Annotated in this window: 55 protein-coding genes (1 of these 55 running past the window's edge); 35 read left to right on the top strand and 20 right to left on the bottom strand. The window is 38.4% G+C overall.

Translation table 11 applies throughout. The annotated features are described in order from the left end of the window. From GJU43_RS23115 to GJU43_RS20885, 3 genes are all read right to left on the bottom strand, one after another. Positions 1-194: hypothetical protein (locus tag GJU43_RS23115; protein WP_154343611.1), on the bottom strand; the 194-nt coding region annotated here is incomplete at its 3' end. A gap of 13 nt (positions 195-207) precedes the next feature. Beyond that, complete coding sequence (locus GJU43_RS20880; protein WP_154343613.1) at positions 208-1,632, bottom strand: hypothetical protein; 1,425 nt, start codon at positions 1,630-1,632, stop codon at positions 208-210. A gap of 229 nt (positions 1,633-1,861) precedes the next feature. Continuing rightward, positions 1,862-2,386, bottom strand: coding sequence for a hypothetical protein (locus GJU43_RS20885; protein ID WP_154343615.1), 525 nt, complete (start codon positions 2,384-2,386; stop codon positions 1,862-1,864). A gap of 414 nt (positions 2,387-2,800) precedes the next feature. Between GJU43_RS20885 and GJU43_RS20890 the strand changes: the two genes are divergently transcribed. Both GJU43_RS20890 and GJU43_RS20895 read left to right on the top strand, forming a co-directional pair. Then, positions 2,801-3,055, top strand: a complete 255-nt coding sequence (locus GJU43_RS20890) for a hypothetical protein (RefSeq protein ID WP_154343617.1) — start codon at positions 2,801-2,803, stop codon at positions 3,053-3,055. A 232-nt stretch (positions 3,056-3,287) separates the two neighbouring features. Then, positions 3,288-6,563 (top strand): CheR family methyltransferase, encoded by a 3,276-nt coding sequence (locus GJU43_RS20895; RefSeq protein ID WP_154343619.1) that lies wholly within the window; start codon positions 3,288-3,290, stop codon positions 6,561-6,563. 122 nt (positions 6,564-6,685) lie between these two features. Here the strand turns inward: GJU43_RS20895 and GJU43_RS20900 are convergent, their stop codons facing one another. Both GJU43_RS20900 and GJU43_RS20905 read right to left on the bottom strand, forming a co-directional pair. Further along, the gene (locus tag GJU43_RS20900; RefSeq protein ID WP_154343621.1) at positions 6,686-7,132 is read right to left on the bottom strand and encodes a response regulator; all 447 of its coding nucleotides are present in this window, start codon (positions 7,130-7,132) and stop codon (positions 6,686-6,688) included. A gap of 537 nt (positions 7,133-7,669) precedes the next feature. Beyond that, positions 7,670-8,329, bottom strand: coding sequence for a DUF6766 family protein (locus tag GJU43_RS20905; protein WP_229655101.1), 660 nt, complete (start codon positions 8,327-8,329; stop codon positions 7,670-7,672). Positions 8,330-8,632: 303 nt separating this feature from the next. On the opposite strand from GJU43_RS20905, the gene GJU43_RS20910 reads away from it, so the two are divergent. The 13 genes from GJU43_RS20910 (at position 8,633) to GJU43_RS20965 (ending at position 21,577) form a co-directional block, all read left to right on the top strand. Then, a complete protein-coding gene (locus GJU43_RS20910; protein ID WP_154343623.1) occupies positions 8,633-9,700 on the top strand; it encodes a glycoside hydrolase family 130 protein in 1,068 nt (355 codons plus the stop codon). 249 nt (positions 9,701-9,949) lie between these two features. Further along, positions 9,950-12,091: a catalase gene (locus GJU43_RS20915; RefSeq protein ID WP_154343625.1), complete on the top strand. Its 2,142-nt coding sequence runs from the start codon at positions 9,950-9,952 to the stop codon at positions 12,089-12,091. Between the two features lie 12 nt (positions 12,092-12,103). Continuing rightward, the gene (locus GJU43_RS20920; RefSeq protein WP_154343627.1) at positions 12,104-12,703 is read left to right on the top strand and encodes a ferritin-like domain-containing protein; all 600 of its coding nucleotides are present in this window, start codon (positions 12,104-12,106) and stop codon (positions 12,701-12,703) included. 456 nt (positions 12,704-13,159) lie between these two features. Continuing rightward, positions 13,160-13,282, top strand: coding sequence for a hypothetical protein (locus GJU43_RS23180; RefSeq protein WP_255473806.1), 123 nt, complete (start codon positions 13,160-13,162; stop codon positions 13,280-13,282). Further along, positions 13,279-13,737 (top strand): hypothetical protein, encoded by a 459-nt coding sequence (locus tag GJU43_RS20925; RefSeq protein WP_154343629.1) that lies wholly within the window; start codon positions 13,279-13,281, stop codon positions 13,735-13,737. The genes GJU43_RS23180 and GJU43_RS20925 overlap by 4 nt, the downstream gene beginning before the upstream one ends. 449 nt (positions 13,738-14,186) lie before the next feature. After that, on the top strand, positions 14,187-14,363 hold the full coding sequence (locus GJU43_RS20930) for a hypothetical protein (protein ID WP_154343631.1): 177 nt from the start codon (positions 14,187-14,189) through the stop codon (positions 14,361-14,363). Between the two features lie 64 nt (positions 14,364-14,427). After that, the gene (locus GJU43_RS20935; RefSeq protein ID WP_154343633.1) at positions 14,428-16,230 is read left to right on the top strand and encodes a T9SS type A sorting domain-containing protein; all 1,803 of its coding nucleotides are present in this window, start codon (positions 14,428-14,430) and stop codon (positions 16,228-16,230) included. 73 nt (positions 16,231-16,303) lie between these two features. Beyond that, positions 16,304-17,824: a hypothetical protein gene (locus GJU43_RS20940; RefSeq protein ID WP_229655102.1), complete on the top strand. Its 1,521-nt coding sequence runs from the start codon at positions 16,304-16,306 to the stop codon at positions 17,822-17,824. 188 nt (positions 17,825-18,012) lie between these two features. Beyond that, positions 18,013-18,345, top strand: coding sequence for a helix-turn-helix transcriptional regulator (locus GJU43_RS20945; protein WP_154343635.1), 333 nt, complete (start codon positions 18,013-18,015; stop codon positions 18,343-18,345). A gap of 17 nt (positions 18,346-18,362) precedes the next feature. After that, complete coding sequence (locus tag GJU43_RS20950) at positions 18,363-18,836, top strand: DUF6428 family protein (RefSeq protein ID WP_154343638.1); 474 nt, start codon at positions 18,363-18,365, stop codon at positions 18,834-18,836. Positions 18,837-18,873: 37 nt separating this feature from the next. Further along, positions 18,874-19,488, top strand: a complete 615-nt coding sequence (locus tag GJU43_RS20955) for a low molecular weight phosphatase family protein (protein WP_154343640.1) — start codon at positions 18,874-18,876, stop codon at positions 19,486-19,488. Positions 19,489-19,490: 2 nt separating this feature from the next. Then, entirely contained in the window at positions 19,491-20,579 is a 1,089-nt protein-coding gene (arsB, locus tag GJU43_RS20960; RefSeq protein ID WP_154343642.1) for an ACR3 family arsenite efflux transporter, read from the top strand. 236 nt (positions 20,580-20,815) lie between these two features. Beyond that, a complete protein-coding gene (locus tag GJU43_RS20965) occupies positions 20,816-21,577 on the top strand; it encodes a phosphatase PAP2 family protein (RefSeq protein WP_154343644.1) in 762 nt (253 codons plus the stop codon). A 76-nt stretch (positions 21,578-21,653) separates the two neighbouring features. On the opposite strand, the gene GJU43_RS20970 is transcribed toward GJU43_RS20965, so the two are convergent. The 6 genes from GJU43_RS20970 to GJU43_RS20995 all read right to left on the bottom strand — a co-directional run bounded on the left by GJU43_RS20970 (position 21,654) and on the right by GJU43_RS20995 (position 29,073). After that, a complete protein-coding gene (locus GJU43_RS20970; RefSeq protein WP_154343646.1) occupies positions 21,654-22,079 on the bottom strand; it encodes a hypothetical protein in 426 nt (141 codons plus the stop codon). 40 nt (positions 22,080-22,119) lie between these two features. Beyond that, the gene (locus GJU43_RS20975) at positions 22,120-22,539 is read right to left on the bottom strand and encodes a hypothetical protein (RefSeq protein WP_154343648.1); all 420 of its coding nucleotides are present in this window, start codon (positions 22,537-22,539) and stop codon (positions 22,120-22,122) included. Positions 22,540-22,556: 17 nt separating this feature from the next. Further along, entirely contained in the window at positions 22,557-23,903 is a 1,347-nt protein-coding gene (locus GJU43_RS20980) for a hypothetical protein (RefSeq protein ID WP_154343650.1), read from the bottom strand. Between the two features lie 310 nt (positions 23,904-24,213). Beyond that, positions 24,214-27,159: an Ig-like domain-containing protein gene (locus tag GJU43_RS20985; RefSeq protein ID WP_154343652.1), complete on the bottom strand. Its 2,946-nt coding sequence runs from the start codon at positions 27,157-27,159 to the stop codon at positions 24,214-24,216. A gap of 317 nt (positions 27,160-27,476) precedes the next feature. Next, positions 27,477-27,968, bottom strand: coding sequence for a hypothetical protein (locus tag GJU43_RS20990; RefSeq protein ID WP_154343654.1), 492 nt, complete (start codon positions 27,966-27,968; stop codon positions 27,477-27,479). Between the two features lie 247 nt (positions 27,969-28,215). Next, on the bottom strand, positions 28,216-29,073 hold the full coding sequence (locus GJU43_RS20995; protein ID WP_154343656.1) for an AraC family transcriptional regulator: 858 nt from the start codon (positions 29,071-29,073) through the stop codon (positions 28,216-28,218). 259 nt (positions 29,074-29,332) lie between these two features. On the opposite strand from GJU43_RS20995, the gene GJU43_RS21000 reads away from it, so the two are divergent. Beyond that, positions 29,333-29,743: a VOC family protein gene (locus GJU43_RS21000; RefSeq protein WP_154343658.1), complete on the top strand. Its 411-nt coding sequence runs from the start codon at positions 29,333-29,335 to the stop codon at positions 29,741-29,743. Positions 29,744-29,952: 209 nt separating this feature from the next. On the opposite strand, the gene GJU43_RS21005 is transcribed toward GJU43_RS21000, so the two are convergent. From GJU43_RS21005 to GJU43_RS21025, 5 genes are all read right to left on the bottom strand, one after another. Beyond that, positions 29,953-31,347 carry an aldehyde dehydrogenase family protein gene (locus GJU43_RS21005; RefSeq protein WP_154343660.1) on the bottom strand — a complete coding sequence of 465 codons (1,395 nt, stop codon included), beginning with the start codon at positions 31,345-31,347 and terminating at the stop codon, positions 29,953-29,955. Positions 31,348-31,477: 130 nt separating this feature from the next. Beyond that, positions 31,478-31,786, bottom strand: coding sequence for a putative quinol monooxygenase (locus tag GJU43_RS21010; RefSeq protein ID WP_154343662.1), 309 nt, complete (start codon positions 31,784-31,786; stop codon positions 31,478-31,480). 174 nt (positions 31,787-31,960) lie between these two features. After that, entirely contained in the window at positions 31,961-32,755 is a 795-nt protein-coding gene (locus GJU43_RS21015) for a type 1 glutamine amidotransferase domain-containing protein (protein ID WP_229655103.1), read from the bottom strand. 130 nt (positions 32,756-32,885) lie between these two features. Continuing rightward, positions 32,886-33,455, bottom strand: a complete 570-nt coding sequence (locus tag GJU43_RS21020; protein ID WP_154343664.1) for a Crp/Fnr family transcriptional regulator — start codon at positions 33,453-33,455, stop codon at positions 32,886-32,888. Between the two features lie 270 nt (positions 33,456-33,725). After that, positions 33,726-33,917: a cold-shock protein gene (locus GJU43_RS21025; protein ID WP_127339275.1), complete on the bottom strand. Its 192-nt coding sequence runs from the start codon at positions 33,915-33,917 to the stop codon at positions 33,726-33,728. 605 nt (positions 33,918-34,522) lie between these two features. On the opposite strand from GJU43_RS21025, the gene GJU43_RS21030 reads away from it, so the two are divergent. From GJU43_RS21030 to GJU43_RS21100, 15 genes are all read left to right on the top strand, one after another. Next, positions 34,523-35,341 carry an alpha/beta fold hydrolase gene (locus GJU43_RS21030; protein WP_154343666.1) on the top strand — a complete coding sequence of 273 codons (819 nt, stop codon included), beginning with the start codon at positions 34,523-34,525 and terminating at the stop codon, positions 35,339-35,341. Between the two features lie 77 nt (positions 35,342-35,418). Next, complete coding sequence (locus GJU43_RS21035; RefSeq protein ID WP_154343668.1) at positions 35,419-35,736, top strand: phosphoribosylpyrophosphate synthetase; 318 nt, start codon at positions 35,419-35,421, stop codon at positions 35,734-35,736. Positions 35,737-35,884: 148 nt separating this feature from the next. After that, positions 35,885-36,517, top strand: coding sequence for a hydrolase (locus GJU43_RS21040; RefSeq protein WP_154343670.1), 633 nt, complete (start codon positions 35,885-35,887; stop codon positions 36,515-36,517). Between the two features lie 137 nt (positions 36,518-36,654). Continuing rightward, a complete protein-coding gene (locus GJU43_RS21045) occupies positions 36,655-38,043 on the top strand; it encodes an alginate export family protein (protein ID WP_229655104.1) in 1,389 nt (462 codons plus the stop codon). A 17-nt stretch (positions 38,044-38,060) separates the two neighbouring features. Further along, complete coding sequence (locus tag GJU43_RS21050; RefSeq protein ID WP_154343672.1) at positions 38,061-38,810, top strand: M17 family peptidase N-terminal domain-containing protein; 750 nt, start codon at positions 38,061-38,063, stop codon at positions 38,808-38,810. Between the two features lie 7 nt (positions 38,811-38,817). Next, positions 38,818-40,704, top strand: a complete 1,887-nt coding sequence (locus GJU43_RS21055) for an amidohydrolase (RefSeq protein ID WP_154343674.1) — start codon at positions 38,818-38,820, stop codon at positions 40,702-40,704. A gap of 11 nt (positions 40,705-40,715) precedes the next feature. Continuing rightward, the gene (locus tag GJU43_RS21060; protein WP_154343676.1) at positions 40,716-41,144 is read left to right on the top strand and encodes a DoxX family protein; all 429 of its coding nucleotides are present in this window, start codon (positions 40,716-40,718) and stop codon (positions 41,142-41,144) included. Between the two features lies 1 nt (position 41,145). Next, positions 41,146-41,619 (top strand): Dps family protein, encoded by a 474-nt coding sequence (locus GJU43_RS21065; RefSeq protein ID WP_154343678.1) that lies wholly within the window; start codon positions 41,146-41,148, stop codon positions 41,617-41,619. A 7-nt stretch (positions 41,620-41,626) separates the two neighbouring features. After that, positions 41,627-42,292: a YoaK family protein gene (locus tag GJU43_RS21070; protein WP_154343680.1), complete on the top strand. Its 666-nt coding sequence runs from the start codon at positions 41,627-41,629 to the stop codon at positions 42,290-42,292. A gap of 52 nt (positions 42,293-42,344) precedes the next feature. Then, positions 42,345-44,624, top strand: a complete 2,280-nt coding sequence (locus GJU43_RS21075; RefSeq protein ID WP_154343682.1) for a histidine kinase dimerization/phosphoacceptor domain -containing protein — start codon at positions 42,345-42,347, stop codon at positions 44,622-44,624. A gap of 9 nt (positions 44,625-44,633) precedes the next feature. Then, positions 44,634-45,992: a sigma-54 dependent transcriptional regulator gene (locus GJU43_RS21080; RefSeq protein ID WP_154343684.1), complete on the top strand. Its 1,359-nt coding sequence runs from the start codon at positions 44,634-44,636 to the stop codon at positions 45,990-45,992. 5 nt (positions 45,993-45,997) lie between these two features. Continuing rightward, on the top strand, positions 45,998-46,291 hold the full coding sequence (locus tag GJU43_RS21085) for a GNAT family N-acetyltransferase (RefSeq protein ID WP_154343686.1): 294 nt from the start codon (positions 45,998-46,000) through the stop codon (positions 46,289-46,291). A 148-nt stretch (positions 46,292-46,439) separates the two neighbouring features. Further along, entirely contained in the window at positions 46,440-47,060 is a 621-nt protein-coding gene (locus GJU43_RS21090; protein WP_154343688.1) for an alpha/beta hydrolase, read from the top strand. Then, a complete protein-coding gene (locus GJU43_RS21095; RefSeq protein ID WP_154343690.1) occupies positions 47,060-47,410 on the top strand; it encodes a hypothetical protein in 351 nt (116 codons plus the stop codon). Before GJU43_RS21090 ends, GJU43_RS21095 begins: the two co-directional genes overlap by 1 nt. Before the next feature lie 321 nt (positions 47,411-47,731). Then, positions 47,732-48,349 carry a TMEM175 family protein gene (locus GJU43_RS21100; RefSeq protein WP_154343692.1) on the top strand — a complete coding sequence of 206 codons (618 nt, stop codon included), beginning with the start codon at positions 47,732-47,734 and terminating at the stop codon, positions 48,347-48,349. Between the two features lie 3 nt (positions 48,350-48,352). Here GJU43_RS21100 and GJU43_RS21105 read toward each other — a convergent pair whose 3' ends face one another. Then, on the bottom strand, positions 48,353-49,948 hold the full coding sequence (locus GJU43_RS21105; RefSeq protein WP_154343694.1) for a sigma-54-dependent Fis family transcriptional regulator: 1,596 nt from the start codon (positions 49,946-49,948) through the stop codon (positions 48,353-48,355). A gap of 315 nt (positions 49,949-50,263) precedes the next feature. Here GJU43_RS21105 and GJU43_RS21110 point away from each other — a divergent pair, with 315 nt between their 5' ends. Continuing rightward, positions 50,264-51,202: a ring-cleaving dioxygenase gene (locus tag GJU43_RS21110; RefSeq protein WP_154343696.1), complete on the top strand. Its 939-nt coding sequence runs from the start codon at positions 50,264-50,266 to the stop codon at positions 51,200-51,202. 172 nt (positions 51,203-51,374) lie between these two features. Here GJU43_RS21110 and GJU43_RS21115 read toward each other — a convergent pair whose 3' ends face one another. Then, positions 51,375-52,403, bottom strand: a complete 1,029-nt coding sequence (locus tag GJU43_RS21115) for a rod shape-determining protein (protein WP_154343698.1) — start codon at positions 52,401-52,403, stop codon at positions 51,375-51,377. 336 nt (positions 52,404-52,739) lie between these two features. On the opposite strand from GJU43_RS21115, the gene GJU43_RS21120 reads away from it, so the two are divergent. The 3 genes from GJU43_RS21120 (at position 52,740) to GJU43_RS21130 (ending at position 56,057) form a co-directional block, all read left to right on the top strand. Beyond that, positions 52,740-53,123 (top strand): hypothetical protein, encoded by a 384-nt coding sequence (locus tag GJU43_RS21120; protein ID WP_154343700.1) that lies wholly within the window; start codon positions 52,740-52,742, stop codon positions 53,121-53,123. 228 nt (positions 53,124-53,351) lie between these two features. Next, positions 53,352-54,089, top strand: coding sequence for a hypothetical protein (locus tag GJU43_RS21125; protein WP_154343702.1), 738 nt, complete (start codon positions 53,352-53,354; stop codon positions 54,087-54,089). 426 nt (positions 54,090-54,515) lie between these two features. Further along, entirely contained in the window at positions 54,516-56,057 is a 1,542-nt protein-coding gene (locus tag GJU43_RS21130) for a hypothetical protein (protein WP_154343703.1), read from the top strand. 416 nt (positions 56,058-56,473) lie between these two features. Here the strand turns inward: GJU43_RS21130 and GJU43_RS21135 are convergent, their stop codons facing one another. Both GJU43_RS21135 and GJU43_RS21140 read right to left on the bottom strand, forming a co-directional pair. Continuing rightward, the gene (locus tag GJU43_RS21135) at positions 56,474-57,574 is read right to left on the bottom strand and encodes an SDR family oxidoreductase (protein ID WP_154343706.1); all 1,101 of its coding nucleotides are present in this window, start codon (positions 57,572-57,574) and stop codon (positions 56,474-56,476) included. An 86-nt stretch (positions 57,575-57,660) separates the two neighbouring features. After that, positions 57,661-57,671, bottom strand: the 3' portion of a protein-coding gene (locus GJU43_RS21140) for a Crp/Fnr family transcriptional regulator (protein ID WP_154343708.1). The gene runs 574 nt beyond the window's last position; the window shows 11 of its 585 coding nt (coding positions 575-585); its start codon lies off the right edge, out of view; it ends in the stop codon at positions 57,661-57,663.

Below are 57,671 nucleotides of genomic sequence, written 5' to 3' on the forward strand. Positions count from 1 at the left end.
TTTTTAACTTCAGTAAAATAAAAATTACCAACGGCAACTCCGCTCCCATCTTTAATATAAAAATGATTTGGAATTTCGACATGTGTCGTTATGTACTTTTTATCATAAGTAAAAAAAAGCGTGTCTTTTGATTTTTCCTGAGCATTTATTAATGTTGAAAATAGACACAGCAAAATAAGAGCAATTGTTTTCATAATATTTTTTTCTTTAATTGGTACAAGGAGCTGCTTTACTTAACATTGGTACTCTATTAGCTAAAGCTTTTATTGCTGCTTTTTTATCTTCTGGTAAATCTGTCCAGGCTTTTACGTTAGCATCTTGTAATCCTCCCCAGGCAAGAGCCTCATAAAATGCATCACTTGGGGCTTCACCGTAATATTGAGTGTATTTATTATAATCGTCAGTTAAAACACTTTGATGAAATTTTTTCAAAGCTTCTTTCATACTATTAAGGTATAATGCAGCAATAGTACTATGTTGCTCTCCGTATGCTTCATATGTTGTTTTAAAATCTAACCTTTCTTTATCTGTACCAAGTTTTGTACTGAGTTTTCTAAAAATATCCGCATGTATATATTCGTGTAAAATGGTTCTGGCAACATCAAGTGAAGAATTTGTATTTGATTTAGAAATACTAATTTCTATATTGATTACTTTATTTACCGGAGGTAATGTTCTTCCATTAATTTCAGTTATAACTCCATCTTTACTACTTGTTACTTTATCTTTAGAAACAATTAAAATATCAAATTCCGATTTTCCCTGAAAATTGGCTAATAACTTCTGAACAAAAGAATCTCCACTTTTGTTTAATAAATCATTAAGACATTTTGCTTTTCCTATAAGTGCATCTGTAATTTTTACAGGCGTTGGTGCTGTTATACCTCCACCACCGCTATTACCACCGCCGCCGCCAGGCGAGGTATAACCGCCCGGGGTTGTGCCTCCAATCACAGGACCACGTGGGGTATAAATCACAGGTGTTCCCTTACTTGACCCCTTTACAATAACTTCTCTTAATGGAATTGCGGCACCGTCTCCGCCATCATTATGGCATCCGTCATCTAAATCAGAAAAAATACATTCACCAGTTTCCGGAGCTCTGTTTGTTTTGTTTCTATCAATCGCAAATTCAGCGACACCCTCTTCCACTACCTGATTATTTAAAAACTTAGCACCTCTTACAAAACCTTTTTTTAAATCCCAAACCGTAATATATCCCGTAAAATCTCCTCCGTCAACAGACTGACTCTCCGGTTTAATATTCTTATTGGAATAGGCTTCGAACAATAGGGATGAATATCTACCTTCATCTGATTTATAGATGTACAATTTCTGTTCCCATAAATCGCCCTGGTCTTTTTTCAATTCATTAATAGGAACAATAATGGTTTCTGTTCCGTCTTCTGATTTTGTAAGCTGAGCGTCATTCCAGTTATAATCTAAATTTTGCATCAATACAATATTTTCACCTTTATCTTCATAGGCATCAAACCACTTTTTAGCAGATTCAATACTTGTATCCTGAGGTATTTGTGTACCCGACGATGAACTGTCGTTTTCACAGCTCCATAAAATTAAGGCAAAGGAGATTAAAACTATTCTTGCCGTCTTTTTTAATGTTGGTTTCATGTTTATACTATTAATTATAATTACTTAAGGACAAAAGCCTGTTTAACTCCCCTCCGGAAGTGTTACTATAAGCAAAATCTTGTCAAAGCTAAGCAAAAACTTTTTACTGTAAAAAAAACGCTACAAGTAGAAACAACTATTAAAAAATGTCAATATTTCATTAAGAATGTAAAAAACCATAAACTACAAACCATAAACTATAAACCATAAACTATCAACCATAAACGGTTTACTTACGCAACAACCGCTCTCTCAAAACCATTTCTTCCTGCTGCAGTACCAATAGTTTTATGTTATATTGCTCTTGTACCAGCAGGCTGTTTTTCTTGAGGACGTCTTGGGCATTGCTTTTTATAAGCGGCAAAAGTTCTTCCTGCCAGGTATAGGTTTGCTGTCCTTTTTCGATCAGGGCATCAGCAATCCTGACTGCATTTTGAGCTGACTGGTATCTTTTTTTGCATCTCTCAAGTTGGTCCGCTGTAACGTGTTGCTTGTGTTGGTTAATGATAATCTCCTCTTCTAAGTATTTTTTTATTCGTGCCTCATTTTCCTTTAGGGCAGCAGCATCCGGTGCTTCGGCCTCGGCTTCTTTTACAATAGTAAGCATTTCGGTCAGTTTGAGTACAGCCGCTGTAGGCAGACTGCGCTTTCCTGACAAAAACATCGACCATTGCGCGCGCGTCACCTGCAGCAGTATCGCCATCTCTTCTTGCGGTATTCCTAATAACGCTCCAACATTTTCCTCTTTTTTCATCACAGCTTCTTTTTTGTTTCTATTTTAATTCTGTTTCAAATTTATAAAAAATTTTATTTGAAACAAAAACTGTTTCGAATTTTTATTCTACTTTTTTTGAAACGCTTTTTGTTTCGAATTTTTTTTTATTCTATTTTGAAACTGTTTTTTTAAAAGAGGAAAAAAAGTCCGGATAAATCTGAAAGGTAAAGCCTTTCATTCAACTCAAACTATGCTGCAAAACTATTTTTTTAAATGATAGCCTCTTTTTTCGTCTCATTACCATTCTTACAATTTTAAACCTGTCTTTATATAAAAAAATCAAAATTTATATACCTAAACTACTCATAATTATATAATTCAATATTTTAATTCTATAATAGCAGAAGGCAACAATACTTATAATTTTGAATTGAACAGAATGTAATCATAATTATGGAAAATTTAATTAATAGGGAAAACTTAGCCGATCTAAAAGAACTTATTGAAGATAAAATAGCAGCCGTTCCGGCTCCTTATTTATTGTATGGAGCGATGGGCACGTTACTTTTATCTTCTTTTCTTAAAAAGAAGGGTCACCGCCAGGCAGGTTCTTTCATCGGAAAATTATCTATTCCCATTATCGCAATCGGACTTAAAAAATATTCAGACCAAATACAGGCTGAATCAGATTTTTATACAGAAAGCTAACTGTAGCACTTCTGACACCATTATGTACTTTCTCGTTTATTGCATTACTTTCTCATAATCCGTAACAAAAACTGATAGACCCGGAAGTACATTTTTTTATAGTAGTTCTTAATTTTTGATCATTTCCAATCCGTATTACGCTTCTCTTTTTTTTAGAAGAAAACCGGATATTAATGGGGGTACAGGTATATTTTTATAACTGCCCCTGCATTTGAATAAACTTATTTACAACATGGAAACGATCCTTAAAAATCAGATAGAAACACTAACACCCGATTTTCCGGTAGTTGGTATTGGTGCCGCTGCAGGAGGACTGGATGCGTTTAAAAAACTGCTCGAATCCCTATCGGAAGATTCAGGAATGGCTTATATTATTATACAGCACCAGACCGCAGATCACCCCGGCAGGCTTACTGAAATGTTAGCCCGGCACAGTAAGATCCCTGTTCACGAAATCATTCATACCATAACACTTGTTCCCAACCATATTTACGTTATTCCTGAAAATACTACCATCGTTGCGATTGACGGTAGGCTGCAGCTCAGGCAAAGAATTCGCAGCGATAAAACAAACAGCCCTGTCGATCTGTTTTTTGAATCACTGGCAAAGGTGTACAAAAGTTTTACAATTGGCGTTCTGCTTTCAGGCACCACCTTTGATGGCACCATGGGTTTTAAAAGAATCAAAGAATCCGGAGGTGCAACAATGGTACAGGATCCGGAAACGGCTGCTTTTATGCGAATGCCGCAAAGTGCCATTGATGCCGATGCAGCCGATTTTGTGCTTTCTCCCGAAAACATACCCGCTCAGTTACTAAAAATAAGCAATAGCTACAATACTAATCACGGGTATACGGAAGAAGATCATATTCCTAAAAGTGAAGAAGAAATAGTATTTCAGATTATTAACCTTATTTTTTTGAAGACCGGTCATGATTTTCGCCACTACAAACAACCCACTCTTCGAAGACGAATTGCCAGAAGGATGGTAATCGTGGGCAAAGATACACTGGAAGATTACTATAATCTGGTTCGAAATGATAAGGCAGAACAAGATTTTTTGTTTAATGATTTTCTAATTCCGGTTACTTATTTTTTTAGGGACCAGAGTTTCTTTGACAGCCTGCCTGCATTTGTTCTGCCTTTACTTTTTCAGAATAGCAGCAATACTACTTTAAGAGTCTGGGTAGCGGGATGTTCAACAGGAGAAGAAGCCTATTCGATCGCCATTTGTATTCATGAATATATACTAAAAACCAATTCTGACCTGAAAGTTCAAATTTTCGCATCGGATGTTTCTGAAATCAGCATTACAAAAGCCAGGGCAGCTGCCTATTTTACACAGGATGTGCAGCACATTTCTGAAGAAAGACTGAACAAGTACTTTGTAAAACATGATGGCCGGTACCAAATCAGTAAAATAATACGTGACATGTGTATTTTTGCTACCCATAATTTCACCAAAGATCCACCGTTTGCCAGAATTGATCTGGTCTCCTGTCGAAATGTATTGCTCTATTTTGATCCTTTTTTACAAAACAAAGTATTAGGTTCTTTTCATTCTTCCTTAAAAGACAGAGGATTACTTTTTCTCGGAAAATCAGAAACGGCAGCCAGTGCTCCGGACTTGTTTGAAGCCATAGGAAAAACAGATCGGGTTTACATTCGTAAATTTGCCCCCAAAAGCTATGTACGGGAAAGTACCGATGCTTTGCGAAAAGAAACGACAGCTAAAATTATACCCTCTGAAACCACTACAACCGAAATTGATTTTAAAAAAATTGCCTGTGATATTTTATGCGCTCAATTTACACCTGCAAGTGTTGTTATAGACAAAGATCTCGAGATTATTCACTTTCAGGGAGACAACAGTCCGTTTTTGTCGCATTCGTCCGGAAAACCTAATTTTAATATTTTAAAAATGGTACACGATGATCTTAGTTTTGAACTTCGTAATGCCATTATCCGTGTGAAAGAGGGAAAAAAAACAGTTTCCAAAGAAAACATACCTATTAAAAACCAACCGTATCTTATTTCGTTTAAAATAATCCCGTTAGAGAATGATGGTAACTATTTACTGGTCATTTTCTTTCAGCAGGAGGCACCGAAAACGACCGGCGAAAATCAATTCAAAACCAAAAGTACGTCGCAGCAGCGCATTGGTGAACTCGAAACAGAACTTGCCCGGGTAAGAGACGAAAATAAAAGAGTAACGGATGAACAGCAAAAAACCCTGGAAGAATTGCAGGCTACGAGCGAAGCATTACGCAGCAGCAGTGAAGAACTCCAAATACTGAACGAAGATCTTGAAACTGCGACAGAAGAACTTCTGTCTGCTAATGAAGAGTTACTGTGTGTAAATGCTGAACTGCCGGACCGTCAGGACCAGCTTATTGCGATGCGCAATTACACTGAATCAATTGTTAAAACCATTCGGGGGCCTTTGCTTATCATTGATAAAAATTTTATTATCAAAAGTGCGAATCCGGCGTTTTACAAATATTTTAATACTTCAGAAAACGAAACAGAGGGTCAGGGCTTTTTTGAAATTGGAAGCGGTCAGTGGGATCTTCCGGACTTTAAGGCTCAGCTCCTTAAAATGCATGATACGGAAGTACCGTTAAAAGACTTTATCCTGGCTATTACTTGCCGTGGAACTGGCAAAAAGACCATGATTGTGAATGCCCGCCCTATTGTAAATGCCAAACCGGAAGGCATGATGGTACTGGCAATAGAGGACATTACCGATTTGGCAGTGAGTAATGAATTAGTACGGGCTAAAAATGCGGAATTGCAAAGGCACAACGAGCAATTGAAATTATTTACTTCGGGTGCCAGTGATGATTTGCAGGAACCTCTTCGTAAAATTCATATGTTTAGCAAACGTTTTTATGAGAATGAAAAGAATCTCAGCGAAACCGGAAAACACAATCTCGAGCGCATATTGTTCTTATCGGCCAATATGAGTCAGTTAATTACTGATCTTATTAATTACTCTAAAATTACTTTTATCGAAAAAGAGTTTAAAAGTACCGACATGAATTTACTATTACGAAAAACCGTTACCGATCTGAAAGAAAGTATTAGCGAAAAACATGCGGTTATCTCGTTAGATGTTTTACCCTTACTAAGTGTAATTCCGCATCAGATACAGCAATTGTTTACCAACCTGATCACTAATTCTATTAAATATGCCCAAGAAGGTGTGGTTCCGGAACTCAAAATAGAAAGCAGACAACCGTCAGAGGAAGAATTAATTGAAATTGGCGCAAATGACGAAACAAAATATGTGAAAATTTGTCTCAGCGATAACGGAATTGGTTTTGAAAAGGAGTACGAAAATCGCATTTTTGCCCCGTTTTACAGATTACACAACAAAGATGCCTCTACCGGAAGCGGTCTTGGACTAACTTTGGTAAAAAAAATAATGGAGAACCATCACGGATTCATACAGGCCAAAAGTACCCTGAACGAAGGAACCCAAATGCATCTTTATCTGCCTGTTTAATTTTTAGAAAAAACGGATAAAAATAGCTGTATACTAAAAAAGCTGAAGAAAATTTTCTTCAGCTTCTGCTTTATTTCAGGATATCGCCCGGTTTCACTAGTGCAATTTTGTATTAAAAATTATTACAGCCTGGCTTTTTTCTTATTCTGCTGGATTGAAATCCAATCCATTTGCAGTGCGTTTTTAATTAGTGTTTTCAGGCCTTCAAATGAGCTGGGTTTTACAGCATATACGGAAGCTCCCAATTCAAGTGCTTTATCAATAGTTACCGGATCACTGCTCGTAGAAAGCATGACGATTGGTAATTTTTTCAAATTTGTATCCTGTTTAATTTGTTCTAAACATTCAAAACCATCTACTTTAGGCATATTAATATCCAGAAAAATGACTTCGGGCAACGGATCGGGATCACTATGCAAGATTTCAAGTAACTGCTTACCATCTTCTGCCTGCGTCAGAATAACCGAACTGTCTACTTCCTGAAGTGCTTCGACAAACATGGATCGATCATCATCGTCGTCGTCTGCCAAATAAATGTTCCTCTGGGATTTGGAATTTTGTAGATCCATTACTGTATAAATTATATTTCAAAAAAATAAGACAAGAATTTAGAAATCCGCAAATGTTTATATAAATATAAGCTTCTGAAAATCGTTAAACGATCGAATTACATCCCTGTAAGTGGTTAATAATAGTTAAAGATACTCTTTAAATTAAGAAAAAAAACATAGCAGCTTATAAATGCATCAGAATAGTGCAATAATTTCCCCCTATTCGAATCAATATGATGTGATTATCCTGAATTTTAGAGGTGAGAGCTGTACTCCCCTTTTTATTTGTTAAAATAAAATATATTCCTGACGAACCAGAGCCTCCAGTTTATAACTCCTATTTCATAAACCCTAATTCCCTTAACCCATAACCCACAACCCACAACCAATACCCAATACCCAATACCCAATACCCAATACCCAATACCCAATACCCAATACCCAATAACCAATAACCAATAACTAATAACTAATAACCAATAACTAACAACCAATAACTAATAACCAATAACTAACAACCAATAACTAATAACCCACAACTCACATTAAAAATTTCTATTCTCCGGTTTCCCTATGTGGCGCATCAACCGGTTTAGACTGGGAGGAACCTATTTGTCGTAAATAAATCGAAAGCACAATTATGGCAAATATGGAGAGAAATTCACTTTGCCAGTTCTGAAAAGATTCAAACCAAAATCTCGAATCTGTAATGTATTTTGAAGCGGTTTCTAAAGGTTTTCCTTTTAATGAAAGCTGCTCATTTTCATCCTTTAAGCTTCCATAAAAATGGGCCAGAAATGACAGTGCAAATAATAAAAATAAGACTATACTTAAAGAATGTTTGTAAATTTTTAAAATCAGGCCTCCTTTTTTCACGGGTCCGGGAGCGCCTTTTCGTGTAGCTGAAGGGACTCTGTCCACCTCCTCGTCCTTATCAAAATCTTTAGATTCCGACGATCCCTTTTGCTGTAAAAAAATAGTCATGACTACCAGCAGCCCCATCTGTAAAAATTCGCTTTCCCAGTTTTCAAAAGTAGACTCTATAAAATGTCCGGTGCTGAAATAGGAAGATACTGAAACCGAAGGAGCACCCAGTTCCATAAGCTCTTTATTATACTCTTCAAATCCGAATAGTATCTGTCCCGCCATTGCAGCTATAAACAGGACGAAAAAACAAATCGAGAGTCCGTTGTTGCGTAAAAAAGTTTTCATCATTTCATTTTTATTCTCCCGGACCTGTTAATAACCAATAAAAAGAATGGTCCGTTTGCTTTATTATCTTACCTAAAAGTAATGCACTGCAAATAATCTGTTTTACATTATTGTGTTGCCGTTTTTATATTATTATCGCATGATTCGACACTTTACTCCTACCTTTAATTTTTGGAATGAAAATTTTATAAGACTGATACGCTATTATATAACTGTTTTTGAAATGAAATTACTTCCTTTAATGCCTTTGTAGCTAATTCAGCCCAAGCCTTTTTTTAGAATTTTTAGAACGACAAAAATTAATGTATGAGTGATATAGCCCTCAGGTTTCCCGAGAATCCATTGTTAATGCCCAAAGATTTAACATCCAGCACTGACGAATTGCAGATTATCAGTCTTCTGAATCCCGGTGTTTTTGTCCTTGAGCAAAAGACATGGCTTTTGGTGCGTGTTGCCGAATGCATTCCACAAAAGGAAGGCGTTATATGCTTTCCGGTAATTAATGCAGCAGGAAAAGTAGAAATCATTGAAGTTCCGCTCAATGATCCGGATCTTGTTGCGACAGATGCCCGAGTGGTGCAATACAAAGGAGCAGATTATCTGACCACCATTTCGCATTTAAGGCTGGTTTGCAGCGATGACGGTGTACACTTTTATGAACCTGAAAATTCAGCCCCTCTGACGGGCTCCGGAATACCGGAACAATTTGGAATTGAAGATTGCCGGGTTTCTAAAATAGCCGATACGTATTACCTTACCTACACTGCCGTTTCAGAAAATGGCGTTGGCGTAGGATTACGCACCACCAAAGACTGGAAAAATTTTGATCTGAAAGGAATGATTTTTCCGCCACACAATAAAGATTGCGCCCTTTTTGAAGAAACAATCAACGGTAAATATTATGCCCTGCATCGTCCCTCCAGTCCGCAGCTGGGCGGAAATTATATCTGGCTTGCCGAATCGCCTGACGGTATACACTGGGGAAATCATAAATGCATTATCAAATCGCGACACGGTTTATGGGACAGTGCAAGAGTTGGTGCAGGGGCCGCTCCGATCAAAACAGATCAGGGATGGCTTGAAATCTATCATGGTGCAAATGCCGAACATCAATATTGTCTGGGTGCTTTTTTAATGGATCTAAATGATCCTTCTATTATCATTTCCAGAACCTTAGATCCGATAATGAGGCCTCAGGAAAAGTATGAACTTAATGGCTTTTTCGGTTATGTGGTATTTACCAACGGGCACATCGTAGAAGGAGACAAACTTACCTTGTATTACGGAGCGGCAGATGAATTTATTTGTGGGGCACATTTTTCAATTCAGGAAATTTTATCGGCATTACATCCTTTAAAAGACGATGAAGAATAGCCGGCTTCTCCGAAACAAAATCAATAGCAATTTTCTTTTCAAACATTCAAAAGTACCTTTTTAATTAGAATACTACAGTTTTATTACAAAACTAAACTACTGCTATTAAACCATTTAAATACTGCAAATTCTGTAATATTACATTTACAATCCTGTAAATGCTCCTGCATTAGTATTGGTAAATTTGAAATACCTGATAATCAAAACTTCTATATCAGGCTTTTAATTTTAACCACTAATACAAACAACATGAAAAATTCTCAGGATGAAAAACAGAGAGATCTGTCGATCAACAAATCTGACGGCACCAATAAATTTCTGACTACCGATCAGGGAGTCAGGATTAATGACGATAATAATTCCCTTAAAGCAGGTGAAAGAGGCCCGTCTTTATTAGAAGACTTTATACTAAGGGAAAAAATTACGCATTTTGACCACGAAAGAATCCCCGAACGTATTGTACATGCAAGAGGTTCCGGAGCGCATGGTTTTTTTGAAGTAACCCACCCTATTCCGGAATTAACCAAAGCTGGTTTTCTGCAGGAAGCAGGACTTAAAACACCCGTTTTTACCAGGTTCTCTACCGTTGCCGGATCACGCGGATCTACCGATTTAGCCCGCGATGTGCGCGGATTTTCAGTTAAATTTTACACCCAGGAAGGAATTTATGACTTAGTAGGAAACAACGTTCCTGTATTTTTTATTCAGGATGCTTCCAAGTTTCCGGACTTAATTCACGCCGTAAAACCGGAACCGCACAATGAAATTCCGCAAGCTGCATCAGCGCATGATACTTTTTGGGATTTTATTTCCCTGATGCCGGAATCCATGCACATGATTATGTGGGTAATGTCTGATCGTGCGCTTCCAAGAAGCTATCGTATGATGGAAGGGTTCGGCGTGCATACTTTTAGATTAATCAATGAGGCAGGTGAATCCAGTTTTGTAAAATTTCACTGGAAACCTAAATTAGGGACTCACGCTGTTGCCTGGGATGAAGCCCAAAAAATTTCGGGTAAAAATCCGGATTTTCACAGACAGGATTTGTGGGAAGCCATAGAAATGGGAAACTTTCCGGAATGGGAATTGGGCGTACAAATTATCCCGACAGAAGACGAAAACAAATACGAGTTTGATTTACTTGATCCTACAAAACTTGTTCCGGAAGAACTGGTACCCGTAACGATTGTGGGGAGAATGGTACTGAATAAAAATCCGGACAATTTCTTTGCAGAAACAGAGCAAATTGCTTTTCACCCCGGACATGTTGTTCCCGGAATTGATTTCTCTAATGATCCTTTGCTGCAGGGACGTTTATTCTCGTATACCGATACACAGTTATCCCGATTGGGAAGTCCTAATTTTCATGAAATTCCAATTAACCGAAGCATAGCTCCTGTTCACAATAACCAACGTGACGGACATATGCGTCAGGAAATTAATAAAGGCCGTGTGAGTTATCATCCTAATTCGCTTGGAGGCGGCTGTCCCTATCAGGCAAAAATAAGCGAAGGTGGATTTTCAAGCTTTGAGGAACGTATTGATGCTCATAAAGTAAGAGAAAGAAGCGAAAGTTTCTCGGATCACTTCGGGCAGGCCAAATTATTCTTTAACAGTCAGACGCCTGAAGAAAAAAGCCATATCGTAAAAGCGCTTCGTTTTGAACTTGGAAAAGTAGAAACAACAGCAATTCGCATGAGAATGCTGGGGTTATTGGCTCAGGTTGACACGGAACTGGCGGAAAAAGTCGCCGTAGGACTTGGAGCAACTGTGCCGTCAAATCTTGAATTTCCGGTTAACAAAGGGGTTTCGCCCGAAAATGAAGGCGGAAACCAGGAACCTAAAACGGTGGAACAATCTGTTTCCTCCTCGGAAGCATTGAGTATGATTAACAATCCAACCAACTCACCAACCATCGAGTCGCGAAAAGTAGCCATTCTTTGTTCGGACGGCGTTTCTGAGGCAGCAGTTAAAAACATTAAAAACGCACTTAAAAAACAAGGGGCAAAAGGATTTGTCATCACCCCTCATTTAGGATCTGTAGTTACGGATAATGACGGAGCCCTTAAAGCTGACTTTAGTTTCCTTACGGCATCGTCTGTTTTATTCGATGCGGTTTATGTTCCGCACGGATTAGAAGTTGCTGCATTAGCCGAAAATGACGACGCACTCGAGTACCTAAATGACGCTTACAAACATTGTAAAGTGATTGGTGCAGACGGTGAAGCATCACAAGTGCTTACTGCAACGGCTTTTGCTTCAAAAATTACTAAAGAAGATGGCGGAGTTATTGTAACCAGCGAAATTGCTTCAGAAGCCTTTGCGCAGGAATTTAGTACTGCAATGACCAAACACCGTTTCTGGGAACGTGAAAAAAACTTATACATTTAAAACAAAACAAACATGAAAAATTCAGAAAAACAAGGTCAGGTCAATGCCACACAAGGCAAGGCAGCTGATACAGAAGCTATAAAAAACAATGCAAAAATTACTATTGTGGAACCGGCACCAGATGCTGCAACCGATTTAAACGGTCTGTTTGTTGACAGTCTTAAAGATATTTACTGGGCAGAAAACGCCCTGACAGGGGCACTGCCTAAAATGGCAGCAAATGCTACATCTCCCGGTCTTGCAAGTGCAATTTTAGAACATCTTGACGTAACTAAACTTCAGATCAGCAGACTGGAAGAGGTTTTTGATCTTTTGGGCGAAAAAGCAGAAGGAAAAAAATGCGAAGCCATGGCCGGACTTTTAAAAGAAGGAGATTCTATTCTTTTGGAAACTACTCCGGGACCTGTTCGGGATGCCGGTATTATTGCGGCCTCTCAAAAAATTGAACATTATGAAATTGCCACCTACGGAACCCTGGTTGCTTTTGCAAAAACCCTGGGAGAAAATGATGTTGCTAAATTATTGACGCAAACTCTTGCAGAGGAAAAAGAAGCAGACTGTGTACTTAATGACGTTGCTTTAAATACTGTAAATGCCGTAGCGGCTGAATAAGGCCTTTTTTACTTCATAAAAAAATCTGCACCAGTTGCAGATTTTTTTTTTTGATGTCTTACCAAAGCTACTGTATTTTTTATGAGCATGAAAGAATCGTTTAGACGAATCTTATTTTTTAAAATTGCAACATACAGATCCTAAAGACTTGCCGTTTTTAAATCCTCTCTGGCTTCTGCTATCACATCATCAACGGTATCGCATAACAGAGATACGGAGGGGTATAAAACTGCCCGCTTCATCATTCTTTTTTAAAGTACCACAAAAAACACAACTAACTACATGCTAATCACTTACACTTTAAAATTATAAAATAATTCGCATCTGAAAAATACAAATGGTAATGATATAAACTTATAATTTTAGGTTATAAGTTTCTTACAAGGCTGTCTTTTACATTTGAAAATCAAAATGAATATTTCGATTTATTTGAAATTCAATTAAAAAAACATGATCATGGCTAATATAGGATATCAACGGAATACGGGTCGTATTTCATGGAGAGAAAACAGGTCTTTTTGGATTCCTTCTGCTTCTATTATTGCTTTTAATACACCCACTAAAAATCTTTTCCGATGAGTTTTCATATCATACTTCAAATCCTGATTTCTTCTGTCGCAGCCACTTCTGTAATGACATTATTTAGTTATGCCGTTTCTATGAGTGCAAGGGAAATTTACAAAGAGCCCGTACTGCTGACTTATGTTTTTACTGTGCTTCATTTAAAAGTATCGCCAAACCTTAAAACCATCCTGGGCTGGATTTTGCATTATTTAATTGGTCTTGTCTTTGTTATTGCCTATCACTTTTTATGGTTTAACGAATTTCTGGAGATTTCATGGTCAACCAGTATTTTACTGGGAATAATTAGCGGCATAATAGGAATTATAAGCTGGACTATTTTGTTTGAAATCATACCTCAAAAACCGGACATTTATTTTAGGGGCTATTATATTCAACTTTTTATAGCACATATAATTTTCTCTGTAATGGCATTTGTGGTCTACCCATTGGTTGCACAAATTTATATGTAAAATGTCCTTTCCATAAAAATGCTATGCTGTTTTTTACCGGAAATCATACAACAAATAAAGTTATCTGTTTGACCGGAAAGCCCGTTTACAATCTCCTGATATTATTTTGATTTCCTGTAAAATGAACCATTTTTAGATAATCTGAAATTTTTTCAATTACTGCTAAAAAATAGAAGGCCTTCAGAATTGGTGCTGAAATGCTACAAAGGGATGGAACACCCCCGGTTCATTTTCTAATTCCCTTCCCGAAATCTATTTTTTACCCACATGGTAATTATGTAAATAAACTTACAAAATTATGTAACTTTTAGTTAATTATCCTGCCTACATTCAGATTTTAAAAGTAGTACTATAATTACAAATAAATAACGACTAAAAATTAACACATTGATTTACAGAAAATAAAAAACATCAAAAAATTTCAGCAAATCTTAAAATCACCCCCACCATTGAAAAAAAAAATTTGTCTCACGTTCCTTTTAACTTCAGTATTTTCCTACGCTCAGGGCCCGCCACCACCGGGTCTTCCGGATCAACCAGTTGTAGTTCCCGTAAATCAAATGCTGCCTGTTTTGCTGGTAGCGGGTATTGTTTTTGGAATCTACGTGGTTAATAAGAAAAAATGATTGTTTACTTAAAACAGCACCTTCAATCCGAATTCAAAACTCAAATCTAACACCGCATTAACCTATGAAAAAAAAAATATGCTTCTTTTTTACGATGATTTCAATGCAAGGTTTTGCTCAAATTTATATTGGCGCCAATACTCCGGTTTATGTTAAGAATCAGGTTTTATATGTCAGCCAGAATATAAACCTTGCTGCCAATTCAAATCTTTACCTGCGAAATAACTCCCAGTTAGTACAGGGTACTACAGGTTCTTCTACTAATTCAGGAACAGGAATTGTATCTGTTTATCAGGAAGGTACCTCAGACAACTTTGAATATAATTATTGGTGTTCCCCTGTCGGAAGCCCCACGATTGGGACAGGTAATACCAATTTTGGAATCACCTTACTCAACCGGCCCACCTCTTCTACTGCTGTAGTACCTGCTACCATACTTCCGTTGTCCAATTATAACGGAACAGCAAACCCTCTTGCTATCGCTTCCTACTGGATTTATAAATTAACAAATGCCAATAACTACTCGCAATGGGTTCAGGTTGCTGATGCTACTACAATTGCAGCGGGAGAAGGTTTTACTATGAAAGGAACAAGCGGTACTGATACCACTGATCCTGAAGCCACGGGAGTTGTAAATAATCCTGGTGCCGCCGCAACAGCCCAGCGCTATGATTTCAGGGGGAAACCTAATGATGGTACTATTAATGTGACCGTTGGATCCGGCAATGCCGCAACGCTGACCGGAAATCCCTATCCGTCGGCACTCGATCTGAATGCTTTTTTAATGGACCCCGCCAATTCTGCCTGTACACGTATCGCGTATTTCTGGGAGCAGGACAAATCAGCCAATTCTCATTACCTTTCGGCTTACAAGGGAGGTTACGGAACCTATTCACCCGGAACTTTAGGTTCAAACGGAATATACGTTGCCGCTACTTTTAACAGTTACAAAAGTGACGGTACCCTAAATACAACCGGCACAAGTTCGGGATTAGTAATAGAGCGTAAATACTCCCCCATTGGACAAGGTTTTTTGATTAACGGAGCTTCCAATGGTACCGTAAGTTTTAAAAATGCGCATCGGGTATTTTACAAAGAAGGTTCTCCTTTGTCGCAATTTGCAAAATCGTCCCCTAATAAAACCAGTGCTGAAAAGGAAAAAGAAGAGGTTACGATAATTTCGCATTTTAAACTAAACACCATCATCAATAATGAGTTTACCAGACAGCTTGCTTTGGCCTTTATGCCGGAAGCAACAGATGGTGTAGATCCCGGTATTGATGCCATAAATATGGATCAAAGCCTGCCTAATGATGTTTCGTTTTGGTTAGATAATGGTAATTACGTGATACAGGGCGTTAATTTTGAACTGACGAAAAGAATACCTTTAGCAGTAAAGGCGACAACCAACACTACCTTAAAATTTTATATTCCGGAAGTTATAAATTTCGACCCTTCGCAAAAGATTTATATCTACGACGAACTTGATTTATCGTATCATGATCTTAAAACAGGACCTTATGAAATTACCCTTGCACCAGGTACATACAAAGACCGGTTTAAAATTGCCTTTACCAGTGTAACGCTTGGCCTTTCCGAAGAAGTGAAAAATAACTTTTTTATAAATCAGGATAATACCAATAGCGTATTAAATGCCTTAAATCCGGATAATATCGTATTTAAGTCGTTTGTTCTTTATGATCTTCTTGGAAGAGCTGTCCTGACTAAAAATAATCTAAAAGGCGAGCAGAATTATAATTTTTCAACTTCAGGCTTAAGCTCAGGGGTTTACATTGCCACTTTTGTAACAGCCGATCATGAAAAAATAGCTCAAAAAGTGGTAATCTCAAATGCAGGAAAACAATAATGCGAACCTGTAATAAAAAAGAGAGCTGCCATTTTCAATTCAATATTTTCAACCTTTACTAAATACTAAAATTATGATTCGTAAATATACCCTGCTAAATTATAAAATCTTTTACTTGTTGCTTTTTTTCATCTCCTGCTTTTCAGCGAATGCGCAAATCGGAATTGGCACCACCAATCCTAATGCCAGTTCTGTTTTAGACATAACGTCTACTACCCAGGGTTTGCTTCCGCCGCGTATGACGACTGTTCAAAGAAATGCCATTGTTACACCGGCTGACGGATTGATTGTTTACGATACCGATTTAAAATTGCTTTATAGTTATGTCCTAAGCACTTTATCATGGGTCCCTGTAAGTGGTGCACTTCCGCGTTTAAATTTCAAACGTATACGATCTACTGACAATTTAGCGACCGTATTGGCCACTGAATTAGCGGCTGGCGGAGGTGCCAAATATGTTTTAACCTCTAACACCCTATATGAAATTAACGGACAGGTGGTATTTAATTTCCCCATAGACCTGAATAGTGCTTATCTGACGGGCCTGGATGCTAATGAAGATATCATTGTTAAAACATCCGGAAACCTTTTTGACGGAACTACAGGAGGCAGTATCAGGAATCTTACGATTACGACGCCCGGTGCTACCGTTTTTAATCTAAATGCCTCCGCTTCAACATTAACCTTTTTGATGAGGGATTGTATTATAGGGAATTCCAATAGTGTTGGTCTGATATCAGGTTATGGATTAGTTTTTATGAGTATTGTCAATTTTTCAGGAAATACAAATGGTATCACTTATAATAACATTGGTCAATTGCTGTTAAGCAATCAGGCCTGGTTCAGTAATAATAATGGTACCTATGAAAAATTTACGGGAACCTTCAATCTGATAGAAAAACAAGGCGGTTTCTCTAATGTTAATACCGGAGCATTTGGTCTGGATGTTTCTACAGCCGGCCTTACGATTACCGGCGATGCGGTGTTGGAGTCCGTGGTTTTTACGGGTCCTACTCCGGCGAACTATGTCAAACCCTATGTAACTCCCTCAGCAACTACATTTACCGGTTATAATTTTAATACCAGCTGGACCGTCAGAGCTGCAGGAATACCAACTGAAGCAGATGCCAGTGCAGTCGCAGATTTTTCAATGGATTATCCGGTTAATACGGGTCTCGGCGTCACGTTAAACAATTCAACTCCGAGTGATATCGTAAAAGTTGGGGTAAGTACGGGTACCGCTCCCGTAACCGTGTACTCTAATTTGTTCCGGTTCGCAACAGATGCCGGTACTTCCGGTTACAACCGATTAAAATACGTTGGAAAAAAGAAAAGAATTTTTCAGGTAACGGGTTCTATTTCTTTTCAGGTACCGGGCACAGGAGTGTTCATAGCCTATATTAATAAAAATGGTACCCCACTGACACAATACAAAATTTACGGACGAGGAGCTGCTGTTAATGATATTATCGTTCTTCCATTAAATGCAACTACCGAACTAACTACTAACGATTATATTGAAGTAGCTTTACAGCGTAATTCCGGAACTACCGGCCAACTTATTGTACCTAATATTACGGTAACTATAAAATAATATCATAGTTCACCATTACTAAAGAATTAACTTTATTTTTAAACTAGAAACAACTCCAAAATCAGCTGATCTTTGGAGTTGTTTTTCTTTTGGAATAACTTTCAGAAGCACACCAATCAAAGATTTTCAATTTAAAATAGTTCCTTTTTCAAAACAATATCGTAATATTGCAATATAAACATAAAACAATGGGAGCATCAAAAACAGATCATTTTACAGACAGTCAAAACGAGCTTGCCGTTTTGGCTAAAGCTTTAGGGCATCCGGCCCGAATCGCTATTATGGAATATTTATTGAAAGTAGATGCCTGCATCTGCGGAGATATAGTCAATGAACTGCCCCTTTCCCAGCCCACCGTATCACAACATCTCAAAGAACTAAAAAATGCGGGGTTAATCAAAGGGAGCATTGATGGCAATGCGATTTGCTACTGTATTAATGAACCGGGATTAGAAAAAATAAAAGCTTTTTTTGAACATATTACCGCTCATCTTGAAAAAAAGAGAAACGAGTGCTGCTAACTTTTAAAACTTAGATTATGAAACTATCCGAAATTAAACACGTACTGACTACAGTTGAAGCTGTAAATTTTGAATTACCTAACGGAACTTTTGTTCCCGAGTATTTCCACGTAACCGAAGTCGGTCTGATTACTAAAAACTTTATTGACTGCGGAGGAACGGTAAGAAAAGAAACGGTGGTAAACTTCCAGCTTTGGGACGCCAATGATTATGATCACAGGCTTAAACCTCAAAAACTAATTCATATCATCGAACTTTCTGAAAAAGTTTTAGGTATTGAAGATCACGAAATTGAAGTGGAATATCAGGATACTACAATTGGCAAATATGATTTAGATTTTAATGGCAAAAATTTCATCCTACTGAACAAAAAGACCGCTTGTTTAGCACAGGACCAATGCGGAATCCCATCAGACAAACCTAAAATAAAGCTATCCCAATTAAATGCTGATCCTTCTAATACATGCACACCCGGCGGTGGCTGTTGTTAATTTTTAAATCATAAAGTCATCTACAACCTGAAAAACTATGTTATATACTGAAATAGAAAATACCATTAGCTCGTTTGATTTTAACCGGATTTCTGAAGAACGCAGGATGGTCCTTCAGCCGTTAATCGACTTTATTCAGCGTAAAGCAGACCATAAACGGGACATCAGACTCAACTTAATCTGTACCCACAATTCCAGAAGAAGTCATTTGTCACAGGTTTGGGCTCAGGCTGCAGCGGCTCATTATAGTATTAAAAACGTTTCCTGCTATTCAGGAGGTACTGAAGCTACCGCATTATTTCCAATGGTAGCCGAAACATTAGCACTTTCAGGATTTAAAGTTAAAACGCTTTCAGAGGGCAAAAATCCTGTCTATGCCATAAAGTTCGCCTCAAATGAACTTCCTGTCATTGGTTTTTCTAAAACTTACGACGATGATTTCAATCCTGAAAGTGAGTTTGCAGCCATAATGACCTGCTCACAGGCAGATGGCGGCTGCCCGTTTATTGCCGGTGCTGAAATACGAATTCCGATTACTTTTGAAGATCCTAAAATCTCAGACGGCACAGCACAACAGAAACAGATCTATCAGGAACGAAGTATTCAAATTGGAACTGAAATGTTTTATGTCTTCTCACAAATCAAACTATAAAAATGGCAGCAAATCACTGTACACCTGCAGCAGGACGTAAGAAATTAAGTTTCCTGGACCGATTTTTAACGCTGTGGATTTTCCTGGCTATGAGTCTTGGTGTTTCCATTGGGTATTTTATCCCTTCAAGCGGCAATTTCATCAACTCCTTTTCAAGCGGAACCACCAATATTCCCCTCGCTGTTGGACTAATTCTCATGATGTATCCTCCGCTGGCGAAAGTAAAATACGAGCAGATGGGACAGGTTTTCAGAAACACCAAGGTATTGGGTGCCTCGCTATTCTTAAACTGGATTTTGGGGCCTGTCTTAATGTTTTCTCTGGCACTTCTGTTTTTAAATGGTTATCCGGAATATATGATTGGCGTTATTCTTATTGGATTGGCACGCTGTATTGCCATGGTAGTCGTATGGAATGACTTAGCAGATGGAAACAGGGAATATGCTGCAGGTCTTATTGCTCTCAACAGTATCTTCCAGGTTTTGCTTTACAGTGTATATGCCTATATTTTTATAACCGTTCTTCCACCCTATTTCGGCTACAATGGTTTTGAAGTTACTATTAGTATTGCTCAGATCGCTGAGAGTGTGGGCATCTATTTAGGAATTCCTTTCGCACTTGGAATTATAAGCCGTTATACTCTTATTGCACTAAAAGGTTCAGCGTGGTTTGAAACTAAGTACGTACCGTTTATTTCTCCCATTACGCTGCTGTCCTTACTTTTTACGATTATAGTAATGTTCAGTCTTAAAGGCGAACTGATCGTTCAAATTCCTATGGATGTGGTACGAATAGCTGTTCCGTTAGTCATTTACTTCAGTATTATGTTTATCATCAGTTTTTTTACCGGCAAATATTTCGGTGCTGATTATTCAAAAGCAACGGCTATCGCTTTTACGGCTACCGGAAATAATTTTGAGATGGCGATTGCAGTGGCTATTGGTGTATTTGGCATAAACAGCGGTCAGGCCTTTGCCGGCGTTATCGGACCATTGGTCGAAGTACCCGCCCTTATTGCTTTAGTGAATCTTGCGCTCTGGTTTAAAAAGAAATACTACGGCCAGACGATATCCCAAGAAAGTATTCGCTGAAAATGTTCAATTTCCGCGTAAAACTGACTTTACGGATTTCATAATAATCATTTCATAGTAGAAAAAAACAAAGAGTATTCAGAACTTAAAAAGAAAATAAAGCAAATTGATTCCTTAATTTGTGACAGACTTCCATAAAATTAATATCTTTAAACTTAGGACTTCAATTAAAAGAATATATCAAAATACAATTTGAAAGGTAAATTATAGTATTGTATACTAATTCATAAATTTAAATGAGAAAAATTAGTCTGTTTCTGTTGCTCCTTTTAGTATCGTGTACAGCAATTGCGCAAGATTATAAAAAGAAGGACACTATTGCTGCTGACACGGTCAAAAATATACGTTTCAATTACAAACAGCTCATCATTCCCGGAATCTTAATTGGTTACGGTTTGTGGGGAGCTGAAAGCGGGCAGATCAAAAGTTTTAATTTTCAGATTCGTGAAGAAATTACTGAAAACATAGACCGAAAAGTAACAATTGATGATTTTTCGAGATATGTTCCGGCCGTTTCCGTCTATGCACTAAATGCTTTTGGTATTAAAGGCAAAAATAATATGAGGGACCGCTCTGTTATTCTGGCGACTTCTACGATTATCTGCGTGGGAACTGTTTTTGGGTTAAAATCAATCACAAATGTAGAGAGGCCTGACGGAACTTCAAATGATTCTTTTCCATCAGGGCATACGGCTATTGCTTTTGCGGGTGCCGAGTTTCTATTTCAGGAATATAAAGATAAGTCTGTTTGGTATGGTATTGCCGGTTATGCCATTGCCACAGGAACAGGAGCATTCAGAATGTACAACAACAGGCACTGGCTGACCGATGTAGCCGCAGGAGCCGGAATCGGAATACTCAGCACCAAAGCAGCGTACTGGCTCAATCCTTATCTTTCCCGAAAATTATTTCATGGCAAAGAAAAAAAATCGACTTCATTTCTTATGCCTTCTTATGATGGCATACAATTTAGTCTCTGTTATTTTAAAACGTTTTAATGCCGGCTTTCTGTTTCTTTAAAAAAAAATCCCCAACCGATTAAACGATTGAGGAGTAGCAAAATTTATCGTCTGATTACTCGTTACCAATAACTTTAATTCGTTCTACAGTAAAATTGCCATATTTTTCTACATCTTCTTTTGTCCATTCAAACTCAATTTCTTTTGGTCTTTTACCATTATCCCATTCATCAACAGGCTCTTTTACAAACACATATAATCCTGTAAATTTTCCCTCTATCATTTTTTGTTTTAATTCGCGTGAACTACTAAATGAAAACATAAAATAGCATGGATAACCTTTTGGAGTCTTCACTCCAAAAGCTGATTGTATCTCTGGTTTTATTTCTTTCAGAAGGTTTTTTAAAGGCTTGTTGAGAAATTGCTCTTCATTGGACTCTAATTTATAAATATCATCAGGTGTTTGTATCATTTGTTGTGCTTTGCAGCTAATGTTTGCAAACAGGAATAGAATTATGAATGTTTTTAATATGATTTTCATGGTACTTAGTCTTATTTTAAGGATTTGAAGATTAATAAAATTATTCTTTACCAATAACTTTAATTCGCTCTACAGTAAGGTTGCCGTACTTTTCTAAATCCTCTTTTGTCCATTTAGAGGCTGTATCTTTTGGTCTTTTATCAAAATTCCAGTCTAAAGGTTCTTTTACATATACATATAAACCTATACCAAACGTATTATCATTTATTGATTTCTTCATTATTTCTTCACGGCTTATGAATCGAAAAGAAAAAAATGGTGGATAATCTACTGTACCTGAAACAAATTTTATTTCCGGTTTTATTTCTTTCAATAAATTTTTTAAAGGTTTATTGATGAATTGCTGCTCATTCTCTTTTAACTTATAGGCATCCATTGGTACCTGAACCATTTGTTGTGCTTTACAGTTAGAATTTATAACAAATAATAATATTGCTACTATTTTGACAGTATTTTTCATTTTTTAGATTTTAATTGTTAATTACAAGGTATAAGTGAATATGATTTTGAGCCATCTGTATTTATAGTCTCTCTAATTTTAACAGGATTAAATTTTCCGCTGCTATCTTGTTTCATTAATGTAATTCCGGAATTATTCTGATCCAAAACTGTAGCTATTCCTTTTGTTCTCCCTTCATTTGATTCTCCAAATTTTCCTTTCAGAGCTTGTATTTGATCAAAAATAACCTGTGGAAATTCAGGCGGATATACAGGAGATATATCTGCCGGATAAGCCGCCACAAAAGCTTTTGCCGCTGTTAAATTGGTAATTACAATGGCATAGGTTTCTCCACCTGTTAAAATAAAAGAAGTTGTAAAATTACTGTTTTTTGTATTCAGCGTTACCGCAGCATAGATATCTCCTGATGATAGGGGTGTATTATTCGGGTGATTGTGCATCGCGGCAAAAGCTCCGGGCCAATTCTGGTTGACCGCTACTCCGTTTGTTCCTCCGTTGTTCATAGGTGCCTGGGTTAAAGCGCCTCCTGCACCATTCCCCAAAGTAATACTGTGTTCCTTTCCGTCAGCACTGGCCTGCATAATATCGGCTTTTGCTTTTAAAAAACCCGCTTTCCCTGAAATTCCTGTTGTTGTTTTAGCGGCACCACAAGGATCAAGTTTAAAAGACGGAAAATAAATACCGGGAATACTACCTGATAGACCCGGAGGTCCCCAATTGTATCCGCTTCCATAATCAGGTTCCCAAACCCAGCTGCTGCATGTAACGGTAGGGCCTACGTAAACCCAGTAACGACAGAATAATCGGGACGTTTCGTTTGATTCCCGACTTAAATTGTGCAGGGCTGTCACCATTCCGTTTACAAATTCCCCTGAGTATATAATTTTGTTTTTACTGTCCTGAATGGTAATATAACCCGAATACCGGGAATAGATATGGTAAAAATTTTGCCCCGGATTATTGTTGTCAAAAGCATTGCCTTTTGTCGTGTAAATAATGTCATATACTTTATAGACATTTTCCGCATCCTGAACAAACAACAGCCTCATATACGTTTTGTACGCTGCATCTGTAACCACATTGGTAGTGGTGTTGGGTTTCAACAGCAAAGGGACTTCTATGGTTCTGCCCTTTTCTCCATCTGTTACAATAGCATTGTCCCAGTCAATCGTTTCAGTGAAGGCTAATGCTTCGAGCTCCAGCCTGCTGTTCTCAAACCATTTTTTTGCAGCAGTTACAGCTTTGTTTTGCTCCCTTTTTTTAATGTCGGGTGCCTCATTTTCATCTTGCTGGCATTGTGACAGAAAAACTCCTACACTTATTAAGATAAAGATAGAAGCCGCCTTTTTTAGTTTACCATCCATAATTTACAGAAATTAAGGTTAATTACTCTATTAAAAACATCACTTAAAACTATACTTAATAAAGGAGAGCATCCATCAGGAATAAACAAACCCTATTATTCATGTAATAAATGGTCTGATATTTAGCATAACTTGTTTTTGTCAGGATAAATTTTATTGCATTTTAGTTGATTCGCTAAGGGCAAAAACGGCACAAAAAGTATTTTAGCCCATAAAAAAACCAGTGATAAATCACTGGTTTAATTTAAGGTATTCTAAAATCGTTCCCTTTATTTTAGAATGAGTCTTTCCGGACTGTTATTTCACCCAATTATTTAACGATCAGTTTTTTAGAAATAGTAAAAGATTCGGAACTGATTGTCACAAAATAGATTCCTTTGGCTAAGTTATGATTGATTTTTCCGGACATACTAAGCTTGTTTACTAAAACCCTTCTCCCGTTGCTGTCACTAACCGTTACTGTTACGCTATCACCCGGTTTTAATTCCGGGAATGCAATATTAAATTCATTGTTAGTCGCAGGGTTTGGATAAATTCCGGCAAAAGCATTATTTTCAGTACTAATTTCTTCTTTTCCGCTGCTCATTTTAGCTGTGGTCGTACTTTGAAATTGCCATTGTGCGCTTTCCCAATTGTTCTGGCCTCCGGCATATTGAGCAGAACCTGTCAGGTTTTCAATATGGATCATACTTCCGGTCTGCCATCTGTTTTTGATTCTTACCCAGGTACCATCTACATTTTCGTTTGACCATTGGGCACTCCACCAACCGGATGATCCGGCAGTACATTGCACTGCTCCTGTTAAGTTTTCAATATGCATTATATCTCCCGTGCCTACATTTTTTAATATAAAATAAGTAGCATCAACGGCAACTTTTTCCCATTTGTAAGTGTTGTTGGCCACTGTTCCACCATACCCTACATTGGCGCCTGCATCGTACAGATAATTATTGGTCCACTTGTTTTTAATGGTGAAATAACTTCCTGTGGCAGTACTGACCGTAATGGCTGCTGTACTTATTTTGTTCCCGTCTGAAGTCGTTACCGTAATGGTGGCTGTTCCGTTCGTAATTGCGGTCACCAAACCAGAAGCATTAACCGTTGCCACGCCCGTATTATTTGAAGTATAACTAACCGATTTATTAGTGGCATTGGACGGCAAAACTGTCGGTGTTAATTGCTGTGTGGCGCCTACAGCCAATGTTGCTGATCCCGGACTAAGGCTCACACTGGTCACCGCTACATTTGATGAATTTACCGTAATTACAGCAGTCGCTGTTTTAGAACCATCCTGCGTAGTGACTGTAATCGTGGCTGTGCCCGAGGCAATTGCAGTAATTAAACCTGCCGCATTTACAGTTGCAACGCCGGTATTGTTAGAACTGTAGGTCACCGTTTTGTTTGTTGCGTTGGCCGGAGCAACAGTTGGTGTTACTTGTTGTGTGGCACCAGCGCTTAAAGTGGCTGTTGTGGGTGTAACCGTCACCCCTGTAACGGCAACTGATGTGACTGAACAGCTTGTACTCTGCGTCCATGAAAAGGTACCAATCGCACTGGTTTCTTCATTAATCGTTGCGCTACCGCCTCTGTTGGAATAATTCATATTGCAGTACGTACCATTTCCGGCGGGTGAACCTGCTATAAGGACAAAAAAACCTCTGCCCCAATTTCTGTTAAGGGCATTATTGTTGGGGAATTCTTTACCGGTTCCGTTAACCGTTATATCTTTAAAACTAAGATTATAAATCCCGTCTCCTGACCTTTTACTGATCGAAATAGCATCATTTCTCGAATCTATAATATCGAGATTATAAAGCTGCACATTTTTAACCTGAGAACCTGCGTTAGTAGCGCTGAAAATATCCACCGCAGCTACCGGATTATTATATGTATCATTAAAAGTTCCGCAGGTGGTTACGGTAATATCGTGAATTTCGTGCATTCCGTCATTGTTAAATGGCGCTCCGGGAAAATTATTACTCACCCTGATACCCGCTTCCAGATTATCTTTTATAATTAAATTGTAGGCTTTGTTATTTTTTCCTCCGTAAATCGCCAGACCACAGGCACGCCAGCAGTTCTCTGAAGTATTGTACCTAAATGTATTATTGATACATTCCAATCCGTCCGCCGACCAGATCGCCTGATCGTCATCCCCATTATTCCTAAAATTAGAGTGTTCTACAATGGAATTGGCAGTTCCTTTGCAAAGATTAATTCCATCAGCATAATTGTTTCTGAAACGACAGTGAGACAGTGTAAATCCATCCGCAATTGCAGGACCTCCAACATTGTACTGTGCAATCCAGGCCCCGCATTCAAAATGTTCTGCCCATATATTTTTTACTGTTGACGAGGCCGTAAAAACACCGTTTATAGCTTTATAAGAATTACTTCGGGAAGCTGAATTTGTGGTTAAATACAAATCCGAAAATGAAATATTGCTTGCATTGGCACGCAATCCGCCATTCCCGCTGCTCGTATTTGTAAAATTAATCTGGGTATACCACATTCCGGCACCTACTAACGAGGTATTGGCGGAACCGAAATACAATTCCCTATTAACGTTGAAAACACCAGCCGGAACAAATATTTTTTTACCTCCGTTTGCATCAATAAAAGTCTGAAGATCACTTCCGTTTCCGGTATAGGTCACAGAACCGGAAGGGGCAGTAACGCTAAGCGGAACCGGTTCCATCTCTGCAAAATCCAAATGGATATTACCTGTTTCCCTTACTAACTTCAACGTTCCGGAGACCGCGATTTTGGACGGAAGTTTATAACGGACCTCGTCAAATCGCATTCTTGGATTTTGATTGGTAATTCCGTTATTATTTGGATTTCCGTTACTCCACAGATATTCCCACGACCAGTTGGAAGTTAAGCTCAGGGTTGTAATTTTTGTGTTGCCGTTATAGACCCCCAAAGTCCCTGTTTGTCCATCGGGAACACTGTATCGAATGACAAGTCCGTCTGCAGCCTCCGTAATTGTCCATTGAACGGTAGCATTGGTAGCAGACAGATTTACACACTGCTGATCTGTAGCTTCCGATTGCAGATCAGACTGCACATAGGATTTTGAAGTAGTGACAGCGCCATTGGACAATTGGCCTGCATTTGCTTCATACCTTTTATAAGGCGCATCGTAATAACCGCGCTGTGCCTGTAAATTGGTAGTTAAAAGCGTAAAAAACAGCCCTATTATAAGACAGCAGCTGTCCCTTTTAAAAAAAATTGCATGTAATTGATTCTTCATAATTTTGGTTTTTTAATTAGTAAGTTTGTTCCTAAAAAAAGGATATAACGAAACTAGGCTTAAAAAAAAAATTAAAGAAAAAATACATTAAAAATCAAGGTTCATACAACGATTTCGCTTATTCAAATAACTGACAATCAGACTTATAAATTTTTAATAAAAATAAAAAATCAAGAAAAAATATAGCCGGAAGTTTCTGATTTAAACCAAACAGACCGCTGCCGTTCAGCTATTTGAGATGAACGGCATTACTTTATGATGTGGTCTGAAGCAGCAGTCGGTTCTTTATAGCCAGCAAAAAAACCTGAAACTCATCTTTAAGCCCCTTTTCTATTTTCTTTCTGTTGTTTCTTAAACTGATAAACCGAACCGGCAACAAATAGTAGCAGTAAAACAAGAAGCGTATTCCCAATAGCAGGATCACCAATATTTTTAGCCAAAGGATGTCCTAACGGAACACGCGTAAAAGTCTCATTAACGGTTGGAACAAGTGACAGGAAAAAACTGAAAGACAGGCAAAAATTTTCAAAATAGTGTGCCCTGTTACTGGCTGGGAGTTTGCAGTAGAGAAAATAAGCCGCTGCAACAAGCAGCACAATAAATACTGAAAAAGCATGTCCCGCATTAAGTCCGCCATGCTTTGATATACCCAGTGACGTAAGTGAAGTAATGATGGTCAGGTAAAAATAGATTTTACCAGATACGGTACCCAGATTGATTTTACCATATTTGATAAATCCTGCTAAAGCTGCTCCAATGGCAACCACACCAATAATTGTATGAAAAATTCCTAAAATTGATAATCCCATTTTCTGATCGTTTAAATTAGTTTTTTTTTAAAGCTTTATCTGCTAAAAGAACGACTCCTACAGGAAATCAGTACTATGGAGATCCGTTTGCAGGTTTGCGTGCCTTAAAGCAGCTGTGCAAATGTGCGACAGAATGAAGGGAATGGTTTTGTCAATAGGTTCAATTGTTTGGCAATCTGGTTCACGCCAAAAAACATCCTTAAATTTTAAAGAGTTTTAGGGATGATAATGCAGGACAATAATTTACTTATGTTTTACTATTTAGATTTTGGCGGTAGTTTGTAGGTGTAACGCCGTATTTGCCGGTAAAGCTTTTGGTGAAATTCGCGAGGTCATTAAAACCGCAGTCAAAGGCAATTTCCGTAATGCGCTGATTGGAACGCAAGAGTAATTCAGCTGCTTTTTCAAGCTTTTTAGCTTTAATGTAATTTGCAGGTGTATCGTCGTAGATTTTAGCAAATTCACGTTTGAACGAAGACACGCTGAGGTTGTTCTGCCGGGCCAGTTCTTCTATAGTTAGCTGCGAAAACAAATGGGCTTCTATTATTTGTTTAAAAGTATAGGTGGCAGGAGAAAAAAGCTGCGAAATGATCAATTGTATCGCTTCCGAATTTTGTGTCTGGGACAGTAAAAGAAGGATTTCTTTTAATTTCAGGATTAGAATGTCTTCGTTGATCAGGGATGGATTCTCAAAATAAAACAATAATCCCTCGATGTACTTTTGGATCAGGAAGTCGTTGTTTATTTTTTCACTTGACTTGTTTGAGATTATGTTTTTCGGTGTCTGCAGCAAGACTGGCAGTTCCCTGTCGTATATTTTCTTTAATATCTCCGGATAAAAAGTCACAATCACAATCTCACAATTACTTTTTGGATTTGAATTGTAGATTTGTTTCCCGGACTGGATACAATTCAGAAACAGGGAATAATTGGTCGGAATGTTTACCGGCTCATCATCAACCTCATACTGGATTTCGCCTTGCAGTACGTATAAAAAACAGGCCTGCTCCGTAACCGGAAAATCAAATTTAAACGGTGGTGTCAATTGAATTTTTTGAATCAGGGTCTTACCGTATAAGTCGTGCTTTTTATAGTCGTTTACCATAGCTTTTTTTCTACAACGATTCTGCCAGATATCACGATTAGGTTTTATAGATATGATTCTGCATTACGCACGACAAAATTAAATGAATAATTTTTATGTTTGGGGCGTAACGCGACTTATGATGAAATAATATAGCGGTAAAAACACCGTATTCTACTGAATTTCTTCCGTGCATATTTCAAAAAAAAAATCTTGAATGCTGACAAACTGTTGTCATAGGGCTCCGGTATATTTGCAGTATAACTTAAAAAATAAGCAAATGAATTTAGTGTCCATTCGAATTATTACTGCTAATGTAGCACAATTAGTGAATTTTTATGAGCAGGTAACAGGTTTGTCTGCAGTGCAATACACTGCAGACTTTGCCGAATTAAAAACACCCACCACCACTTTAGCCATTGGAAGTACGAAAACATTGGTTTTTTTCGGGGGCGATGATGTGGCAAAACCAGCCGAAAATAGCAGTGTTATCATCGAATTCAGGATAGATGATGTAGAAAAAGAATATGAAAGATTAGCAGATTTTCTTCAAAATAGCATCGTTCAAAAACCCACCACAATGCCCTGGGGTAACAAATCGCTTTTATTTCGGGACCCTGATGGCAACTTAGTAAATCTATTTACCCCTGTTACACCCGAAGCCACCGAAAAATTTGAAGGGAAAAATTAACCACAGTATCCGGTTTTTCTTAGCGGATCAATCCTAAAAAAATTGAAGCGTAAAAAAAAAGTTTACCGCAGAGAGCGCAAAGATTTTTATCTAAGTTTACCTTATTAAAAGCAAAGTTCGCAAGGCTTTATAGATACAGCTTTGCGAACTTTGCGTTTAATAATAGGTAAGAGTTTAAAAAAATCTTTGCGTTCTTTGCGGTAAAAAAATTAAAGGAATTTACTTTTAAAAACAGTCAGTTTTTCTCTGGTCATTTCATTGATCGAATACGAGATCCCTCCCATTCCGATACCGGAAGTATCTCGTCCGCCAAAAGGCATCCAGTCTACACGAAAGGCAGTATGGTCATTCACCATCACTGCGGTGGCATTTAATTTTTTGACGGTATCCAAGGCAATATCCAGATTTTTTGTAAAGACAGCTGCCTGAAAATGAACATCAAGGGCATTTGCTCTTCTTATGGCTTCGTCTCTGTCTGTAAAAGGATAAATACAAACTACAGGCCCAAAGATTTCATGAGTGGACACTTTAGCATCTTCTGAAGGATTAAACAAAACAGTAGGCTCAAAACAAGTGTCGGAAATTCTTTTTCCCCCTGTAATTACTTTGCCGCCTTTAGCAACCGCTTCGTTCACCCATTCTTCTACACGATCGACTTCTTTTGGTGTTATAAGTGAACCCACATCGGTCGTTTGATCAAATGGATTTCCAACAATCAATTTTTTAGTGGCCTCCGCAAACTGTTCTGTAAAACGGTCACAAATTTCCTCATTCACATACACTTTCTGAACGGAGACGCAAACCTGTCCTGCATGATAAAAACCTCCTTTTACCAAATCCGGAATCATTTCGGCAAAATCGGCATCACTTTCAACAATAACCGGCGCTGCTCCACCATGTTCCAGGGCACATCTCGTACCCGGAGCTAATTTACTTTTCAGGTACCAGCCTACTTTCGCTGAACCAATAAAAGACAGAAAATGAACTCTCGGATCGGTCACCAGTAATTCTGCCGTTTCATTGTCACATAAGACTACTTGCAGCCAGCCTTCAGGTAAACCTGCTTCTTTTAAAATATCGGCAAGTGCCAGACCCGATAATGGCGTAGTGCCCGCTGGTTTAAATACAACCGGACAACCGGCAGCAATAGCAGTCGCAATCTGATGAACCGCTAAATTTAAGGGATGATTGAAAGCACTTACGGCAGCCACAATTCCAATAGGTTCTCTTGATGTAAAGGCAATTCTGTTTAAAGAGGCTTCGGTAAGTCCCATTGGAATTTGCTCGCCTTTTATTTGTGAAATATGCTCAGCGGCTAACTTTACCCCATTGATTGCTCTTATTATTTCTGCTTTTGAATCTTTATACGGTTTTCCTCCTTCGCTGATCGCCAAATGTATTAATTCCTCGCTCCTTTCGTTCATTAGAAAAGCTGCCTTTTCCAGTATTTCAATTCTTTTGTAAGCCGGAATCCAGTTCGATTGGTCCTTAAATAAATTTTGGGCAATAGTCAGTACTTTCTCAACTTCGCTTTTATCGATGAGAGGCAGCTCTTTTACTATACTCTGATCGTAAGGGAATATTATTTTTGTTGTCTTTTCCATAGTGCTTTTTTAGTTGAACTTAAAACATACTTCTTTTTGAATTGAAGCTTGTCTTCTGGTTTGTTTTCTAAATTTACTCAAATTATCGATGGCTGCAAGGTCTTATTTTATACTATTTAACATTTGCAGTCTATAAATAAGTTACAGGTGTTGTTAAAACAATCTCCCTGTTTACTAATAAAGGCACAATTTTATCAAGTACAAATTCCTGAAAATGAGCTGAATTACGATGTTCTGCCACGGCTGCTTCATTCGTATAGCCTTCAAATAAAACCAGTGTATTTAAATCCGAATTGCTCTGATGAATTTTATAAAACAGATTCCCGTTTTCTTTTTCACTTTCTTTTTGTACTGTTTTCAATAAATTCAAAACATTTTCGATTTCGCCTTCTTTAACTTTCCATGTCGCAAAAACATGAACCGGATTTTGATTTTCCATTTTATTTATTTTTAATGTTACTGTATATTTTTTTATTGCCTTTTCGACGAAGGAGACCCGAGCGATGGCGAACAGACGAAGTAAATCGTATCCGGTATTCGGCAAAGACTGGCGACATTCTGCACGGAGTTTCTTGTGTGATTTATCCTCCGTCGAAAGGACAAAAATGTATAATTACTTTTTAGAAGTTTCTAAAATCGAAATCATTTTTTCAGCCACTCCTTTTGCAGAAGCAGGATTTTGTCCGGTTACCAGATTACCGTCGGCAATACTGTGTGCAGACCATATGGCAGCAGCATGAAATTTGGCTCCTTGTTTCGTTAAGGCACTTTCCAGTAAAAAAGGTACATCAGCGATAGCGTATCCTTTTTCTTCCTCATCTGTAAAAGAGGTGATGTTTTTACCGTTAACCAGGTAAGAGCCGTCGCTTAGTTTTACATTTAATAAAGATACAGGACCGTGACAGACAGCTCCAACAACAGCGTTTCTTTCGTATGTTTCTTTGATTGCTTTTTTAAGCAGTACATTTTCAGGCATGTCGACCATTGGTGCCAGACCGCCCGGTACAAAAATAGCATCATATTGATTCACATCAACCGTTGATAGTTTAACGGCTTTCTGCATCGCTTCCCATCCTTTTCCAGTTAAAAAGGCAAGGTTGTCAGGATCATTTGCCAGATTAAGCGCATCTAAATAAGGCGTATCTCCGTTTAAACTCGCAAAATCAATTTGGTAATTTGCTTTTTCGAATTCGGCATAAGGATGTGCTACTTCCGGAAGAAAGGTTCCGGTTCTTCTGTTGTTTGGTCCAATTGCATTGGCATTCGATACGATAATTAAAATTTTCTTGTTCATTTTTGTTTCGTTTTTAAGGGTTGTTTTTTGTTTTACTGAGGTGTTTTCTTTTTGATTTTGTGCGTAAGAAGAAAAAAAAGCGAGTGCCGCTGTTACCATCATAAGTTTTTTCATTGCTATTATTTTTTAAAGTTGTTATGAATTATTTATAAGGCAAATTTATAGCGATCACCGACCTCAGAACGAGGAGCAAAGTCACAAAAAAAGTGTGATGGAAATCACACTTGAAAGTTAAACAGGTATTTTATTTATTGCTGGAGTACAGCCTGCTTAGGGTTTCGCGGCTCACCCCGAGATATTCCGCAATGTATTTTTTGGGAATTTTTTGCATCAGATTGGGATAGAGATCCGCAAATTCTTTATAACGTTGCTGCGGATTACTGGAAAGTAAGGAGATCACCCTTTGCTGAAGGGCGATATAGCCTCTGGTCAGTTTTACCCGGAAAAAATGTTCCATTTTATGCAGTGCGACGGAGAGTTTCTCCCTTCCTTCCAGTGTCAGGCATAAAACCTCGCCTGCTTCCATACAGACCACATACATGTTGGCCTGCTTCTGATTGAAATAGGCGATATAATCAGACATCCACCAGTTTTCTGTTGCAAATTGCACAATGTGTTCTTTGCCTTCTTCATCAAGATAAAAAACCCTGAAAATGCCGCTCATAATAATGTATTCATATTTAGCATCATCACCCTGCTGAATCAGGTATTGATTTTTTAATACTCTTCTGATGGTGAAAAATGGTTTGACAGACTCAAATTCTTCATCACTAATGGGTATAATCTCTTCAATATGTTTTCTTAGCTTTTCCATAATTTATTTTCGAATTTCAAAGATAGAAGATTTTACATTCCTGAGCTCCCTTAAAAAAATATCGTTAAACAACTGGATCGAAGACTTACTGATTGCCAGAGAAGCCGGTGCTGCCATTTTAACAACTGATGGAACAGCCTGGAAATGCGGAAGCGAAAGTTTGTATTGGACTATTTCAGTCTTGAAAGGAGAAATAACCGATCGCTTCATACCAATAAAAAAGGCACCCGTATTAGCGGGTGCCTTTATAAGCTCACTGTTATAGTATAATTATGCTATGACTACGTTTACTGCGTTTGGACCTTTACGGCCTTCTTCTACGTCAAAACGAACCTGATCGTTTTCACGGATGTTTTCCGACAGACCTGAAACGTGAACAAAAATTTCGTTTCCTCCGTCATTAGGAGTTATAAATCCAAAACCTTTTTCTTCATTGAAGAATTTTACTGTACCTTCTTGCATTTTAGTGTATTTAATTGTCCAAATGTAATACTTTAAAATGAGAACTAGCTGAAATTGAGTTTTTTATTTTATTTTTATATAATGAAATGCGTTTCTGGGGTGCTACAGCATAGAAATTATCTTCTTAGCCCGATGTCTAAATTCGGTTTTAAGAGGAAGAACACCTGATTATTTTTCTGAATTCCTCCAATTGAGAAGGACTTCGAAAAAACCGCTTTTTAAAACATTACGATAAAATTTCATCTTTCGCTTCTATAAATTTACGATATATCGTAATTTAAATTTAGCACTTAAAAACGTAAGGCCCTGATTTTATTCACTTTTACAATTAGGGCACATTGTTTGGCTATTGTTTTGCATCTATACTAAATAAAAAATGTACAACATGAAAACAGCACGTAAAATAAAATCAGGAAATTCTCTTTTCGCTCCAAATCCTACAATTATTTTCTTTCTTAATCTAGGTTAATCGACGCATATTCACAGCTGCTGTAAGTTTGTAAAAGAAATTTAAAAACACATCATAATTCAAAACTTAGAGGAATCACAGCGCTAATTTTTGATCATCAACCCTAAAAAATTTAATAATCTAAAACCATAAAAAAATGAGCACATTTAAAACACAAGACGGAACAGAAATTTTTTACAAAGATTGGGGAACAGGACAGCCAATCGTTTTTCACCACGGGTGGCCATTATCCAGTGATGACTGGGATGCACAAATGATGTTTTTCCTAAAACAGGGATACAGAGTTATTGCACACGATCGTCGCGGACACGGACGCTCCGGTCAAAGTGCAGAAGGAAACAATATGGAAACGTATGCTTCAGACGTAGCGGAACTGACAGCTGCACTGAATTTAAAAGATGCTATTCACGTAGGGCATTCAACCGGTGGCGGTGAAGTTATTCGCTATGCTGCAAAATATGGAAAAGAACGTGTTGCAAAAGCAATTATAATTAGTGCCGTAACGCCTATCATGATTCAAAACGAATCCAATCCTGAAGGGGTACCATTAGCTGTTTTTGATGAAATAAGACAAGGTACAGGGTTTAACAGAGCACAATATTTTTATGATTTCCCAATACCATTTTACGGATGGAACCGCGAAGGGCAAACCGTTCAGGAAGGAATTAAACACAACTGGTGGCGTCAGGGAATGATGGGTTCTGTATTAGCACATTATGAAGGAATAAAAGCTTTCTCTGAATCCGATTTCACAGAAGATCTTAAGAGTTTAGATATCCCTGTTTTGGTTTTGCACGGAGAAGATGATCAGATCGTACCTTATGGTCAGGCACCCAGAGCGGCAAAACTTTTGAAAAACGGAAAATTAATTTCGTATCCTGGTTTCCCTCATGGTATGCCAACCACAGAAGCGGAAACAATCAATAATGATATTCTCGCTTTTATTAAAGCATAAGGGGGTTTTCCTTAAAAAATTAATCTAAACTGCCTGTAACAGTTTGCTTTTGCAGGCAGTTTTAAAATTTTCAACTTATGAATTCATTTCAACAACCCTCATTTGATACCGTAACAGAAGCTTTACAATGGCTGAATCGGGAAGGTTTTAACGAAAACTTTAATCTTGACGAAAATTGTATCCGGTACAACAATAACACACAAACCATGTCCCCGGAAGAATTCAAAATTGAATATGTATTCCGTTTTGAAGGCGATACAGATCCGGGAGATGAAGATATTGTCTACGGAATCATTTCTGACCTCTATAATATAAAAGGTGTTCTGACAAGCGCTTTCGGAATCTACGCCGACGCTGTCTCTGCTGAAATGATCCGAAAACTCTCTGTTCACTAATCCTAAATTCGGGAAAGCGATACTAAATTTACGAAATATCGTAAGTCATATATTTTACCAAAAGATTTAATCGATTGATTAACAACACTTTAAATACATGGCATTTTATTAGCATCACCCCTATTAAATAATTATAAATCAAAACATTATGAAACCATCAGTAAACTTATTATCTCCGGACAATCACGCTCTGGTATTAATTGACTTTGAAGGCCAGATGGCTTTTGCTACAACCAATATTCCGTTGAGCGAATTGCGGACTAACGTTGCCATCATTTCCGGCGCATCAAAAATCTTTAATGTACCAACGGTGGTTACGACAGTAGCCGAAGAAAGTTTTTCCGGTCCTGTTTTCCCTGAAGTAGAAGAATTTTATCCAATTGCTACTTCAGGATATATTGACCGTACCACTATGAATACGTGGGAAGATGAAAATGCCTATAAAGCAATTACCGGAAAGAATAAAAAGAAATTAGTCCTTGCCGGATTATGGACAGGCGTTTGTATCGTTGGTCCGGCTTTATCAGCTTTAGAAGAAGGGTATGAAGTGTATGTCATTACAGATGCCTGCGGCGATGTAAGCAAAGAAGCGCATGAACGTGCCGTTCAGAGAATGATTCAGGCCGGCGTACAGCCTATCACATCTATTCAGTATTTATTAGAACTGCAAAGAGACTGGGGACGTCAGGAAACCTATGTTCCGGTAACGAACCTAATGAAAAAATACGGTGGTTCTTACGGTTTGGGTATTCATTATGCCCATAACATGCTGAAACACTAATTGAAAAGTTTACAGTTTACAGTTTACAGTCACAGTAAGCAGTAGTAAGTGAACCGCAAACTGAGACTGTGACTGAGACTGAGACTGAGACTGCAAACTACAAACCATCAACCATCAACCATAAACCATAAACCATTTTGACTTCAATAAAATCCATATCGACAAACATCAGGATAATTATACTGTCTTTTCTATTGCCGGGAAGCATGGCTACAGCTCAGAATTTTAAGCTGTTGCGTTATGATGAAAACTATGAATTCTTAAAAGATTCAACACGGAATTTTTATGAGAATTTAAAATTCGTTCCCTTAAACAACCAGAAAGACATTTATATTTCTTTTGGTGGTGAAGCGCGATTTGAATATGTGGATTTCAACAATGAAGACTGGGGAAGGCTCAATATTGGCCACAACAACTTTTTATTGCAGCGATACGATCTTCATGCCGATATTCATTTAGGAAAAACCTTCAGGGTATTTGCACAATTAAGAAGTGCCTTGCAGGACGGGAGAAGCAATGGTCCGCGTGGTATTGACGAAGATCAGCTCAATGTTCAGAATCTTTTCATTGATGTCAGTCTATGGCGGAAAGAAGATCAGAAAATAATCATTCGTGCCGGAAGACAGGAATTGGATTATGGTTCCGGAAGACTGATTTCGGTAAGAGAAGGTCCGAATGCACGGCTTTATTTCACCGGAGGAAAAATAATGTATTCGTCCGCCCGATTCTCTATTGACGGATTTGCGATGATGGCAGATACCATAAACACCGGAGCTTTTGACAATAAAATGTCGAAACAGCTCAATCTTTGGGGTGCTTATTCGAAAATCATTTTCCCAAAAGCCGGAAACCTGGACCTCTATTATCTCGGAATCAAAAGAAACGAATCGGTGTTTGAAGAAGGAATGGCGAGCGAAAAACGACATACGATAGGCACACGGTTTTGGAAATACGGCGGTGGCTTTATTTACAATCTGGAAGCGGCGTATCAATTTGGGAGTTTTGGCACCGGAAATATCAACGCCTGGACCGGATCTGTTGATATCGGCTATTCTTTCGAAAATATAAAATTCAAACCCACCCTAAATCTTCGAAATGATTACATCTCCGGAGACAAAAACAAAAACGATGGTAATCTGCAAACGTTCAATCCGTTGTACCCAAAAGGAGGTTATTTTGGCTTCAGTCCACAGGTAGGTCCGGTAAACCTTATCGATATACATCCGTATGCTACACTGGATTTACTGCCAGAACTAAAGATGCAGGTCGATGTGGTTTTAAACTGGAGGTATTCACTGCAGGACGGGGTTTACAGGCCAAGCGGGAGCTTAAATCTTCCCGGAAGTGCTTCGGCAGAACGGTATATCGGAACCGCCTATCTGGCCAATTTTTCATACAGCATCAACAAATATATTTCGGTAGTCAGCGGGATTCAGTATTTTAAAACCGGTGCTTTTATCGACGACATAATCCCAAATTCCAAAGACGGTGTGTTCTTTAACGCCAGACTCGGATTTAAATTTTAACCATTAAATTCATAACTATGAAAAACATAGCCATTTTCAACCAGTACAGACTTAGATATTTTTCTGTATTTCTTTTGACATTTTTATTTGCTGCTCCCCTGTCTTTTGCCCAAACGGCTCCTGAAACCAAAATGGCCTCACTTGGAACTACCGTTACCTGGGGAAAAGTAGACAACGTTGCCATAAACGGATTGGTTCAGGGTCCTTCTTCAGCTGAAGCAGAATTACAGGTCGCCTGTGTTTTTGAATACACAGAAGGAGACATCTTCAACCCTCCTGCCCTTCCTGCCAACCTAAACGGAATGGTACATTTAGATGATGCCTTAAAAGGTACTATTACCGAATTGCGCAAAAGCGGCAAATTTACAGGACATTGTCTTGAAACCTTATTGATCATACCTCCTAAAGGAACACTGGCAGCCAAAAAATTATTGCTTATCGGTCTGGGTGACCGTACTAAATTTACACCGGAGGTAATGATCAGTGTGGGAAGTGTTGCCATGCGGGAAGCATTGCGTCTGGGGGTCAGCAATTACGCTTTTGCAAGTGATATTAAAGATGCGGGAATTGATTCTCCAACGGCTTTAATTGCAACAAATGTCGTTTTAGGTGCATTTGAAGCCTACAGAACACAAACCTATTTAAAAGATAAAAAACTATCCGATCACAAGCCTTTAAACAAAATCATTTTGCTGGCGGGACCTGCATTTTATAGTATTGCAGGAGAAGGAATCAAAGAGGCCATTACGACACTTAACGCTAAATAACTGAATTATGAAAGCAGATCTGATTTTATTCAACGGCAAAATTCATAGTTTCAATACTGAAACCCCAACTATTACAGCGGTAGCCATCAAGGACGGAAAGTTTATTGCAGTAGGAACTGACAGCGATATAATGGAATTTGCAGCCGAAGAAACCAAAATAATCGACCTTCAGAACAGAAGAGTGGTTCCGGGAATCAACGATTCGCACATTCACCTGATTCGTGGCGGCTTAAACTATAATTTAGAATTACGCTGGGATGGTGTTCCGTCTCTGGCGGATGCCCTCAGAATGCTGAAAGAGCAGGTGGATCGCACTCCGAATCCGCAATGGGTTCGTGTGGTGGGCGGCTGGTCGGAATTTCAGTTTGCGGAACGCAGAATGCCGACTCTAGAAGAAATCAACACGATTGCTCCTGAAACTCCGGTTTTCATCCTGCATTTATATGACAGGGCGATGATGAACAGGGCGGCGTTAAAAGCAGTCGGTTATACTAAAAATACACCGGCACCTCCCGGAGGACAGATCGAGCGCGATTCGAACGGTGAACCCACCGGACTTATTATTGCAACGCCAAACGCCATGATTTTGTATTCGACTCTCGCCAAAGGCCCGACGCTTTCTTACGAGCATCAAATCAATTCGACGCGCCATTTCATGAAAGAACTGAACCGTTTCGGAATCACCAGTGTTATCGATGCGGGTGGCGGATTTCAGAATTTTCCGGACGATTACAAAGTGGTCAACGAACTGAATGAAAAAAAACAGCTGACCGTACGAATTGCGTATAATTTGTTCACACAAAAACCAAAACACGAGTTTGAAGATTTCGAAGACTGGATCGATACCGTCAAATTATATCAGGGAGACGATATGTACCGCCATAATGGTGCGGGTGAAATGCTGGTTTTTTCTGCTGCCGATTTTGAAGATTTCCTGCAGCCAAGACCGGATCTTCCTGAAAATATGGAAGCGGAACTGGAAAAAGTAGTGCGCCTTTTGGTTGAAAATCGTTGGCCTTTCCGACTTCACGCGACGTATAACGAAAGCATTTCAAGATTTTTAAATGTATTCGAAAAGATCAATCAGGAAATTCCGTTTAACGGATTGCCGTGGATATTTGACCATGCCGAAACGATTGACGAAAGAAACATCGAACGTGTCAAAAATCTGGGCGGCGGTATCGCCGTACAAAGCAGAATGGCGTATCAGGGCGAATATTTCACTGATCGATACGGTGCAAAAGCAGCCGAGAATACTCCGCCCATTAAAAAAATGATCGAGATGGAAGTACCCGTTGGTGCGGGTTCTGATGCTACGAGAGTCAGCAGTTACAATCCGTGGGTTTCCATGTACTGGATGACCGTCGGAAAAACGGTTGGAGGTTTACAATTGTACAATGAAACCCGATTAAACAGGGAAACCGCTTTGGAACTGTACACCAGGGGAAGTGCCTGGTTTTCTCAGGAACAAGCCAAAAAAGGGGATATCAGAACCGGAATGTTTGCCGATTTGGTGGTTTTAGACCGTGACTATTTTACGATCAACGATGAAGACATTAAAAAAATCGAAGCCGACCTGACCATCGTTGACGGAAAAATTGTGTATGCCAACGGAGATTTCTCCTCGTTTTCACCACCGCACATTCCGATCCTGCCGGACTGGTCCCCTACCAATATTTACAACGGGTACCCCGTCAGAAGCAATTTGCAGGGCGCCATCGAAAAGAACGCAAAAGCAACTGCAAAACCAAACCTGACGTCTCAGATACACAGCTGCAGCGGAAGCTGCGACGTTCATGCTCACAGTCACGATGTGGCCCGAATGAGCAATGTTCCGGTCAATAACTATACGGCATTTTGGGGTGCTTTGGGCTGCTCCTGTTTTGCTTTTTAAATTTTAATGAAATGAACGAAATTATAAAACAAATCCTGTATTCCGATTTAGGAACAGCATTCAGTAATGCAGCACTTTTAGTTTTTAGGGTTTTACTCGCTATTGAACTTTTCAGAGTACACGGAATGAAAAAATTCCGTGTCGAAAACGGACAAAGGGAACATGTTCCAAATCCGCTGCATTTACCTGAAAAACTAAACGGTTTAGTAGCCACTTTCTCTGATACCGTTGTTCCGTTTCTTCTTATTCTGGGTATCGGAACCAGACTTGCTGTATTGCCCACCATTGGCGTGACAGCCGTTGGGTATTTTGTCGTGCACAGAAAAGATTCGCTCGAAGTGCGTGATGTTCCGTACATGTACACCCTGTCCTTATTATTAATTCTGGCACTTGGCGCCGGAAAATATTCACTTGATTATTATTTATTAAACCTCCTTTAAAATGAAAGCAAACATCGGAATTAAACAAGAAAGCATCTCCAAAGTAGCAGATGTATTAACAAAAGTTCTGGCTGACGAATTTGTACTGTATACCAAAACAAAAAAAGCACACTGGAATGTTGAAGGACCTGATTTTTACAACAAACACCTTTTCTTCGAACAGCAATACGAAGCATTGGATGAAATTGTAGATACTGTTGCAGAACGAATCAGAACTTTAGGCCATTATGCTCCCGGAACGCTGAAAGAATACCTGGCTTTAACGCATCTTACCGAAGAAACCAGAGAAAAAAACGACAGTACCGGCTATATCAAAGAATTACTGGCGGACCACGAAAGTATTTTAATTCACTTACGTGAAAACATTAATAATTTTGCTGCTGAATTGCACGATGCCGGAACCAGTGATTATATCACAGGGCTTTTGGAAAACCATGAAAAAATGGCCTGGATGCTTCGCGCCCACCTGAAATAATCGGATTATGGAAATTCAGAAAAATATTTGGTATGTTACCCTGCTGCTCACCATGATAGCAGGGTATTGCGATACCGTAACTTTTGTGGCGGCAGATTCGATTTTTTCGGCGCATGTTACGGGCAACTTTATTGTCTTTGCTTATCAGATTATCAAAGGATCAGACCTGCATGCCTGGGTAAAACTGCTCACGTTCCCGGTTTTTATTCTGGCCGTGATTACGGGTGGGCGAATTGCTTTAAAAAGTGTCAATCATTATACCATCTTATTTTGGGAAGGGATCCTTTTGGTTTTAGGCGGTATTGCAACTTATGTTTTTGGTTATCTGGAAATTTTCTCAGAATGGACGATGTATGCCGTTGCAATGACAACCGTCTTTGCCATGGGACTTCAGAACGCTTTCGGAAAATTGTATGCTAAAGAAACACACGGCCCCACCACCATGATGACGGGAAATGTAACTCAGGCTTCTCTGGATTTAGGAAACCTGTTAAAAAATGGCTTAAAAGATGCTGATGTGCTGCTCAGTTTTAAGAAACAGCTGGTTACCATAACCGGATTTCTTACAGGCTGCTTTTTAGGGGCAATTGCCGGAAAGTTTTTTGGTTTAGGAACGTTGGTTTTGCCTGGAGCGGCCATGATTATATGTTACCTCTACCACCGTGAATGGTAAACAAACCCGGGTATAGCGTTGCAGATTTCTGATAATATAGTATCTTTAAAAAATGAATTTTCTCTCTTTTATTTCTGCCAAAAAACACATAAGTATCTTATGTACAGCCTTCTTGTTTTTACTGACAGGCATTTCCGGAATAGCACAGTCTAAGGAAGATCCCGATCAGTTAAAAAAGAAAATTGCTTCCGCTGAACGTGACAGCCAAAAGGTCGAATTACTTTTGGCTTTAAGCTATTATTATCTTACCAAACCCGGAGAGTTTAAAGCGGATCTTGACAGTGCCGATAATTTAAATTTTGAAGCAGAAAAATTAAGCAACAGCTTAGATTATAAGCCCGGAAAAGGAAAAGCAATTCTGTTGTCCGCACAAATTTGCAGAGAAAAAGGCGATGCTGAAAAAGCACTAATTATTACGAATAAAGCTTTGGCCTATTCGGTAAAAAACAATCTACCCGTTCTAAAAGCAGATGTTTACAGAGAACTTTGTGCCTACAAAGGTTATGAAAAAGAGGATGTAGAAGAAAAAATAAAATATCTTGAAATCGCAATTCCGCTTTATAAAAAAAGTAAGGCTTACAAAAAACAGGCAGATGCTCTAAAAGATCTTGGTGACTATTACGGAAGTATAGAAGAAAATCAAAAAGCATTAATGCATTTAGAAAACGCAGTTGCTATTTATAAAGCTATTGGTTTTAAGGCACTTCAGGGCGTTTATACATTAATGTCAGACAATTACGGGATTTTACAAAACACGCAACTGTCATTGCAATATGCATTAATGGCAGAAAAAACAGCCGAAGAAACTCATGATACCAGTTATCAGTTATGTACCATTTATAATCATCTTGGCCTTGCTTATTATGATCTTCTCAAATATGACTTAGCTTTTTCTAATTTTGAAAAAGCGCTGAATATTGCATTAGAAAATAAAAACGTAAGTGATATTAATACAATAAGTTACAATCTGGCATCATTATACTGCCAGCAAAAAAATTATCGTGAAGCATTGCGCACGCTTAAACGAACTGCCACGGATTATCCTCCACAAGATGAGGTTACCAGAATAAGACAGCGCTTTATATTTGTAGTCTGCTACTCTATGCTTAAACAACTTGATAAAGCGAAACCGTATTATGAGCAAATACTAAAAGATTATAAGGAATCTGACGCCGGTCTTGCTTATAAACTTACCGGAATTATCATTTATTTACAACAATCCGGACAGGTAGAAAAAACGTATGCCTACATTGAAAAATTTAAAGAATTTGCTAAAAAATCGAATAAGCTCATTCTTTATTCTCAGGTCGAACTCTTGTCTTTTCAATCTGATCATGCCAGTAAAAAATACGAATCTGCCATAAAACATTTGCAGAAACATCAGCTCCTGAGAGATTCTCTTTTTAACGTGGAAAAACTGAAACAGTCCGCAGCATTGCAGCTTCAATTTGAAACAGAAAAAAAAGACAAAAACATTAAACTGCTAACACAGCAGGGGAAATTACAGGAAATAAAAATTCATAATGATAAGATCATTCGGTATGTCTTTATCGGAAGCGTTTGGGTTTTGGTCCTTTTCCTGGCATTTTTGTACAATAGTTTCAGGTCCAAAAAGAAAAAGAACGAAGAACTGGAAATTCAGCGGCAACAGATTAATGAACAGAACGAACTGAACAAAAAAATGCTGGTTGAGAAAGAGTGGCTTTTAAAGGAAATTCACCATCGTGTCAAAAACAACCTGCAGATTGTCATCAGTTTATTAAACACACAATCCGCTTATCTCGATAACGAAGATGCATTAATGGCCATACAAAACAGTCAGCACCGCATGCACGCCATGTCACTGATCCATCAAAAATTATATCAGTCAGATAATCTGGCTAATATCGATATGTCCTGGTACATTCATGAGCTGATCAGCTATATGAAAGAATGTTTTGATACCGATAAAAACATTAATTTTATTTTAGATACTGAAAAAGTATATCTGGATGTTGCCCAGGCAGTTCCGCTGGGACTAATTATAAACGAAGCCATAAACAATGCCATCAAATATGCTTTTCCGTCAGACAGAAAGGGAGAAGTAATGGTTTCACTTAAAAATACAGAAGAAAACAACTATCAGCTGATCATCAAAGATAACGGAGTAGGTCTTCCCGACCATTTTGAAACGCTCGAAAGAAATTCACTTGGCATGAATCTGATGATTGGTTTAAGCGACCAGATTGACGGTACTTTCAACATGGAAAATAATAACGGACTTGCCATCACAATTACATTTACAAGAAACATGGAATTTGAAGGAGCTGCTGAAAATTCTGAAATAATATAAATTTAGGTAATGAAGGAGAAAATTCTAATCGTTGAAGATGAATTTATTGTAGCAAACGATTTAAAAATCATGCTGGTTAAAGCGGGTTATGAGGTAACCGGTATCGCTTCTTCCGTGGTACAGGCCCGAAAATTAATCACAGACAAAAGACCGGACTGGGTATTACTCGATATTATGCTAAAAGGCGATCTGACCGGAATTGACCTCGCCTGGGAACTGCGCGAAATGCAATTGCCGTTTCTGTACATTTCCGCAAATACCAATCAGACGACACTTGAAGCCGTGAAAGAAACCCATCCGTACGGATTTATGGTAAAACCTTTCCGTGAAAGGGATCTTATTGTAATGCTTGACATTGCCAGATACCGTTTTGATCAGGAAAAAGGAACATTTACAGCACTTCCGGCAGCTACCGAATATCAGGAAATTGAAGGCATCATCGGGACAAGCCCTCTTTTACAGGACGTAATCGAAAAAATAAAAATAGTAGCACCAGCCGAAACTTCCGTATTGATTCTGGGTGAAAGCGGTACCGGAAAAGAGAGAGTGGCCCATGCCATACATGATCTTTCGATTCATAAATCAAATCCGATTGTGGTGGTGAATTGTGCCGCATTGCCGCATTCCCTGATAGAATCGGAACTTTTCGGTCATGAAAAAGGATCTTTTACAGGAGCAAATACTTTACGGATCGGAAAATTTGAACAGGCCCATAACGGCACTATTTTTCTGGATGAAATTGGTGAATTGCCTTTAGATTCCCAGGTAAAATTATTACGTGTGCTTCAGGAAAAAGAAATCCAGCGGCTTGGCGGAAATAAAACCATTAAAATCAATGTCCGTATTGTCGCTGCAACGAACAGATCCTTAGAAAAAGAAGTCGCCGAAGGACGTTTCAGACTGGATTTGTATTACCGACTAAATGTATTTCCTATTGAATTGCCCACCTTAAAAGAACGCAGGGAAGATATTGAAGCTTTGGCTCTTTATTTTCTTAAGAAATACGCAGCAAGTTCCAGGAAAAATGTGACCGGCATCAGCGCTTCAGCTTTAGAACAATTAATGCAGTATGACTGGCCCGGAAATATTCGCGAATTAGAACATCTGATCGAAAGAAATGTACTGCTCGCCAAAACCGCTGAAATCGAAAAGTTTAATCTTCCTTCCAGTACTTCAAATCCATTCCCGGAGCAGTCCGGAAAAATGAAATCTATGGAGGAAATGGAAAAAGAACATATCATGAAAGCACTGCAAACCTGCGACGGAAAAGTTTCGGGACCGGGCGGCGCTGCAGCATTACTACAAATGCAGCCACAGACTTTGTATTCAAAAATGAAAAAATTAGGTATAAAACAAGAATATAATTAGAAGATATGGAAACAATAAAACTGGAATTAAACGAAAAAAAACACGGAGCTTTCAATCTCTATGTTGATGATAAAAAACTAGGTGAAATGACCGTAAGCATCAAAGAGGATGTACTAACGGTTTACCATACCGGAGTCGAGCCCGAAGCCGAAGGAAAAGGCTACGCCAAAAAACTTCTGGAAGAAATGGTATCGTATGTACGTGCCAATCATTTAAAAGTTTTACCGCTTTGCCCTTACGTACACGCGCAATTCAAAAAGTATCCGGATGAATATGAAGATATCTGGTTGAAGAGTTAAAAAGAGTATAGAGTATAGAGTCAAGAGTATAGAGTCAAGAATATAGAGTCAATCTGCTTAATCTGACAAATCTGCGGGAAAAAATTAAAATAGGGCAAATCAATCTGCCTGAAAACAACTTTATCCAACAATTATAAAAACAAAAATTATGAATACAGAAATTATAACAGCCGGAGTTCCCTTAGCCGAGGCCAAAAAAGCCCTGATCATGATCCATGGTCGTGGTGCGGGTTCTCATGATATCCTTTCCGTTGCAAAATACCTGGATGTTCAGGATTTTGCCTTGGTAGCCCCTCAGGCCGAGAACAGAACCTGGTATCCTTATTCGTTTTTAGTACCAATTGCAGAGAATGAACCTTCTTTTTCAAAGTCGTTAGACACTATCCATCAGGTGGTGGTCGCCATTCAGCAAAACGGAATTGAAAAAGAAAACATTTACTTTCTTGGATTTTCGCAGGGCGCCTGTCTTGCTTTAGAATTTACAGCCCGAAATGCTTCGAAATACGGAGGCGTTGTAGCATTTACAGGCGGGCTTATAGGCGATCAGGTGTATGAGGAACATTATAAAGGCAACTTCGAAAACACACCAATTTTCATCGGAACCAGCGATCCTGACTTTCATGTTCCGGTGGAAAGAGTCAATGCATCTGAAACGCTTCTTAAAAAATTAGGGGCCACGGTGACTAAAAAAATCTATCCTGACATGGGGCATACCATCAGTCAGGATGAAATTGATCTGGCCAACCAACTCATATTCTCTGAGAAATAATGATACAAATTACCCGAATCTATAGCGATGAAAATGGAGAGAGTCATTTTGAAGACTTTGAAGTTTCATTGAAAAATAACGGTGATATCGGTTTTTTATCGGAGGATGAGCCCGTAAAATCGATCGTTTTCAGGGAAGTAAAACCTGCTTACGATTATGATTTTCATAATGCGCCCGACCGTCAGTATATTGTTTTACTGGAAGGCGGCGTAGAAATCGAAACTTCATTAGGAGAAAAAAGAAAATTTGAAACAGGATCCATTTTATTAGTGGAAGACACCACCGGAAAAGGCCACAAGACAAAAAATCTGGAACCGAAACTGCGAAAATCGATATTTATAAAACTTTAATTTTAAATAACTCGTTGGGTGTAATTAAAAACTGGTGTCAGGCTGAGCGTAGTCGAAGCCCTTTTCATGTCAAAAAGCCTTCGACTACGCTCAGGATGACATTGATTTCTAAAAGAATAAAAATATAGATTTTTTAGATCCGGAAAAAAATTTAACCGCAAAGCACGCAAAGTTTTTATTATTTGGTTTTAAAAAAAGTAAAGTTTGCTATCCCGATAGCTATCGGGATTCTGCTGATCCAGCTTTGCGAACTTTGCGTTTCTGACGATTACCATCAGGTAAAAATCTTTGCGTGCTTTGTGGTAAAAAAATGATTATAAAATGGAAAAAGAAACCGTAAGAATCGAGAATTTCAGCGATGCTGTCTTCGCCATTGCCATTACACTTTTGGTTTTGGACCTTCCTGCTCCCGACCTTACTGCGGTAAAAAACGGGGCAGAACTACTTGCTTTTTTAAAAGGCGAATGGACCACTTATCTGGCTTTTACGCTTTCTTTTTTCAGTATTTTTATCATGTGGGTCAACCATCACAAAATTTTCAAACAGATTTACAGCCGCAATACAGCTATCATGTTTGCCAACGGCCTTATTCTTTTTCTGGTGACTACAGTATCTTATCCGACTGCTTTACTCGCCCGGTTTTTCAACGGGGAGGCTGCTCCGGTTGCGGTCGCGGTTTACACCGGAATCTTTGTACTGATCAGTATTTCGTACAATCTTTTGTGGTTTATAGCGAGTAACAATAAAAAATTATTGCGCCCCGGAATTACCGCTTCGGCCATCAGAAAAATCAGGAATAATTATTTATACGGACTGCCAACGTACCTCATTGCTTTTGGAATTTCATTTCAATTTCCGGCAATTGCTTTGGCCATCAATATGCTTTTACTTGTATTTTGGGCCGTTTCTTCCGGAAAAATAAATGTGGTACAGGAATAAGTTTTAACCTAAAAAGTGCTCTTTTTTAATGCCGAGTTTCTGCATTTTCGAAATCAGTGTTGTTCCGGGCAGGCCTAATAAAACGGCAGCGCCCTGAGGTCCCGAAATTCTTCCTCCGCATTTTTTTATCACTTTCAGAATGTGCTCCTTCTCTACTTCCTGCAGGGTTTTGGTATAGAAATCGGTTTCAGTAGCGGTCGATGCTGTTTTGAAAATTTCAGGAAAACTCATTTCCTTTATCATTTCCTCTTTGGCAAATAAAATGCCTCTTTCGATCATATTTTCCAGTTCCCTGACATTTCCAGGCCAGGAATAAGCCATCATGCTGTTCAGCACTTTTTTAGAAAACCCTTTTATTTTTTTTCCGTTTTTCTGCGAATGTTTTTCGAGAAAAAAACGGGCTAATATTTCAATGTCTTCCGGACGATCCCGCAAGGCCGGCAGTGCAATCGGGAATACATTAAGACGATAATACAAATCACTTCTGAAACGGCCTTCGGCAACTTCTTTTTCAAGCGAGCGGTTGGTTGCGGCAATGACCCGGGCGTTTACTTTTATGGTATTTTTACCGCCAATTCGTTCTATTTCTTTTTCCTGCAAAACCCGAAGCAGCTTCGCTTGCAATTCCAAAGGCAGCTCCCCTATTTCATCCAGAAAAATAGTGCCGTCACTGGCCCGCTCAAATTTACCAATTCTTACATCCGTTGCTCCTGTAAAAGCACCTTTTTCATGTCCGAAAAGTTCACTTTCGATCAGATTTTCGGGAATCGAAGCGCAGTTGACTTTCACTATTTTTTCATTCGAAACCAAAGACAAATCGTGAATCGCACTGGCAATCAGTTCTTTTCCCGTTCCGGTTTCGCCAAAAATCAAAACAGTCGAAGACGATGCCGCGACCTGCTGAACCAATTCGTGAACCTGTTGCATGGCATCGCTTTTCCCCACAATTCCGTAAAAACCGGAAGGTTCCGCCTCTTTTTCCGGTGCTTTTTTTAGTTCCGGATTGCTTTTCAACCGTATTAATTCGGCTAAATTGCTTTCGTATTGCTCCGCCATTTTAAGATTTCTGAACGTAATGGAAAGCTGAACGGCGATGCCCCGAACCATTCGATTGGATTCCCTGGTAAAAACGGCGGCATTTTTAAACAAAAGAAAAAGTACATTTCTGTTTCCTTTGCTATACGGAAGACAGATTCCAATTCCGTTTTTAAAACCTTTGTCATGCACTGAATGAAGGTAATTTGGCAGATTATTTTTTCGTTCTGTTAAAGATTTTAAATCGAAAACAACAGTGTCGGCGTTGTTGATACAAGCGTCAAAAAAACCATCTGCTGTAGAATAGATTTGGTGCTCCTGCCTTTTTGGTGCTGTAAATTGATAGAAAATGTCATAGGCTGTTTCGGATTCATCAGAAGAAGCAAAAATAAAATCTTCAAAAGATAAATGCTCTTTTAGAACACCGTTTATGACACTGTGAAATTCTTCTTTGGTTTCTGCTTCCGAAAGCGCCTTGCAGACCGACAGAATCAAAATCTGTTCTCTTTCTCGTTCCTGCAGTCGGTTCATTATAACTGTAGTCGGATCTGTAGGCTTTTCCATAGTAATAAGTGCTGTGGTATTAGGTCGTAACAGGGTAAATTTAAGAAATAGCGCTAATTAAATTACTATGCCTTTTTGAAATAAAACAGTTACACCCTGTAAAATTACGATATATCGTATCACTTAAAACACATACCTATAATATAAAACATTATAAATCAAAACAGTAACATAAATGGAATATTATTTGGTTCTTATTTGGTGTGATACGAAAAGAGCGCTTTTTATTTCTTAATCTAGATTAATCGATGCTCAGGCAGAACGGACGTAAATTTGTAAAAGAAAATCAATAACAACTTAATATCAATAGAAACCATGGAAAATAAAATTTTAGGCTTACACCATATTACTGCAATTGCAGGTGACGCTAAACGTAATTTCAACTTTTACGCTAACATATTAGGATTGCGATTCATTAAAAAAACAGTGAATTTTGACGATCCGGGAACGTATCATTTTTACTTCGGTGACGAAGTGGGAAGTGCAGGAACCATCTTAACTTTTTTCCCTTGGGGAGAAGGAATTCAGCAAGGAAGAAAAGGTTCCGGAATGGCCACAGAAATTGGTTATTCCGTACCAAAAGGAAGTCTTGATTTCTGGCAGAAGCGTTTTGAAAAATACAATGTGATTTACAATAAACCAGCTGAAAAATTCGGTGAAAAATACCTGACTTTCTTAGATCCGGACGGACTAAAACTAGAGTTAATCGAATCTAAAACGGAAGATAACCGAAAACCCTGGGAGACAGATGAAGTAAAAGCCGATGTGGCAACAAAAGGGTTCCACAATATCACGCTGACTTTAAACAGTATCAAAGCTACTGCTGCCATCTTAACCGATATATTTGGTTATAAACTGATTGATCAGGAGGTAAACCGTTACCGTTACGCAACAGATACAGTAGAGAATGCTGCCATTGTTGACCTGGTAGAACTGGCTGACGAAAAACGCGGTCATGTAGCCAACGGATCGGTGCACCACGTTGCTTTCCGTGTGCAGAATGATGAAATTTTAATGCACTTCCGTGAAAAAATCGAAGCCTACGGATTATCGATTACACCACAGATCGACAGACAGTATTTCCACTCTTTGTATTTTAGAGAACCGGGCGGTGTTTTGTTCGAAATCGCTACAGAAAACCCTGGGTTTACAGTAGATGAAAGCCTGGAAGAATTAGGTCAGAACTTAAAACTTCCGGCACAATATGAATCAGACAGAGCTGCAATTGAAGCACATCTGGTTAAGATTAATTAATTTTTAGTCGCAGTTTTTAGTCACAGTCACAGTTTGCAGTCCCAGTTTCCGATCTTTGCGGTTAGTTTAGTCGCAGTCGCAGTTTACAGTCCCGGTAAAACTGAGACTGCAAACTGAGACTGTAAAACTGAGACTGTAAACTGAGACTGTAAACTGAGACTGAGACTGAAAACTATTTCACCAGTACACTTTTATACTTCACGATATCTTTTAACACAATCCCGGTACCTCTGACAACGGCTCTCAACGGATCTTCTGCAATATAAACCGGTAATTCGGTCTTCACAGACAACCTTTTGTCAAGCCCGCGCAGCATGGCGCCTCCTCCTGCAAGGTACAATCCCGTATTGTAAATGTCTGCAGCCAGTTCCGGTGGTGTCACCGAAAGCGTTACCATAATAGCATCTTCTATTCGCTGTATCGATTTATCCAGCGCTTTTGCAATTTCCCTAAAGCTCACCCGCACCTCTTTAGGTTTTCCGGTAAGCAAATCCCTTCCTCTCACCGTTATATCTTCAGGCGCGTCTTCAAGGTCTTCTGTTGCGGCACCCACTTCAATTTTTATCCTTTCGGCAGAACCTTCCCCAATGTACAAATTATGATGTGTTCGCATATAATACAAAATATCATTGGTAAAAACATCGCCTGCAATTTTTATCGATTTATCACAAATGATTCCGCCAAGTGCAATCACGGCAATTTCGGTGGTTCCTCCCCCGATATCGACGATGATATTTCCTTTGGGCTGCATCACATCCAGACCAATTCCAATTGCAGCGGCCATAGGCTCGTGAATCAGAAATACCTCTTTACCGTTTACGCGTTCGCAGGATTCTTTTACCGCTCTCATTTCTACCTCGGTAATCCCACTTGGAATACAGACCACCATTCGCAATGCAGGCGTGAAAAAATTTTTCCTGATCTGTGGTATATTTTTGATAAACCAGCTGATCATTTTTTCCGAAGCATCAAAATCTGCAATGACCCCGTCTTTAAGCGGACGGATGGTTTTAATATTCTCGTGTGTCTTACCCTGCATTAAACTGGCCTCCTGGCCTACCGCAATAATCTTTCCGTTTCTAATATCCCTGGCCACAATGGAAGGACTGTCAACTACAATTTTTCCATCGTAAATTATTAAAGTATTCGCTGTTCCCAAATCCATAGCTATTTCCACTATCATAAAATCAAATAAGCCCATAATATAGTTTTGTTTAAGAACGCTGATTGTTATTGTTTTATTCTCTGCAAACCGGAAAATTAGATTACAACTGTAAAATTTAACAACCGGATGCCTCTATTCACCATCAGGCGCCTCATCCGCAAAATTATGGGGCATTTATTATAAGATAATTTTAACACAAACACCTATTAATTATGCAACTATAACGAATCTTTCTATAATAAACCCGAGCGCGGGCTTTGCTAAATTTGTAAAACAACACTTTTAAAAAGCAAATCCAACCGGGGTTTCTTTCGCTAAATGGCATTAAAAGTGTCAATAAGAAAAAAATAAAGTTAATTTAAAAACAGCGTTATGGAAAAGCAAAACAACAACGAATACGGTCAGACAGACCCTGATTTCATCGATCAGAATACGCTGGTGGATGGAAATAACATTCAAAGCGAAGATTACTTTAAAAAACAGTCAAATACAGAGGATTTACCCGAATTTGGAGAGAACGATCCTGATTATATAGACCAGAATACGCTGGTTGATCCTGATAATTATGCCAGGGAAGATGATCCGTATCGCTATCAGGAAGAATTCATCAAAGAGATTGAAAACACTCCTGCTCCTTCTGAAGACAATCAAAACATCACATCAGAAAATAGTCCGGGAGAAGAGCCCATTACCAATGATGATGACGATGTGATTAACAATGAAGACGAAGAGGAAACAAATGAGGATAAAAATTAGCGAAACAGCATATTTTTCAAAAGCAAAAAAGCATACTAAAACAGTATGCTTTTTTTGTGTTTAAAACAGTCAAAACAACCCAACCAATCGCACTATTTTCTGTAATTTGTCTTTTTCTAAAACTCTTAGAAAGTTTAAAATCGTTACATTTACGCGCTGGCCAACCAAATTACGCTGCACAAACAAGCAATTCAGCAGCGTTAAGCCAATTAATTTTAAGCAGTCAAGATGGAAAAACATACTGTATCAGTAGCATCGTTACCCTTAGATGATAATACAATACCGAATAGTCATATCAGAAAAGCAGATTTGTTACCAGATCCCGGATCCCGATTAGATGCTATGGAAATGAAAGAAAAACCTCTCGGAGATTCCAGTATTCCCTTTAGAGATTTGACCAATGCTGCGACTAAGAGAGAAAGTATTGCACGACTGATTGACAAACTGGATGTTGAAACCAATCTTAGATATCAAAAAACAATAGAAGACACGTATTGCAATGTCTACTCTTACGATTATTGTCATTTCTCTAAAGTATACCTGCCAACCGTTTGGTGGACACCCGAATCCCTGGAAAAAGTGTTGCAGGGACAGGAAGTAGAACCTGTTTTTGAGCAAACCGTAGATCGTATTTATTCCAGCGCCATACACGATTGGTTTCTGGAATGGGGAGTCAGTTTTGGCTGGGAAAGAATGCTTTCTGTAGATGAAATCCAAACTAAAGTAAATACCAACGGCGGCATTGGAATAATCTGTGCCAAAAGAAGACAAAGAGGACTCTCCGGACATATTGTTCCTGTTGTTCCCGAAACAGATTTACATAAAGCGTACCGCGAAAATGGCGTAGTGGTGTATCCGCTGCAATCACAGGCAGGAAAGGTGAATTACAATTACTTTGCAGAAGTCAGAAAAGACTGGTGGACAGATGAATTATACTCCTCCTACGTGTTTTATTATCATGAATAAAAATACAATAACCACAATTGTACAAACATTCAAAAATAAATATTGATTATCAACAAGTTAACTACTTGCAAATGCGATAATAAAAAACTACTTTTGCAACCTAGAAAAAACAGGGACAGCAAAAGTGGTGTTTTGACGCTTCTCCAACCTAAATTATTGATTCAAAAGCAATTAACAACAACAGTAAATTTATACTCTTATTATAAATTTTTACTCCGTACTTGATCTTTCAGTCGATAAAAAGTGTAAAATTTCTAAATATAAATTCCTATATTTTTAAAAGTAAACGAAAACTTTTATAATGGAGGCAACAACAGGCTTCATCCGTTACAGGCTTCCTGTCTCTGACCGGAACAAAACGGATTGGTATTCCTGAATAAAAATGACTTTAAAATTACTATAACTTAAAAAAGAAAGAACGTATAAATGAAAGACAATCAGACAAAAAAATATTATTGGGGAATAGGATTGGAAAACGAAACCTACATGCAATTTGAAGAATCCCTAATAGTTTCTGGTGAGTTTATACAAGAAAAAATTGGTTTTGAAAAATACAGTATCGACTACAGAAAATGTTACAAACCGGAAAGCTTAACGCCTATTTTGAAAAAAGCTTTTGTTCTGAACGAAAACTATAAAGTAAGCCGAATGATGAACAGTCATTCGCTGGAAAAACTCGATATCAATTACCAGCATAAAACATTATCGCCCATAAAACCATTAATCGATACCGAAACGGGTGAGGCGATCGCACAACCCACAGAAAATCCTGACTATTTGGGGAAATCGATCATGGAACTTTTCCTTGAAGATCAGCCGTACAACATTCAGAGTATGATTACCCAGAGAAACAAAACAATGGGTTCTGTACATTTTGATGGTGATTCTATTGAATTTGTGACCAAATATTTTGAAAACAGAACAATAGCGGATTCCTGCAAGGAACTAAAAGCAACTAAAAAATTGTTCCTGGATAAAATCAATGAATCGTCTGTGTTAAATGGAAAACTGAATTTTCCGGATTACAACAACGGACTGAATATGTTTATGACCAATCAGGAAAACCTGGTTTTATTCAATAACGGAACGTACCATTTTCATATTACTTTACCTTCGTTAACAGAAGACAGCAGAATTGTCGATTATACGGAATTTGAAAAAACACATGCCAACGCCATCTATTTATTACAATGGTTTGAACCTTTTTTCATAGCCACACTTGGAAGTCCGGACATTATGGGCGTGATCAGTGATAAATACAGTCTGGACAAAAAATTCACCCTGGGTTCTATGCGAAATGCTATGTCCCGTTATATAGGAGTCGGAACCTATAACAAAGCAATGCCAAAAGGTAAAATCCTGACCTATAATGTAGATGATTTTAGAAAATTACTAAAATTCGGAAAAGAAGAAAACATTTGGTGGCGCGATCAGATTGAAGCAGACATGGAATATGAAATGCTTTCGGAAGTGGGACTTGATTTTAATCAGGAAAAAATGTACCAGAGCGGTTTCGAATTCAGAAGTTTTGACGAGTTTCCGGCCGAATACCTAAATGATGTTCTTTTCTCGATTATTCTCATTTGTGAGCATTCCTTAAACCTGCCTGATGTGCAGTGGGCACACGACAGCAAAGCATGGAATAATCTGGTTTTTAAAACCTTAAAAATGGGATATGCCACTGAAATTAATGAAGAGGAAAAGAAAGAAGTGCTGGATTTACTGCAAGTATTAAATCCATCAGAAGCGAATTACCAGACACTAAAAGCAGAGTTTGAAGCGATCACACTCTTAGATGAATTTTTCTTCAGGATTTTAGCTGTTTTACATGATAAATACAAAGACAATAATATTTGCCTGGATGCAATGTACGGACAAAAAACAAGTTCGCCACCAAAATGGGACAACTTCAATAAATACCAGACCGAAAGACATTTGCAGCAAATTGGTTCTTTCTCCGATAATTAAAAATAATAGTACATCTCCATATAAAACGGGACAAAGAAGCTTTTCTTTGTCCCGTTTTGTATTTATTAGATTTAAGATCAAACAGTAATATGGTATAAATTATCAAATGACAAAGTGCCAAATGTTAGCCAATTATCAAATAACAGGATACTATAAATGACGTAATTGTCAGCCTAAGCGAAGTCGAAGGCTTTGCAAAAAAAGGGCTTCGACTCCGCTCAGCCTGACACTGGTTTTAAATTACATTCAACGAGCTAATTACCCAATTATCAAATTATCTAATTTCTAAATTGAAGGCTTTGTTGCAGGAAAAGGGCTTCGACTCCAATCAGCCTGACACTGTTTTTGAATTACACGCAACGAGCTAATTACCCAATTATCAAATTATCAAATTATCAAATTATCTAATTATCTAATTAAGGAATTATTTTATCATTTCTTAACTCAGTAAATAATTCAAAAAACGAATCTTTGGTATTTTTATAAGTTGTAAAACCTAGTTTTCTGCTTCGTGACATGTCTGTCATCACTTCTAAAGGCCTTCCCAAATCAAGATCCGTATGCCAGGCAGAAGCCAATTGGTTCAAATCTCCTTCTATTAATTGGTGTTCTTTTGTGATGTCCTTCCAGATAGCATTCTTTTCGTTTAGCACTCTTTCCAGTGGCTGTATAGTCCCGTTGTATCCTGCAGATTCAATTTGAAACCATTCCGCAATCTTTGGCCACAGCCATTTCCATCTAAAAACATCTCCATTGGTGATGTTAAAGGCTTCATTATGAACTTCTGTATTCGTCGCTGCCCAGATAATCTGATCCGCCAGCACTTTAGCATCCGTCACATCAGAGATACCGTTCCATTGTGCTTCCGAGCCCGGCCAGGTAAACGGCGTTCCTTCGCGTTTGCAAATACTGGCATAAACGGCTAATGTGGTTCCCATATTCATGGCGTTTCCAATGGTTTTGCCAATCAGAGTGTGGGGTCGGTGTATGTTCCAGGTAAAACCATCTCTTGCAGCGGCTTCATATACTTCATCTTCCTGAGCATAATAAAAATTAGGCAGATCCAATCTTGGCTGTTCCTCTCTTAATGGCGTTTGCGGTAAAGTTCCGCTTTTGGCATAAGCATCAAACGGTCCTAGATAATGTTTTAAACCTGTTACTAACGAAACATGTTTTACGGATTTTTTAGGAGACAATACGTTCAGTAAATTTCGAATCATGGCACTATTGACCCTGATATTTTCCTCTTCCGTATCCTTTCGCATCCAGGTGGTGAAAAAAACATGTGTAGGTGCCACATCGCGTAAAGCAGCAGCCAGCGATTCCGTACGAAGCAAATCGGCAGCAATGGGGTGTAAACCTTTACTATCATTTTTCGGATTTCGGGAAAGTCCAAAGACAGTCCATCCCTGTTCCAGCAGTTTTGCGGCAAGATTGCTTCCCGCAATACCGGTTGCTCCTACTACTAAGGCTATATTTTCTGTATTTTCCTGTATGGCTAATTTTTGAGAATTCATAAGTACTTTATTTTTTTTCAAAAGTACTCCCAAAACAGGCTTCGAAAAGATGACCTAAAGCAAGAAATTCGCTTGATCTAAATCAATTATTTCTGAC

It is taken from the genome of Flavobacterium sp. LC2016-23, from assembly GCF_009674775.1.
Taxonomy (GTDB): domain Bacteria; phylum Bacteroidota; class Bacteroidia; order Flavobacteriales; family Flavobacteriaceae; genus Flavobacterium.

What these genes read in the sequence shown, in the direction of transcription:
- GJU43_RS20950 (WP_154343638.1), top strand. Translation starts at nt 18,363, where the DNA reads ATGAAACTATCCGAAATTAAACACGTACTGACTACAGTTGAAGCTGTA.
- GJU43_RS21055 (WP_154343674.1), top strand. Translation starts at nt 38,818, where the DNA reads ATGAAAGCAGATCTGATTTTATTCAACGGCAAAATTCATAGTTTCAAT.
- GJU43_RS21095 (WP_154343690.1), top strand. Translation starts at nt 47,060, where the DNA reads ATGATACAAATTACCCGAATCTATAGCGATGAAAATGGAGAGAGTCAT.
- GJU43_RS20955 (WP_154343640.1), top strand. Translation starts at nt 18,874, where the DNA reads ATGTTATATACTGAAATAGAAAATACCATTAGCTCGTTTGATTTTAAC.
- GJU43_RS21115 (WP_154343698.1), bottom strand. Translation starts at nt 52,403, where the DNA reads ATGGGCTTATTTGATTTTATGATAGTGGAAATAGCTATGGATTTGGGA.
- GJU43_RS21065 (WP_154343678.1), top strand. Translation starts at nt 41,146, where the DNA reads ATGAAAGCAAACATCGGAATTAAACAAGAAAGCATCTCCAAAGTAGCA.
- GJU43_RS21025 (WP_127339275.1), bottom strand. Translation starts at nt 33,917, where the DNA reads ATGCAAGAAGGTACAGTAAAATTCTTCAATGAAGAAAAAGGTTTTGGA.
- GJU43_RS20910 (WP_154343623.1), top strand. Translation starts at nt 8,633, where the DNA reads ATGAGTGATATAGCCCTCAGGTTTCCCGAGAATCCATTGTTAATGCCC.
- GJU43_RS21110 (WP_154343696.1), top strand. Translation starts at nt 50,264, where the DNA reads ATGGAAAATAAAATTTTAGGCTTACACCATATTACTGCAATTGCAGGT.
- GJU43_RS21000 (WP_154343658.1), top strand. Translation starts at nt 29,333, where the DNA reads ATGAATTTAGTGTCCATTCGAATTATTACTGCTAATGTAGCACAATTA.
- GJU43_RS21075 (WP_154343682.1), top strand. Translation starts at nt 42,345, where the DNA reads ATGAATTTTCTCTCTTTTATTTCTGCCAAAAAACACATAAGTATCTTA.
- GJU43_RS20940 (WP_229655102.1), top strand. Translation starts at nt 16,304, where the DNA reads ATGATTCGTAAATATACCCTGCTAAATTATAAAATCTTTTACTTGTTG.
- GJU43_RS21105 (WP_154343694.1), bottom strand. Translation starts at nt 49,948, where the DNA reads ATGGAAAAGCCTACAGATCCGACTACAGTTATAATGAACCGACTGCAG.
- GJU43_RS20920 (WP_154343627.1), top strand. Translation starts at nt 12,104, where the DNA reads ATGAAAAATTCAGAAAAACAAGGTCAGGTCAATGCCACACAAGGCAAG.
- GJU43_RS21010 (WP_154343662.1), bottom strand. Translation starts at nt 31,786, where the DNA reads ATGGAAAATCAAAATCCGGTTCATGTTTTTGCGACATGGAAAGTTAAA.
- GJU43_RS20890 (WP_154343617.1), top strand. Translation starts at nt 2,801, where the DNA reads ATGGAAAATTTAATTAATAGGGAAAACTTAGCCGATCTAAAAGAACTT.
- GJU43_RS21005 (WP_154343660.1), bottom strand. Translation starts at nt 31,347, where the DNA reads ATGGAAAAGACAACAAAAATAATATTCCCTTACGATCAGAGTATAGTA.
- GJU43_RS20990 (WP_154343654.1), bottom strand. Translation starts at nt 27,968, where the DNA reads ATGGGATTATCAATTTTAGGAATTTTTCATACAATTATTGGTGTGGTT.
- GJU43_RS21135 (WP_154343706.1), bottom strand. Translation starts at nt 57,574, where the DNA reads ATGAATTCTCAAAAATTAGCCATACAGGAAAATACAGAAAATATAGCC.
- GJU43_RS20995 (WP_154343656.1), bottom strand. Translation starts at nt 29,073, where the DNA reads ATGGTAAACGACTATAAAAAGCACGACTTATACGGTAAGACCCTGATT.
- GJU43_RS21080 (WP_154343684.1), top strand. Translation starts at nt 44,634, where the DNA reads ATGAAGGAGAAAATTCTAATCGTTGAAGATGAATTTATTGTAGCAAAC.
- GJU43_RS21050 (WP_154343672.1), top strand. Translation starts at nt 38,061, where the DNA reads ATGAAAAACATAGCCATTTTCAACCAGTACAGACTTAGATATTTTTCT.
- GJU43_RS21085 (WP_154343686.1), top strand. Translation starts at nt 45,998, where the DNA reads ATGGAAACAATAAAACTGGAATTAAACGAAAAAAAACACGGAGCTTTC.
- GJU43_RS20975 (WP_154343648.1), bottom strand. Translation starts at nt 22,539, where the DNA reads ATGAAAAATACTGTCAAAATAGTAGCAATATTATTATTTGTTATAAAT.
- GJU43_RS21100 (WP_154343692.1), top strand. Translation starts at nt 47,732, where the DNA reads ATGGAAAAAGAAACCGTAAGAATCGAGAATTTCAGCGATGCTGTCTTC.
- GJU43_RS20925 (WP_154343629.1), top strand. Translation starts at nt 13,279, where the DNA reads ATGAGTTTTCATATCATACTTCAAATCCTGATTTCTTCTGTCGCAGCC.
- GJU43_RS20880 (WP_154343613.1), bottom strand. Translation starts at nt 1,632, where the DNA reads ATGAAACCAACATTAAAAAAGACGGCAAGAATAGTTTTAATCTCCTTT.
- GJU43_RS21060 (WP_154343676.1), top strand. Translation starts at nt 40,716, where the DNA reads ATGAACGAAATTATAAAACAAATCCTGTATTCCGATTTAGGAACAGCA.
- GJU43_RS21125 (WP_154343702.1), top strand. Translation starts at nt 53,352, where the DNA reads ATGGAAAAACATACTGTATCAGTAGCATCGTTACCCTTAGATGATAAT.
- GJU43_RS20895 (WP_154343619.1), top strand. Translation starts at nt 3,288, where the DNA reads ATGGAAACGATCCTTAAAAATCAGATAGAAACACTAACACCCGATTTT.
- GJU43_RS21040 (WP_154343670.1), top strand. Translation starts at nt 35,885, where the DNA reads ATGAAACCATCAGTAAACTTATTATCTCCGGACAATCACGCTCTGGTA.
- GJU43_RS20970 (WP_154343646.1), bottom strand. Translation starts at nt 22,079, where the DNA reads ATGAAAATCATATTAAAAACATTCATAATTCTATTCCTGTTTGCAAAC.
- GJU43_RS20915 (WP_154343625.1), top strand. Translation starts at nt 9,950, where the DNA reads ATGAAAAATTCTCAGGATGAAAAACAGAGAGATCTGTCGATCAACAAA.
- GJU43_RS21120 (WP_154343700.1), top strand. Translation starts at nt 52,740, where the DNA reads ATGGAAAAGCAAAACAACAACGAATACGGTCAGACAGACCCTGATTTC.
- GJU43_RS20900 (WP_154343621.1), bottom strand. Translation starts at nt 7,132, where the DNA reads ATGGATCTACAAAATTCCAAATCCCAGAGGAACATTTATTTGGCAGAC.
- GJU43_RS20905 (WP_229655101.1), bottom strand. Translation starts at nt 8,329, where the DNA reads ATGATGAAAACTTTTTTACGCAACAACGGACTCTCGATTTGTTTTTTC.
- GJU43_RS21070 (WP_154343680.1), top strand. Translation starts at nt 41,627, where the DNA reads ATGGAAATTCAGAAAAATATTTGGTATGTTACCCTGCTGCTCACCATG.
- GJU43_RS20985 (WP_154343652.1), bottom strand. Translation starts at nt 27,159, where the DNA reads ATGAAGAATCAATTACATGCAATTTTTTTTAAAAGGGACAGCTGCTGT.
- arsB (WP_154343642.1), top strand. Translation starts at nt 19,491, where the DNA reads ATGGCAGCAAATCACTGTACACCTGCAGCAGGACGTAAGAAATTAAGT.
- GJU43_RS20945 (WP_154343635.1), top strand. Translation starts at nt 18,013, where the DNA reads ATGGGAGCATCAAAAACAGATCATTTTACAGACAGTCAAAACGAGCTT.
- GJU43_RS20965 (WP_154343644.1), top strand. Translation starts at nt 20,816, where the DNA reads ATGAGAAAAATTAGTCTGTTTCTGTTGCTCCTTTTAGTATCGTGTACA.
- GJU43_RS21020 (WP_154343664.1), bottom strand. Translation starts at nt 33,455, where the DNA reads ATGGAAAAGCTAAGAAAACATATTGAAGAGATTATACCCATTAGTGAT.
- GJU43_RS21090 (WP_154343688.1), top strand. Translation starts at nt 46,440, where the DNA reads ATGAATACAGAAATTATAACAGCCGGAGTTCCCTTAGCCGAGGCCAAA.
- GJU43_RS21035 (WP_154343668.1), top strand. Translation starts at nt 35,419, where the DNA reads ATGAATTCATTTCAACAACCCTCATTTGATACCGTAACAGAAGCTTTA.
- GJU43_RS20935 (WP_154343633.1), top strand. Translation starts at nt 14,428, where the DNA reads ATGAAAAAAAAAATATGCTTCTTTTTTACGATGATTTCAATGCAAGGT.
- GJU43_RS21015 (WP_229655103.1), bottom strand. Translation starts at nt 32,755, where the DNA reads ATGAAAAAACTTATGATGGTAACAGCGGCACTCGCTTTTTTTTCTTCT.
- GJU43_RS23180 (WP_255473806.1), top strand. Translation starts at nt 13,160, where the DNA reads ATGGCTAATATAGGATATCAACGGAATACGGGTCGTATTTCATGGAGA.
- GJU43_RS20980 (WP_154343650.1), bottom strand. Translation starts at nt 23,903, where the DNA reads ATGGATGGTAAACTAAAAAAGGCGGCTTCTATCTTTATCTTAATAAGT.
- GJU43_RS20885 (WP_154343615.1), bottom strand. Translation starts at nt 2,386, where the DNA reads ATGAAAAAAGAGGAAAATGTTGGAGCGTTATTAGGAATACCGCAAGAA.
- GJU43_RS21130 (WP_154343703.1), top strand. Translation starts at nt 54,516, where the DNA reads ATGAAAGACAATCAGACAAAAAAATATTATTGGGGAATAGGATTGGAA.
- GJU43_RS21030 (WP_154343666.1), top strand. Translation starts at nt 34,523, where the DNA reads ATGAGCACATTTAAAACACAAGACGGAACAGAAATTTTTTACAAAGAT.